The following is a 57,671-nucleotide window of genomic DNA, read 5'->3' on the forward strand; positions in this document are numbered from 1 at the left end:
TCTATGAATAATTCAGGTTTATTATAGCTGCAACTTCTATAACTCAGCTTATATATCTTTCCGAAGTGGGCGCTTTATTACTAGGTTCTAAAATACCTGTTAATATAAAAGAATTGTTCATAATATTTATAGAAAGAACTTTAATAACTCTTCCTATAATTTCAATTATTGCTCACTTCATATTCTAAAATAATTTATAATATTTAGTTATATTTATTTTAAAGATAAGCAGATCATATTTTATTAATTCAATATGGTCTGTTTTCTTTAGTTTTTGATATTGCCTATTCAATAGTAATGGTAATTATCTTTTAAAATTTTAATAATTTATGTATAATATATCTTATAAGTAAAATAAAAAACAATAATTTTTTTATTGAATAACATAAATTCTATTATAATTGGGGAATCTTAAAGGAGGCATGACAATGTGGATTAATAATTTAATCAGTATAAAAAAAGTAAATATAGATAATATATCTGCTCTTATAATCTATCCTAAAAATTTTACTGAAAAACTTCCTGTAATATTCTTTTATCATGGATGGAGTTCTAATAAAGATGTTCATAAAAACCTAGGCAGTTTCTTAGCTTGCAATGGATATATGGTAGTTATACCTGATTCAATAAATCATGGTGAGCGTGGAACCATCGATTATTGGCAAGGTGAAAGTGGACTAACTAAGTTTTGGCCAACGGTGTTATCCTCTGTAAAGGAATTCAGTTTTATTCTTGATTATATTAAATCTAACTACAATATAGATGAACTCAGAATTGGAGTTTCTGGTCATTCCATGGGAGGAATGATTACTTCTGGTATTATTGCTCATAATAAATGCATTAAGGCTGGAGTAATTATGAATAGCTCTGGCGCTTGGGTTGAAGCTACTTTAGAAATAATTGGAGATCAGTATAAAGATAATAAAGATTATATAGATAAAAGCTTAAATGAACTATCTTCATATAGCCCTATAAATAACATTAATAATTTTAATAATACTCCTCTTCTTTTACTTCACGGGGATAAGGATGCTTTAGTTCCAATTAAAAGTGAGATTGCTTTCTTTAATGCAATAAAAGATCACTATCAAAATAAAGATTTAGTAGATATGAAAACCTACGACAGACTAAACCATTATATAACAGAGGCTATAGTTTCTGAAGCTCTTCAATGGTTTAATACTTATTTGTAAATAAAAATGAGTGGAATTTTCCACTCATTTTTATTATTCTATATACTTAACTATATTTATACCATTTATTTTCATCTTGTATAAACTTATTAAATTCATCAAATCTCCATTATGTATTCCTAAATCATAAGTTTCTACTAAGTTCATAGGAACTATTATATTTTTTTCTTCATTAATTTCATTGAAGTAGGTTATTAAGGATATAGCTAAGGTTTCTACACATATATCTGTACAAACACCTGTAACTATAAAGTTATTAATGCTAGAATTTTCTTTAAGCCATTGTTGAAATTCTTTAGTATGAAATCCATTAGTACTATTCTTCTTTATAACTTTATTATTCTTTGTATAAACCTTTAGTTCTTCTATTAACTCTGATTCTACTGTATCTGCTATACAGTGAGGTGGATATGCATTAAACTCACTAGAGCATTCTTCATGACAATCTATAAAGAATACTTTTTTATAACCTGTAGTTTTATCATTTAGCTTCACTAAAGGGCTTATTATATTCTTCACCCTAGAAGACGCCAAAGGTCCTACATCATAAAAACCCCTAACCATATCAACTACTATTATTGCTGTATTTTCCCCTTTCAAATCCTTTAAATTAATAGATTCTAAATCCATTAACGCTTTTTCCATCTCCTTTAATACCTCATACATTTTATTCACTTCCTATAAACTTTAAATTTAAATTTTATGGACACTAAGTTACACTATTTTTTACCTTTTACCTTCATAATAGTTTTAGTTACCTTGTATCCAATTCCAATAGCAGCAATAACTACACCAGCAACTAATGCTGAAGATAATTTTTCATTATGTTTTTCCAATTGTTCTAATTCAAGATTTTTAAATTTATTTTTTATGTCTATATCTTTTAAAGTCATAGATATCACCCTTTCTATATTATCTTATATTGGATTATACCACTTTCTTCATATAAATTGTTTAAACTTTTACTGAATAATAAACTAAAACTTTACAATTACCTTAATATGAGATTTTTTATTCTTTATTAAATTAACACTCTGTAATATAATTACTAATATACATTATTATAATGGAGGATTTATTATGTTTAAAACAATTATTTGGTTTGGTCATTTTGCCATTAGTCTTTTGACCAAAATTGGACCAATGTATAAAGTTAATTCTTTAGAGAAACAAGGAAAAACTGAAGAAATGGAAGCTTATATACATAAAGTAACCTCAAAGTGGGCTATGTCGCAGCTTAAATATAGCGGAGCAACAGTATCTGTTTATGGTGAAGATAATATTCCATCTAATATTCCTGTAGTATTTATTAGTAATCATCAAGGCAATTTTGATATTCCACTATTAATGAGTTATATTAATAAACCAAAAGGTTTTATTGCTAAAGTTGAAACTTTAAAAATACCTATAGTTAGAACCTGGATGCAATATATTCACTGTGTATTTATGGATAGAAGTAATCTTAGAAAATCTGCTGCTGCTATAATTGAAGGGGTAAAAATAATTAAAGCTGGTCATTCACTAGTTATATTCCCAGAAGGTACTAGAAGTAAGGGTGGTCCTCTAGGTGAATTTAAAGCTGGTAGCTTTAAACTAGCAACTAAATCTAATGCACCTATTGTACCTATAACTATAAATGGTTCCTATAAACTTATGGAAGCTAATAACAATAGAATTAAGGCTGCTAATGTAGAGTTATTTATTCATCCTCCTATTGAAACTAAAAATTTATCTAAAGAAGAACAAGAAAAACTTCCTACTGTGGTTAAAGAAATAATAGCTAGTAAACTTCATAATTAGTTAGACATTCTTAATTATTTCAAAATCATCTATTTAATTTTAAAATAATCATTTGATAATATTGAAATATTAACCTTATTACAGTATTATCAAATAGTATGTAAGTTTGCATAGGAGGAAATAATAAATGAAATATGTTACTTTAGGAGTTTGCTCAAAAGAAATTAACTTTGACGTAGTTGAAAATAAAATAAAAAGTGTAAGTTTTATAGGCGGTTGCGACGGTAATCTACTAGGTATTTCTAGTTTAGTAGAAGGCATGGATATTAATGAAGTTATATCAAGGCTAAAAGGAATCCAGTGCGGTTCAAAAGATACCTCCTGTCCAGATCAATTAGCAAGAGCTTTAGAAGTCTATAAAACTAAGAATTAAAATGAAGCTATCTNNAGATAGCTTCATTTTAATTCTTTTCTAATACTAAATCTCCCATTACAATACCTACCACTTGTCCACTATTATTCTTTATAGGTACTGAAAGAGCTATACAATATCCATCAGTATCAGAAGATATATAGGGCTCTGACTTATATACTAATCCTTTAATGGATTCTTTAAAGTATGGTCTATGAGAATAATTACAATATAACTCTTCCCTGCTTCCCTCAAGGGTTATCCCTTTAGTATCTCCATTTATATCCATAACTGATAGTAGATAAAAGAACGGATATTTTTTCACATATTCTTTTAATGTTTTATTACACTTAGTTTCTTCTAAAGATATTATTGCGCCTTCTTTTGCAACACTATTCAAAATATTTTTAGCATTATTTATATATTTTTCAGTATCTTCATCTAAAATATAATTTTGTGCAAAGGATGATATTATAAGCTTCATATCTTTATTCATATTTACAACTTCTTTGATATTATCAGAAACACGCTTTACTACATTAAGTTGAGCTTTAGAACTTTCTGCTGTATTTTGTACATGAATTGTAGTTTTAGAAACAAAATTAGAAATACTATTTATAGATAGCTCTATATTCCTTAAATTTACATTTTGTTCCTCAATAGCTTTATTTATTTCTTGTATAGAGTTTAATGTATTCATACTAGAACTAGATATAGATTGAAAATTTTCACTATTTTTCTTAGCGTATGAAATAGATTCTTTTATAACTGATAAGTCTTCTTCCATTATAGATCCAAATTCATATATATCTTTTTGAACATTATCTGTTATCTTTTGAATTTCATCTGCTTGTACAGATGACATTTCTGCCAATTTTCTTATTTCCTCAGCCACTACAGAAAAACCTCTTCCAGCTTCTCCTGCTCTTGCAGCTTCTATGGATGCATTTAAAGATAATAAATTGGTAGTACCACTTATTTCTTTTACAGTATCAGATATATCTTGAATTTTTTGTGCACCAATTTCTAAGGCTTTTATCCTAAGAGAGAGTTCCTTTTCCAAACATAGTGATTTTTCCATCTTATTAATAAGTTTATCAAACTCACTCTTGCTTTCACTTACAGATTCCATCATTGACATAGCTGTTTTTTCTACGTTATGAGAATTTCTAACCATAGTTCCATGATTTAAAACAATACTTTCTATATCACTTCTAACAGATACAACTTTATCAACCTGATTATTCATATCATCTGATATGGTGGTTATAGATTCTACATTTTCAACTACATGTAACTCCATATTTTTCATATCTTCATTTAAGACATCACAGTTTATAAGTATCCTATCACTAATTTCTGTAGATTTTCCTATAAGCCTTCTAACCTTTATCATAAAGTCATTGGAATAAACAATTAGTTCTTTTATTATTTTAATTTTGTTTGCTTTTAGTTTCTTTGTTAAATCACCTTGAGCAATTTTCTCCATTTCATTAGTTAGCCTTCTTATTGAACTTCTAATTCTTATATTAAATATAGAAACTATGATTAAAGCCACAATAAAAACTCCTATTATACCCCAAAATACATCTTGTGTTTTCAAATTTTTACCCCCTCTATATGAAATTAAAGCCATATAATATATAATTATACATTATTATCAATACATTTCCTACAAAAATATTACTTATTAAGTAGAATAACCGAATTTTGGATATACCCAACGGTTTTTCCCAATATTTTTCTAGGTAAAACCCTAGATATTCCTATAGCAATTTTATTTTTAATCCCAGGTATAATTATTCTTTTTCCTTTCATAAATTCTTTATACCCTATTTCAGCTACTAATTTAGGCGACATTGCTCCTCTTAATTCTCTTTTGCCAGCTCTTTGATGAAATTCTGTTTTTGTAGTTCCTGGACAAAGTCCACTTACCTGAATATTATACTTTTTAAGTTCGATTGATAAAGCTTCAGTTAAAGATAATACATAAGCTTTTGATGCATAATATACTGCAGTATAAGGTCCTGGTTGATAAGCACCAGTAGATGCCACATTTAGGATTTTCCCACCCCCATTTTTAATCATTTCATTAGAAATTAAATATGTAAGCTCCGTTAAAGCAACCATATTAGTTTGTATTACTAAACCATGACTTTCCATATTAATTTCATGAAATAGACCACAATAACCTACACCAGCATTATTTATTAGTACATCTATCCTTAAATCTAAATTTATAATTTCATTAAAAATCTCATTTCCACTATGCGATTTAGATAAGTCCCTCTCAATTATAACAACTTCTATTCCATAAATCTTTGATAGCTCCTCTTTAATTCTTTTTAAAACTTCAATTCTTCTCGCAACTAAAATTAAATTATAGCCATTTTGGGCAAAGATTTTACTAAGCTCATATCCAATTCCAGACGAAGCTCCAGTAATTAATGCTGTTTTTCTTTTAATTTTCATATATAATTCCTCCTTGAAAATTCAAACTATATTATTATAAAATAGTTAATATTTATTTTTTCATATATATAATACAGATTTAAATTATTAATTCAAATTTTAATTCAAATTTTAATTCAATTAATTGAAAATTACTAGATATTTTATCTTTATATAGATATATTATAAATAATCTAAGCAATTTTAACCTACACTATATAGTATAAAAGATTAAATATTACATTTGTAAAATAAGTATGGAGGATATTTATGAAATTTGAAAACCTTTCCCTTGATTTTTTTCGTAGGGATGCAAGAAAAGTTGCTGAGGACCTCTTAGGTAAAATAATAGTAAGGAATTATATGGAATATAAGCTCACTGGTAGAATTGTAGAAACTGAGGCTTATGTGGGAAAAATTGATAAAGCTTCTCATGCCTATAACTATAAGAAAACCACTAGAACGGAACCTTTATTTAAAAGTGCTGGTATAGCCTACGTATATAAAATATATGGAATGTATAACTGCATGAATATAGTAACCGGTTGTGAAGGCGATCCTCAAGGAGTCTTAATTCGTGCCATTGAACCAATAGAAGGTATTGAAGTTATGAGTGAAAACAGATTTAATAAACCTTTTACTAAGCTTAAGCCCCGAGAAATATTAAATCTCACTTCCGGTCCTGGAAAACTATGTATAGCCTTTAACATAGACAAATCTTTAAATACCCATTCTATATTAAGTGAGGAGTTATCCTTATATGCAGACGATTTTAAAGACTTCAAAATTGTGTATTCTAAAAGGATTGGCATTGATTACGCTGAAGAGGCAAAAGATTTTCTTTGGAGGTACTATATTGAAGGTAATAAGTATGTTTCAGTTATAGATAAAAAATCATCTCTATAAAATTACAGAGATGATTTTTATCTATATTTCTAATTATAGTTTTAAAAATTTATCAAATCTATTTCTAACTCTTTCTTCTCCCATTATTTGCATAATAGTATAAAGGTCTGGTGTATTATTTCTATAAGTTAATGCCGTTCTTACACATCCAGCTACATCTGAAACCATCCCTTTGTAATTTTCAGGATTTTTCTTAAAGGCTTTTCTGTCTGTAGCGTACCCTAATTCTACAGCTACTACTTTTAACTCTTCAAACCAAGTATCCTTATCAGTATTAAAATTATATGCCTTAGCATAAGCTTCTATTACCCTTTTAGCTTCTGCTAAATCTATATTCTTAGGAAATTCTATTTCTTCTGAAGTACTGTTGAATAATTCATCAAAAAAGAAGAATATTTTTTCCTTAACATCATTCCATTTAGCAAAATCCTTTCTAGGTTTTGGTCCTTCTTTATCAATATTGAATATTTCTTTACACATTAATTCATTGTTAGTTACTATGTCATACATTTCCTTATCATAATTCTTAGCCCAATTTATATAGTAGTCATATACCACATCAGCCTTTAACTTGCAAATTACATTTTTACTTACGTCACTTAATTTTACAATATCAAATAAAGCACCACTTTTACTCATCTTATCTAGATATACTCTAAATTCATGATAATCAGATGATGGATTTTCTTCTCTCCACTGTTCAAAAGTAGAATTTATTATATTAAGTAAATATTCTATAACAGATATCATAGGATATCCTTCTTCATCATAATAACTTACTGCACTTTCGGGATCTTTTCTCTTAGATAACTTTCTTTTAGAATCTCCATCTAACTTCATTATTGTAGGAGTATGTGCATATTCAGGTCTATCAAATCCAAGAATATCAAAGAGTTGAATATGAATTGGAAGGGATGATAACCATTCTTCTCCCCTAATTACAGTAGTAGTTCCCATTAGCGCATCATCAATAGCATGAGCAAAATGATAGGTTGGAAGTCCATCAGATTTAATTATAACTATATCTTGATTGCTTTCTGGGAAAGAAATATCACCTTTAACTAGATCGTGAAACTCAACTCTGTTATCTGGATTACCTGGGGATTTTAATCTTATAATATATTTTTCACCTTCACCTATTCTTTTTAAAGCTTCTTCTGGAGATAAATTTCTACAGATTGCATATTCTCCATAATATCCTGGAGTTAATTTTTCACTAATTTGTTTTTCTCTCAGTTGTTCTAAATCTTCTGATGTACAAAAACATGGATAAGCAAGACCCTTTTTAATTAAATCTCTGGCAAAAGTTTTATATATCTCTTCTCTTTGGCTTTGTCTATAAGGACCGTACTCACCTTTAGATGTATTATCCCCTGTCATACCTTCTGTAAAATCTAACCCAAACTTATGCATGGTATTTATAGTATCTTCTATAGCACCAGCCACTTCCCTTTTTTGATCCGTATCTTCGATTCTTAAACAAAAAACTCCTTCGCTTTGAGTAGCTATTCTTTCATCTATTAATGCAGAAAATACTCCTCCTATATGTTGAAACCCTGTTGGACTTGGAGCATATCTAGTAACCTTGGCACCTTCTTTAAGGTTTCTCTTGGGATACTTTGAAATATAATACTCAGGCTCCTTATCAATGTTAGGGAAAATTGTATTTGCTAATATTTCATAATTCATTTTACTCACCTTACCTTATATATTTATTAATTACCTCACACTTTAGCTTAATCCATTTTATATAATACAACTTAATAATATAATTTAGCATTTTACATAATATGAGATATATAGTAATCTTATTTAAAGTTTACCTTATATAAAACTCTATTAAATATTAATCCATTTTAAATATTACCATAAAATAAAGTATAATTGTACCCCTATATGTTTTAATATAAACTCCTTAGATTTTATATAAAAGATTCATCTTAGTTTCTTTTCCATTTGTTTTCATAATTTTGATACCTTGGAATTTTTCATAATTTTCTTTAATTCCTTCATCTAAGTTAATGGATTTTTTTTCATTAGCCATATACGCAACTATTTCATCATATTCAATGAGTTCTTCTATTTTCCTTTTTAACTTTTCACTTTTTTTCCTAGCTATTGCTCTTTCCTTAGCACTATATTCCTGTGAATCTTTTATTAGTTCCAATGTACTCAATTCACCTTCATATTTTCGTTGCATAAGATGAACATATTCTGTCCTCAATAAAGCTACAGTTAAGCCATCATATCTATGAGCATATACCAATGCTTTAAATCCATCATTCTTACCTGAATCAAATAACCAATATATAGGTTTCTTTCCATAAGCTTTTATATGATCCTTATAGAATTCCTTAAAGAAGTATCTTCTAATGCTTTGCCTTGAAGTTTCACTATCTTTTTTGCCTAAAATATTGGCTATAAAGTTAAGATTCTCTTCCAATACTTCATTTCCATAAACTGCTTTTAAAAATTCAATGAACTTGGTCATTAAGTCTTCTGAAAAATACTTTTCTTCTGTTATAGGCATTATATTATCAAATTTAGGCATAAACCTTGAATTAACCCATCTATCATCATTTACTTTTCCAGTGGAATCTATTTCTACTTTTTTAACTCTATGATTTTTAAAATCCCATTTATCTTGGAAGTTTCCACCTCCATACACTAACCCATCAACATCTATTGAATATCTACCCATAATACATCCCACTGCAAAAGATATTAAAGATTTAACTTCTCTTTCTACCTCAATTCTCCTTAGTGTTATATCTTTATAGGATACATCCGGGGATAATTCTTCATTTAAACCATAAACATCTATGAAAATTTTATTTAATTTCTCTTCATTATTTTTAAGTTTCTCAATAATTTTCATATTTTCTTTTTCCCAAAGTTTAAATCTAGATTCTATGGTTACATTCTTAACTTTTTTTTCTCTTAAGCCTCTCATCAATGGATGAGTTCTAAAGTTCCATGATGTCTCAAAGTCATTCCATTCCCCTTCACTAATGGCTATGTTTTCTTCTACAATTTCATCAATGATAGATTTTATTTCTTCTTTAAATACATCTTCATGTATTGGAATATTCTTCAAATCTCCTACTTGTATATTATAGGTTGGATTCATTATATCTAAAAACATATTAGCAACTTTGCTGCATAACAATGCTAGTACTACCTTTTCTAGGTCTTTATCATCAAAGAATATAGAAGATCCAGCAACGTCAAATATGAACCCCTGAGGAGAATACCTTACTCCCATATTTTCAGAAATAAAAGTGTATGTAAGACCACTTTTAAAATAAAACTCCTCATTTTTTATAGTTCTACTATATGATTTATATAACTTTGCTGCATAATCTTTTACTTCACTACCATCATCTTTCCAATTAATCACATATCTATTATTACCAAACCACTTTCTGTATTCTCCACCTTTGTTATATGGAAACCATTTTTTCTTACTTAACAAAGCTTCATCTCTATCAGCAACTGAAAATTTAATTTCATTTATATCAACTTCATACCAATCTCTTAAAAACCGTTTATTATCTGATGTAGCCATTCCTTGTCTAGGCTTTGCAATATTTTCAAACTTGTGTAAATTAGAAAATAAATTTAATACATTATCATTTACCCAATAAGCAAAAGGTTTTGTTGGAATTGTCATAAGTTTTTTTAACCATATATTATAAATCCCATCTCTCTCCATTCCACTACAAACCGACTTAATCTTTACTTTCTTTTCTAAAGCTGTTACCTCTTTAGTAAGGTCTACAACTCTCGTTTTATATTTAGGAATTTCACTATTTTGATTTATAAAAGCAACATTCTGTACTATGGTCCCCACATTATCTTCAAATACTCTAGATCCTAAATGAATCATGCTAATAAATGTGCTGTCCTCTAAAAGCTTACCTCTAAGTTCTAAAAAACTACTTAAAAACATCCATGAATGCTGATTTACCATGGCATATATCCCATCCTTTTTCAGATAGCTCTTACACACTTCCATATATACAGAAAATAAATCATGCTTTGATAAAGGATAATGATTGGTCAAATATTTAGCTAGGGTATCATTAGCTCCCCTTAGTCCCATATAGGGTGGATTAGTAATACAAACCTCATATTTGATACTCATTATTTCTCCCTGATTAATGAGATTTGGTAATTTATTCAAAAGTATCTGTCTATAATCACTAAATACTAAATTATTTTCTTCATTTATCTCTTCTAATCGTACTTTTAACCTCTGAAAATTAACCTTCTCAACTCTTAATATTGATCCAAACTCTTTACCATCCTTAAAGGTATTTACCAAATAAGATAAATCACCTCTTAGCTCCTCATCTTCCTTTGCGAAATATTCTATAATTTCATAAGTAATACCATTACTTTCTTCTATAGCTACTATATTAAGCTTCAAAGGATTTTTTTCAACGTCTCTAAAAAATCTTCTATTATATGCTCTAGCCTTCATAATAAGACAGAAAGTACCAATTTGGCTAGCTCTTAAATCTATATCTAATCCAAATATATTATTTTCTAAAATTTTTCTTGAAATCTCTCGCTCTGGATAAGCTGAAGATTTGTAAATTTTATAAAGCACATCAAAGGCATATAACAATATGTGCCCCGAACCCATACATGGGTCAAGAACCTTTATATCCTCAGGATGTAAATTTTTTCTACCCAATTTAATATTATGTAAAATGTCATCTATTTCGAAATCCTGAATGCTTTCCTCTAAATAATATTTTAATTCATTCTTTAAATTTTCATCCTCATGTCCTTGAATCCATGTGGTTCCTAATGAATTTTCTACTAAGTATTTTACTATCCACTTAGGAGTAAATAACTGAGTAGCTGCTGGAATGTTTTCTTTAGTTATTTTTACATTTTTCTTTAGATCATCAAAAACCTTATCTTTCTTTTCAGATATATAATACTGATACATCCACCCTATAATTTCTACTTCCTCTTTCCAGTCTTCTTCATCTATGTCACTGCACATTTTCCTTAGTATGGAACCTTCTTCTAACAAATTATCAGGAAATAATAATTCTGTATAATCTTCTATTTTCTCAAATAAACCAGGAATAATATTCCCTAATTCATTACATTGTCTTATTAAAATATATTTATATAGATTTTCTCTATCAGAATTTTTACTACTATCTAACAATTTATAGACTAAATTTGAATCTAGTCTCAACTCTCTTATAACTTCACCAACCCTAAATAAAATATCTGGTTCCCTTTTACCTGGTATCTCTGAAGATATAATTCTTATTCCAATGGGCAAATAATCATTTACTTCCATATATCTTAAAGCAATAAACCTGTTAAACCAAGTATATGCCACTTCTTCCACAACTTCATCTAAAGATTTTGATTCTATTTCCTTTATTAGTGATTTTCTATGATTAGGTGAAATATTAAATATTTCTTCTCCACCCACTACTTTAAATCCACTTTGAACCACTTCTATATCTCTAATTCTATTATCTTCAATACCTATTTTATACGCTCTATCTTTTATTTTTTCAATAAGATTACTTCTTGCCCAAGTGGCAAAAGCCTTAACTTTATTCTTATTCATCCTTTAATTGCTCCTTATTTGCTATGTAAAATTTCAATAGCTTTATTATAACATAGTAAGATTTTTTTATTGAAATTTTTATATAATTCCTTAGCACATTATTTTTCTTTTCAAGTTCTGAAATTTTATAATTAAACCTTAAAGAGCTATCTCAAAATAATTTTCTAAAGTCTCTGAAATGTTGAGTTTATACTTTAATACCATTACCAGATAGTACTCAACATAATTAAGATTTAGATTACTTTGAAATAGCCCTTTTATAAATAAAATCTTTAATTCTAATAACCGTTTTTTTTTGCTACTATACCACTTTCATTGGTACCAGGCTCTTCAATAGTAGTATTAAAACTACTTTGAGCGTATTGACCTTGAGATTTATTACCATTACGAAGATAGTTCTCCTTTTTGTATTTCCTTTTATCTTCTTCACGTTGTTTAATCTCATATTGTTGTTCTCTTAATAAATCATGATCCATATTTATCCCTCCTTTAACACATATATTCATTGTTTATTATGTGTTAAAGTTTTTTTAGTATACTGTAAAACGCAATATACTTTTCCTATAAATTCTATTGTTAATTTAATTATAAAATCTAGATCTCAGTATAATTATCCTTAAACCAATCTATTAGTTTTCTTGCAATACTAATGCTTCCAGGAATACTAGGTAAATTATTTACCTCAAACCAGTTTGCCTCTTCAATTTCAACTCCATCAACCTTTATTTCACCCTTATCATATTCTGCTGTGAACCCCACCATAAGAGAGTTAGGAAATGGCCATGGTTGATTACCAAAATATTTTATATTTTTAACTTCTATTCCTACTTCCTCCATTACTTCCCTCTCTACACATTCCTCTAAAGTTTCACCAGGTTCCAAAAATCCTGCTAAAACACTATAAAAATTATGTTTTGACTTAGCATTTTTAGCAAGAAGCAATTTGCCATTCTTAACTATAGCAACTATTATAGCAGGACTTATTCTAGGGTAGCTTATAAAACCACACTGTGGACATATTTTCCCATATTCATTTAGTATAGTATTAGTACTATTACCACAAACACCACAATATTGATGGGTTCTATCCCAATTCATAATTTGAATAGCACGTCCCGCTTCTATATATATTTCATCTGGAACTTGTCCATATAAGTTTCTTAAGGTTATAAACTTCATACCCAAAGGTTCTGTATACTCTTTTGATACCTCTACAGAGTAACACTTACCACAGCTTCTAATTCCTAGATCTTGAACTCTTACCGGATTAATATTAACTGATTCTAAATCTTTAAAGCTTGGTATAAAAATTTTATCTTCTTTTTCTTCTACTAACAATTCATTTTGTCTAAATATAAACCAAATAGGAGCATTAGTTTTTTCTATTGATAAATGATTCATTATTTTTCCTTCTTTCATTTTATATAAAATCTATATTAACCTTAATATATTTTATTAATTAAGTCTATACTATTTTTTAGTTTAAAATATAAAAAACCTCGTAATACTTATTAGTACTACGAGGTATGGTGCGCCATCAGGGGTTCGAACCCTGGACCCCTTGATTAAGAGTCAAGTGCTCTGCCAGCTGAGCTAATGGCACATGTCCTTGTCACAAATATTATTATACAACTCACTGTAAGTTTTGTAAAGTATTTTATTAAAATACATTAAATAAATATTTATCATTTAATGTAAAAAAATATAAACCAATGCAGTTTATACTTAAATAGATTAATTTAATCGTATTAATTATTTTATGAGTTACTTTTTTCAAAAAAATTTTTATTAAATAAGAAATAACACTCTACAGTATTGTTTCCCTTGGTGCGCCATCAGGGGTTCGAACCCTGGACCCCCTGATTAAGAGTCAGGTGCTCTGCCAACTGAGCTAATGGCACATGTCCTTGTCACAAATATTATTATATTAAGATTATTTAATTTTGTAAATAATTATAGGTATATACAATAGATTTCAAAATATCTATTGTATATACCTATATTGTATTTAAACATCCTTTATCTTCATTATATAAATTTCTTATTTACATCCCTTGATCCACTTAGATATAATAAGTGAGGATAATATATATTAAATTCTATAACATCACCAACTTTATAATTGGTTTTACAGTCTTCTATATCTATAATTAAATGATCACTACTAGCACCAATTACCTCTATATTTTTATCTATAGGTATTAAAGTATCCACAGAAACAAAATCCTGTTTACCTATTGCCAATAATGCACGTCTTCTTTCACCTCTATCGTTATAGGTGGGCTTATTCCCAAATGCATCTATAAATATTTCACCAATTGGATGAGATGGCTTATTTTTAACTTCCACTATCTGAGCTTTTAGAACAAATGCATCTTGATGTAACATGGACATATCATACTCCCAAAAATCATCTAAATCCTTAGCAACTAATATTCCTTCACCAATTCTTAAATTATTAATTTTACTTGGTATTTTTCCATCCCAAATTAAGGTTAATGACGAAGTAGCTCCTCCTGAAACCACATCCAATTCTCTTCCAATTAAGGCTTCAATTTTTTCTGCTACATCACATAATCTACCTAAATTCTCTTCTGTTGGTTTTACAGAACCATAGCATCCTAAATTCGTCCCTATACCATAAAGCTTTACATTAGTTAATTCTTTCTCTACATATAACGCTAAGTTTATGAACTCTTTTTCATCTACAATGCCTTCCCTTAAATCGCCTAAGTCCATCATTAAAATAACTTTATGATTCTTGTTTTTATATTTACACTCTTCATTTATTTTCTCTAAAGTTTCAATTTCAGAATTTAAACTTATATCCACATATTCTACTAATTGTTTTATTTCATTATGCATAGGTATTCTAATAAGCATAATAGGTTTTTTTACACCTTGTTTTTTCATCTCTATAACTTGATTTATTCTAGATGTAGCAAGATACTCACATCCCGCCTTATCCATCTCTGAAACAATCTGTGGCATAGCATGTACAACTTTAACTACTCCTGCTACAGAAATTCCTTGATTCTTACATAAATCCACTACATATTTAGTATTATCATATACCTTTTTTAAATTTATCTCTAATAGAGGAAATTCTTCCAGCTCCTCTGTCTCCTTTATATGGATATCATTAATCAAAGTGTTTTCTAACATAGTATCCTCTCCAGTCCCCTAATATAAAGATACCTAATTTAAATTAGTTTTATTTAACAGCTGCTATCTTGTTTTTATTATAAGAAAATTCACTCAATACTTCTCCATCCATATTAATTAAAATAAACCCAACCAAAAACCACTCATAACACAACCATATAATTATGCTATGAGTAATTTAAAAACAAATATAATTTCAAATTTATTCGATTTCTTAATGGTTATTAACATAGTTCTTAGGTTCTATGAATCTTAGAAATCGTTATCCAGGGACGCAGAAGCTCTAATACTCCCAATTTGGAAAATAAGGGAGCATTAGAGCTGATAGTCATTTGATAAAAATATTTATGAAATTAACTTCTAATCAATTCTTTAATAAGTAATGATAACTTTAGTAACCCTTTCTCCAACTCTTCTATAGGTGCATAGGAAAAAGAAATTCTTAAAGAATTGTTAAAATTAGCATCATATATATATCCAGGATACAATAAAATTCCCATTTTACATGCTTCATCAAAAAGCTTATACATACCTATTTTATACTTTAAAGTAATCCAAACATAATATCCTCCTGAAGGTATTTCCCAAGTAGCTATATCCTTGAAGTATCTATTTAATGCATTTATTGTTACATCTCTTCTTAGAGTTAATTGGCTTCTTATCTTTTTTAGATGATTTTCGTACAATCCTGTTTCTAACCACTTACCCACAGTAAGTTGAGATAAAGAGCTGGAACCATAATCAGTTTGCATCTTTATATCACCTAATCGTTCAATTACTGGTTCTGGTCCTACAATCCAACCAATTCTTAGCCCTGGACATAACGTCTTTGATACGCTTCCTACATATAATACTAATCCATTAGTGTCTATACTCTTAATAGGGTCCGGTGGTGGGGCATCAATCCAAAGTTCCCTATATACATCATCTTCAATAATAGGCAATTTTTCTTTCTGACAAACCTTTATCAACTCTTTTCTTCTTTTTTCTGACATAACTATAGAAGTAGGATTTTGAAAGTTTGGTATAGTATATAGTATAGATGGAACATGTTTTTTTATGTAATCTGGAATTAAATTAGCCATAACTCCTTCATTATCCATAGGTATACCACTTCTTCTCATATCTAAGGACTGAAATATTTGAAGTGAGTACATATAAGAAGGATTCTCTAGCAATACAGTAGAACCCTTTTGCAATAAGCCCATAGAAATTAGTTGCATTGCTTGCAAAGCTCCAGAAACAATAAGTATAGAACCTGGTGATGTATATATGCCAATTGTCTTTAAATAATTACTTACTTGCTGCCTAAGATACATAGTTCCACTGGGACTTTCATATCCTAAATTATCCATATCCTTAGCTACTTCATTTAATATTATTTTCATATCTTCTTTTGGAAATAATTCTGATGATGGTTCTCCAGTGCTCAATCGTATATAATCTTCTCTAAACTCAAGGGTATTGATTTTCTTAATAGTTTTAACATTAGGGATATGAATGCCCTCATCAATATAGGATTTCCAATCTGGTTGTATATTAGATAATAAAGGTGATACATTATTTACTATCTTAGTTCCACCCTTTCCCTTACCTTCTAAGATCCCTTCTGCCTTTAACTCATCTATAGCTGAAACAATAGTACTCCTATTTACATTGAAAATTTTAGCTAACTCTCGTTGCGTAGGAATCATAAACCCTACTTGCCATTCCCCTCCATTTATTTTTTCCTTAAAGTAATCTACAATTTGAATATATAGAGGCTTATTTAAGTTTTTATCCGGTTTCCAATCTATATTTATTATATTTATCTCTCCTTTCAAGATAATACGATATTAAATATATTTATTTATATATTTAATATATTAAACTAAATATCCCTTCTTTTATAGCTCTTTATAAAAATAAAGCTTAATTATCAAATGATAATTAAGCTTTATTCTTATAAATTAAGTTTTCATACTAAGATTGCATTTCTATATCTTTCTTCTCTAAATAAGTACATATAGCTCTAAAATCATCTATCCAATGAATTTTAGCAAGTTCTCGTAAATCTAAAGTTATACCTGTACTCTTATGTTTAATATATTCCATATTATAAATTTCTGTTTCTACAAAATTATCTATATGACTATATATACATGGAACAAATTTATCCCAATTTTGTTCAAAATATTTAGTTTTTGCATAACATAATCTATTTATATGAAATATTATTCCTATAGGTGAACTTTTCATAGCTAGTTTATGACTAAAATATTCTTGATTAGGATATTTGGGCTCTATTCTTTCCCAATATAAGTTTTCATTGGGATGTAAATTGAACTTATCAATTATCTTGCACTTTTCTTCACCCAACTCTTCCCTCATCAGCTTTTCTCTAATAGGCTGTTCCAACTCTTTTAAATACTCTAGATTCATAATGTAATGCCCCCTATTAAAACCTTGTTATATGTAAATATAATGCATTATTCTTAATTTCATTTTATTCCTTTATATAGCTATTTACCAATACTAATTATTGATAAGTATAATATTACTTATTGATAATATTAATACAACAATATAGTTAGTCTATTATTCTAATCACATATATAATTTTACATAAATAAGATTGCTTTAATTACTGACTGATCTACAAAACTTACCTATAAAACTATTTATATAGTAGTTCTATTCATGTTGGTTTCATGGAATTTAATATTTTAATAATTAAATTAAGGTTATATTAAAATATAAAAAAGCTTTTATGAAGGATAAAACTCTTCATAAAAGCTTTCAACAAAATTTAATAACTATACAACTATACTTCTTCTTTTTGAAAAGACACTAACGCTTTCTTTTGCTAGGGCTGTGATTATGCATGATGATCCAATAAATAGTATTCCTATTTGCGGAGTTATTATTGTAAAATCAATAACTCCATGAACTAAAACAATAGCCTGTATTGCCATAAGTAAAGCCACACTATTATATCCAGATTTATAAAGATAAATTAAGTCTTTATAGATGTTTGCTCTTATATATAGGTAAATCAAAAGTCCAACTACTCCCAAGGAAGTTAAAAGTGATAGCCAAATATTATGAGAATGATAAATGACACGACTATACCTTGAAAACTCATTACCATGTTCTATAGTTCCTAACATTCCCCAACCAGTTAATGGCTTCTCTTCTATCATCCTTAAAGAACCTATCCAAATCTCTTCTCTAGTATCAAAGGACCTCTCAATTTGATGACCTGTAATCTCTTGTGATATATCAGATACTCTCGGAGGAGTAAACCCTACTATACCTATAACTAATACAATAGATAAAACAATTATTATATCACTCTTATTTCTTTTTATTTTCAATATTAATAGGGAAACCAACCCAAACATTAATCCAATAAAAGCTCCCCTAGAGCCAGTTAAACAAAGATTCATTAGAAACAGAGCAGTAGCACTATAATATGCAACCTTCTCCTTAACTTCTTTACTATTAGAAGCATAATATATTGTCATTATGATCATAATAGCAAACCAATCTCCAGCTATATTAGGATTTCCAAAAGTGCTAAAAATTCTATGGTTAGATGAAACACCCAACGGTACCCCTAAAAATTTTTTCCAAAGCTCCATAGGAAAATGTTCAAAAGTAACCTTTTCTATAATTCCAACAATTCCCGAAAAAATTGAAAATTTAATTAAGTAATTACATATTATCTCTAACTTTTCTTCTGTCTTACAATAATTTTGGAGTACTACACTTATAGTAAAATACAAGAAAAAAACTATTGAAACAGCAGCAGACATTATACTTTTATTAAGAAGTCCCACTAATAGAGACCAAAGAAACAAAAGAACCAATCCCATATTCCAACTATTTTTCTGTATTTCTTCTCTCATCTTTATAACTTTATAAGTAGTATATACTCCAGTGAATAATGCAGTATATGGAGATATAATAATTAATAATAATAAATTAAACATAATCTTCACCTTTTTTTCTATTCTTCCATATAACATATTATTATGGAATTTTTTATAATTTCACATAAAAATGTGCACTTAAAACTCTCTATATATATTTTACACATTTTTTATAGTTTTGTTAATACCTTTTACATATTTTGGTATATTTATTTTAATACACATATACACACATTGATTATAATACATTATGTACTTATTTATTTCAATATAAAAAATACATTGTAATAAATTTGTAAGAACTTCCTCATTGTATATTATAGGATTTAAAGTTACTTTATATACCATAAATTAATAAAATTATCCCCTTTTCTCTTGCCTTAAACTATTTAAAAACCAAGATTAATCCATAAACTAGATTTCAAATAAATGTAGATTTACTGATGAAATCAACTTTCTAAAATTTCTCAAAAATATACATATATCATATAGTGAGTATATAAATAAAAATGCTAAGGAGTAGTTATCTTCTTCCCCTTAGCATTTTATTGTTTAAGTATTTATTTACCTATATCTTTTCTATAATACATCCCGTTAAAGCTTACTTGTGATAGCCCTTTATACGCCCTCTCTCTAGCCTCTTCTAGATTATTTCCAAGAGCTGTAACTCCTAAAACTCTACCACCATTAGTAATTAATTTATTATAAATGGACTCAGCTCCAGCAATAAATACTTTTTCACTACAACTATCAACACCTGTAATTAGCTCACCTTTTTCATATTTCCCTGGATATCCTTTCGAAGAACCTATAACACAACAGGCTGTTTTGTTCTTAAATTTAACTATATCCTTACTAAGTTTTCCTTCTATAGCGGCTTCAATTATATCAATAAAATAATTCTCCATAAGAGGTAACACCACCTGTGTTTCTGGATCACCCATTCTAACATTATACTCTAAAAGATATACTCCTTTTCTACAAATCATCAATCCAAAGAATATTATTCCTATATAATCTAGATTTTCTTCCTGTATCCCCTTAAGAGTTGGCTTTAAAATATCCTCTTCAAAGGCTTTTAAAACATCTTCATTACAGTATGGGTTTGGTGCTACTGTTCCCATTCCACCTGTATTAGGTCCCTTATTATCCTCCAATATAGTCTTATGATCCTTAGATGATATAAATGGAATTATAGTATTTCCATCAGTAATACTTAATATTGAAGCTTCCACACCTTGTAAGAATTCTTCAATTATAATTTCCTTACCTGCTCCTCCAAAAGTATCATTAATCATGAAATCATTAATGGCTAAAATTCCTTCTTCCTTAGTTTCAGCTATAACAACTCCCTTACCTGCAGCAAGTCCATCAGCTTTTATAACTATTGGATATTCCGCCTTTTCCAAATAATCTAAAGCCTTCTTTGAATCCCTAAATGCCTCGTAGGCCGCAGTTTTAACTCCATATTTTTTCATAAAATCCTTTGCAAAGGTTTTGCTGCCTTCAAGAGTTGATGCTTTCTTACTAGGTCCAAATATTTTTAGATTATGACTTTTAAATAAATCTACTATACCATTACATAGATACACTTCTGGTCCAACTACAGTTAAATCTATAGAATTATCTAAAGCAAAGTTTAGAAGTTTATCATTATCTGTTAAATTAATATTTTCACATTTATGTTCCATAGAGGTTCCACCATTTCCTGGAGCACAATATATCTTTGAAACCCTATCACTTTCACCGAGTTTCCATGCTATAGCATGTTCCCTTCCACCATTTCCTATGACTAAAATTTTCATAAAATCACCTCAAGTTTAACTTATAGGATACTAATGTTTAAAATGTCTCATACCTGATAAAACCATAGGTATTCCATACTCATTACATGCTTCAATGCTCTCATTGTCTCTCATAGATCCACCTGGCTGAATAATTCCTTTTATATTATGTTTACTAGCTTCATCTACACAATCTCTAAATGGGAAGAACCCATCAGAAGCAAGGATTACTCCATTTCCAGCTCTATCTATAGCTTGAGTTGTAGCCCAAATTCTATTAACTTGTCCACCAGCTATTCCCTTGGCCATACCATCCTTAACTACTACTATAGCATTAGACTTTACATATTTACAAACCTTCATTCCAAATATCATATCACTCATATGTTTCTTTGAAGGTTTTGCTTCTGTAACTACTTTTAATTCCTCATAAAGCTTTCTATCTACATCCTGTACTAATATACCTCCATCTACAGAAATAACTTCTTTTTTATCACTTGGTTTACTCGTACATTTTATAATTCTTAGATTCTTCTTTGTTTTAAGTACTTCTAAAGCTTCTTCTTCGAACTCAGGCGCAATAACAATTTCTAAGAAAGTTTTTTTCATTTCTTCTGCTGCCTCTTTAGTTACTTTAGTATTAAGTGCTACTATTCCTCCAAAAATTGAAACATTATCACAGCTATATGCTTTACTATAGGCATCTAAAGCGGATTTTCCCACTGCAACTCCACAAGGTGTATTATGTTTTAGAGCACAACAGGTAATTTCTTCAAATTCGTTTGCTACTTTCCAAGCTATATCCATATCCTTTATGTTATTGTAAGAAAGTGCCTTACCATTTAATATTTCAATGTTATTAAGCATTCCAGTTTTATTTGTATTAGTAAATACAGTAGCTTTTTGATGAGGATTTTCTCCATATCTTAAATCTTCCATTTTTTCATAAGATAATGATAAATACTTATTTGAATGCTTATCCTTATTCTCCATGTGGTTTAATAGGTATTCACATATTGCACTATCATAGGCTGTGGTTAAGTTAAATACCTTCATAGCAAGATATTTACGAGTTTCAAAGGAAACTTCTCCACTTTCCTTCATTTCCTCCATGACTATTTTATAATCTTCTACATCACTTATTACTACCACATCTTTAAAGTTTTTAGCAGCACTTCTAAGCATTGTTGGACCACCTATATCTATAAATTCTACTGTTTCTTCAAAGGTTAATCCCTCATTAGCTTTTTCAAAGAAAGGATATAGATTAACACATACTAAATCTATAGTATCTATATCTCTTTCTTTTAAAGTCCTCATATGCTCCTCATTATCTCTAATAGCAAGGATACCTCCATGAACTACAGGGTGTAGTGTTTTTACTCTTCCATCTAACATTTCCGCCGCCTTTGTAACTTCTGCTACTTCTTTAACTTCTATGTTATTTTTCTTTAAAAGACTATAGGTACCACCAGTAGATATAACTTCTATCCCATGCTCTACTAAGAATTTTGTAAACTCTACAATTCCATTCTTATCATAAACACTTATTAAAGCTCTTTTCATAATTTCATTACTCCTTTATAATAACTTTTCTATCCTCTATAAAAATCTTATGCTCACTCATAAGCTTTATAGCTAATGGCAAAGCTTTATGTTCTTCTTCTAATATTCTTTTTTGTAGCTTTTCTGGAGTGTCATCTGATTTTACATTTACTACATTCTGGATAATTATAGCTCCTGTATCTGTATTTTCATCTACAAAATGTACTGTACATCCACTAAACTTTACACCATAATCTATTGCAGCTTCATGAACTTTAATTCCATACATTCCTTTTCCACAAAAACTTGGAATAAGTGAAGGATGAATATTAATTATTTTCTCTTTAAAACCATCTACTAGAGGAGATGATATAATTGATAAATATCCCGCAAGCACAATTAAATCTACCTTATCCTTTAATACTTCATAAATTTTATTGCTTAGCTCTTTCTTATATATCCTTCTATCTAAAACTAAAGTATCAATATTGTGTGCTCTAGCTCTTTCTATTCCATAGGTTCCTTCTCTATCACTTATGACATACTTAATATTTACATCTTTTAAATATCCATTTTTAATGCTATCAATGATAGACTGGAGATTAGTTCCTCCACCAGAAACTAATACTGCTATATTAAGCAAACTCCTCCACCCCCAGTTTGTACTTTACCTATTTCATAAGCTTCTTCTCCAAGAGCTTTAAGTTCATTAATCACATCATTTTTAACAGAGCTATCTACCGCAAGAACCATACCTATTCCCATGTTAAATGTATTAAACATATGATACTCATCTACGCCTTTATTAATTAAATATTGGAATATAGGTTGTCTTGGGAAAGAATCCTTTTTTATCTCTGCTGTAAAGTTATCTTTAAACATTCTTGGTACATTTTCATAAAATCCACCGCCAGTTATATGTGACATTCCATGGATATCAAATTTCTCCATAAGTGCTAATACTGGCTTAACATATATCTTTGTTGGTTCTAATAGAATTTCTCCTAAGGTTCTTCCTTCAAGGACTTCATCATAATTCTCAACAACTTTTCTTACAAGGGAATATCCATTGCTGTGCACACCAGAAGAAGTTATGCCTATAAGTGCATCCCCTTCTTTAATTTTACTTCCATCTATAATTTCATCTTCATCTACAATACCAACAGCAAATCCTGCAAGATCATAATCTCCTAAATTATACATTCCTGGCATTTCCGCTGTTTCTCCTCCAATAAGTGAAGCATAACTTTGTAGACATCCTTCACTAACACCTTTTACAATATCACTAGCTATTAGAGAATCTAATTTTCCACAAGCAATATAATCTAGGAAAAATAATGGCTTAGCACCATGACATAGAATATCATTAACACACATAGCTACACAGTCTATACCTACTGTATCAAATTTTTTAAGCTTAATTGCAATTTCAATCTTAGTTCCTACTCCATCAGTACCTGAAACTAGTACAGGTTTTTTATATCCTTCCGGTAATTTTACCATTCCAGCAAAACTTCCTATCCCATTTAAAACTGATGAAGTTAAAGTTCTTGCTGTATATTCTTTCATAAGTTTTACAGCTTTATAACCTTCTTCTATATTAACCCCTGCATCTTTATATGTTATCATTCTATATCACTCCTTACTAAAATTTAACTGGTGCTGATATTGGATACTCTCCATCAAAACATCCACAACAAAACCCATGATCACTATCAAGACATTCTAATAAGTCTTCTTTTGAAAGATAGACTAGACTATCTGCTCCAATAACTTCCCCTATTTCTTTTTCATTCATTTTCTCACCTATAAGCTGGCTTCTATAAGGTATATCAATACCATAATAACAAGGATATTTAACCATAGGAGAACAAACTCTAAAATGAACTTCTGAAGCCCCAGCTTCCTTAAGCATAGTTACCAATCTCTTACTTGTGGTTCCACGTACTATAGAATCATCTATTAAAACGACTTTTTTACCAAAAACATTCTCTTTTATCACATTGAGCTTTACATTTACAGAAGCTTCTCTCTCTTCTTGTGTTGGAGCTATAAAAGTTCTACCAATGTACTTATTCTTAATAAGTGCCATATCTATAGGTATACCTGATGCCTTTGCATATCCCATTGCAGCTGACATTCCTGAATCTGGTACCCCAACTACTATATCAGCTTCCACAGGTGCCACTTCATAAAGTTTAATTCCTGCTTTATATCTAGAATTATTAACACTAATTCCATCTATAACACTATCTGGTCTTGCAAAATATATATATTCAAAAGAACATGTGGCAAGCTTTGATTTCTCACCAAACTTTATGGATTTTACACCTTCTTCATTAATTACAACTACTTCACCAGGCTCAACATCTCTTATAAATTCAGCACCTGTAGCATTAAGTGCACAACTTTCTGATGATAATACATAACTTTCATTTATTTTACCAAGACATAGCGGTCTAATTCCATAAGGATCTCTGACTCCTATTAACTCATTTTCAGTTAATATTACAATAGCAAAGGAACCTTTTATTGCTTGCATAGAATCAATTACACTTTGAAGTATACCTTTCTTAGCACCTCTAGAAATAAGGTTTATAATTACCTCAGTATCAGTAGATGTTTGAAACATACACCCTGATTCTTCTAAAAGTTCTTTAATGATATCAGCATTAGTTAAATTTCCATTGTGAGCTATAGCAATGTTTCCTAGCTTAAATTTTCCCATAAGTGGTTGAGCATTTTTTAATGAACTTCCACCTGCTGTAGAATATCTTACATGCCCAATTGCACCATACCCCTTTAATTCCTTTAGGGTTTTCTTACTAAATATTTCAGATACAAGACCCATATCCTTATGGCAATTCATATCGCTTCCATCAAAGGTTGCTATTCCTGCACTTTCTTGACCTCTATGTTGAAGGGCATAAAGACCATAGTATGTCCTTTTTGCCACATCTAAATTATCCTTTTTACTATATATACCATATACCCCACACTCATCATGAAATTTATCTTCATCATAACACTCATATCCATCGTAACTAGAAGCCTTAAACTTAAAATCCATTACTGTTTCCTCCTAAATAATACTCTTGCCAATGATTAATTACTTAATTCTTTCAAGCACCTTTGTATATCCTTCTACTAAATCTCCTAGCTCTCTTCTAAATCTATCTTTATCAAGCTTTTCTCCTGTTTTAAGATCCCATAATCTACATGTATCTGGGGAAACTTCATCTGCTAGTAATATTTGTCCATTAAGTTTTCCAAATTCCAATTTAAAATCTACTAATTTTATATCTTGATTCAAGAAAAATTCAGTAAGTATTTTATTTACTTTAGAAGCTTGGTCATATATATAATCTAGCTCCTCTTTTGTAACTATTCCTAAGGCCATAGCATGATAGTCATTCATTAAAGGGTCTCCTAAATCATCATTTTTATAACTAATTTCAAGTACCGTAGTCTTAAGCTCTGTACCCTCTTCAACCCCATATCTCTTAGCCATACTTCCAGCAGCTATATTTCTAACTATAACTTCTAGCGGAATTATATCTACTTTCTTACATATTTGTTCTCTATCACTAATTTTTTCAACAAAGTGAGTCTTTATTCCTTTTTCTTTTAACATTTCAAAGATTATGGAACTGATAGTATTATTTAGTATTCCCTTTGAAGCGATTGATGCCTTCTTCTCACCATTAAAAGCAGTTGCATCATCCTTGTAGTAAACTAGTACTTCATCTTCCTTTTCAGTTTTAAATATTCTCTTTGCTTTTCCTTCATAAATAAAATTTTTCATATCCATTATAATTCTACCCCCGCTTCATTTTCCTTTATAAAATTTTCTTTCATATTTTTTCTATATTCCTTTAATTTATCTTTAATTTCTGGGTACTTTACTGAAAGTATTTGTACTGCCATCATTCCACCGTTATAACTATTATTTATTCCTACAGTAGCCACTGGAATTGATTTTGGCATCTGTACTATTGAATAAAGAGAGTCCACGCCATTTATAGCTGCATTTATTGGAACCCCTATTACTGGTATAATAGTTTTTGAAGCTATAACTCCTGGAAGATGAGCTGCTAACCCTGCTCCAGCTATAATTGCTTCACAGCCTTCTTCCTCTAGTTTTTTTAAAACTTCTGTTAATTTTTCTGGCACCCTATGAGCTGACAACACATGAGCTTCGAAGGGGATATTAAATTCCCTTAAGCATTTCGCTGCACCTCTCATTACCTCTGTGTCTGATTTACTTCCAAATATAATTGCTACCTTCATTTAGTTCTCCTCCACATCTACAAATCTTATTTAAAATACTTAACTCCACTCTGGAAGATTTTCATATCATGTTCACCTAATACATTTTTAATAACACCATTTCCTACTCTCTCACTATGAGCCATCTTTCCAAATACTCTTCCATCTATACTTGTGATTCCTTCAATTGCGTATACAGATCCATTTGGATTAAAGTTTATATCATAGGTTGGATTACCGCTATTATCTACATACTGAGTTGCAACCTGACCATTTTTAAATAATTCTCTTACCACATTTTCATTGGCAACAAATCTTCCTTCACCATGAGAAATTGGAACTTTATAAATTTCACCTTCATTACACTCACTAAGCCATGGTGATTTATTACTTACTATTTTAGTATTTACCATAGTACTTTGGTGACTTCCAATTAAATTATGGGTTAAAGTTGGGCTATCTTCAGCAATATCTCTTATTTCTCCATAAGGTACAAGTCCTAGTTTTATAAGAGCTTGGAATCCATTGCAAATTCCTAGCATCAATCCATCTCTATTGTTTAATAACTCCATAACAGCATTTTTAATTCTTTCATTTCTAAATATGGCATTTATAAACTTACCTGAACCATCTGGCTCATCTCCCGCTGAAAATCCTCCAGGTAACATAATTATTTGAGATTCTTTTATATTTTTCTCCATATTCAATATAGATTGCCCTATATGTTCAGGAGATAAATTATTAAATATTACAGTTTCAACCAATGCCCCTGCTTTTAAGAAAGCCCTCTCACAATCATATTCACAGTTTGTTCCAGGGAAAATCGGAATAAGCACCTTAGGTTTTGCAATCTTAATCATTGGTGATACTTTTAAATTTTCATCTCTTTTGCTTCTATCAGATAAAATTTCGTCCTTCATTTCAATATGATTTATTTTATCTTTTCCGTAGTTTTTATTGAAAATTTCTTCAAGGCCATCTTCATATGAACTAGCTAACTTATTTAAGTTAATTTTTTCATTTACTCTTACTATTGCATGTTCTTCTATTGTATCTCCAAGATAAATTATGTTTTCATTATTCATATTAAAGTCCTGGTCAACTTCTAGTATGATAGATCCATACCCAAATCCTTGAAGCTGCTCCATAGATACTTTCTCATTTAATTCAATACCTATGTTATTTCCAAAGCACATTTTAGAAATAGTTTCTAAAGCACCACCATAATTTATACTTCCACTTGCTAAAATTTTTCTTGACTTTATTAGTTCACTTACCAATCTATAGTTATTATTTAACACTTTAAAATCTGGAGTAAAATCTTCCTTCATAGGAGCATTTACAACTATAACTTTACTCCCAACTTTCTTAAAGTCATTACTTATCGTACTTTCTATGTTTCCTGTAGTCACAGCAAAACTTATTAATGTAGGCGGAACCTTTAGGTCTTTAAATGTTCCAGACATACTATCCTTGCCACCTATTGCTGCTATTTCTAAATTGTGCTGTGCATAAAGCCCTCCAAGTAATGCTGCAAATGGTTTTCCCCACTTTTTAGGGTCATCTCCTAACTTTTCAAAATACTCTTGGAAAGAAAGATAAATTCCATTTAGATCTCCACCTAAAGCTACTAGTTTAGTAACACTCTCTACCACTGCATATAATGCTCCATGGAAGGGGCTCCATTTCGAAATTTTGGGATTAAAACCATGGGCCATTAAAGCTGTAGTAGTAGTCTCTCCACTTTCCACTGGTATCTTAAATACCATCCCATCCACTTGAGTTCTTTGAGTTTCTCCTCCATATGGCATTAATACTGTATTTCCTCCTATGGTGGAGTCAAATATATTCATAAGACCCTTTTGTGACATCGCATTTAAGTCCTTAGACACTTCTTCAAAAGCTTCCTTTAATGATAACTTAGTATTTTTCTTGTTAAAGTAGTTATCTTCTTCTTTTGGTGCAGTAACCTGAACCTTACCATAAGTACTAGCTCCATTTGTATCTAAGAAATCTCTCTTTAGATTAACTATTTCTGTTCCTTGCCATGTAATAATCATGGATTTTTCTTCAGTAACCATTGCCACTACTGTAGCTTCTAAATTTTCTTCCTCACAAAGAGTTATAAATTTCTTTACATCCTTTTGCGAAACCACTACAGCCATTCTTTCTTGTGACTCTGATATAGCTAATTCAGTTCCATCTAAACCTTCATATTTTTTCTTAACTTTATCTAAGTTAATTTTAATACCATCAGCAAGTTCTCCAATAGCTACAGAAACTCCACCAGCGCCAAAATCATTACATCTTTTTATCAATGTTGTAACTTCATTTTTTCTAAATAATCTCTGGATTTTTCTCTCTGTAGGTGCATTCCCCTTTTGAACTTCTGAACTACAGTTGTCAATGGATTTTTCATTGTGCTCCTTAGATGATCCTGAGGCTCCACCAATTCCATCTCTTCCTGTTCTTCCTCCAAGTAATATTACTACATCTCCTGGAGTTGGCACTTCTCTAATAACATTTTTTGCAGGAGCTGCTCCAATCACTGCTCCCACTTCCATTCTCTTAGCTACATACCCTTCATCATAAATTTCTCTTACATATCCTGTAGCAAGTCCAATTTGATTTCCATAGCTACTATATCCCTTTGCTGATTCCTTAGTAATCTTTCTTTGTGGAAGCTTCCCTACTAAAGTTTCCTCTATTGCTTTTCTTGGGTCTCCAGAACCAGTAATTCTCATAGCTCCAAATACATAACTTCTACCTGATAGTGGATCTCTTATAGCTCCTCCAAGACAAGTTGAGGCACCTCCAAACGGTTCGATTTCTGTTGGATGATTATGCGTTTCGTTTTTAAACATTAGAAGATACTTTTCTAGCTTACCATTAACATCCACATCGATAACTATACTACATGCATTTATCTCTTCAGATTGATCTAATTTTTCAAGTTTTCCATCTTTTCTTAGCTTCTTCATAGCTATAACTGCCATATCCATCAAAGTTATTGGTTTTTCTCTATCTTTATATACTTCTCTTCTGTAGTTCTTATATACTTCGAACCCCCTTTTAACAGGCCCTATATACTTTCCTTCCTCAAAATCTACTTCTGTTAATACTCTTTGAAAAGTAGTATGTCTACAGTGATCTGACCAATAAGTATCTAATACTTTTATTTCTGTAATTGTAGGATTTCTATCTTCTCTTTTAAAATGATCTCTTATAAGAACTATATCTCCAATACTTAAAGATAACCCTCTTTCCTTTAAAAAATTCTGCAATTCACTTTCTTTCATATTTATAAATCCATCAATTATCTCTACCTCTGATGGCAATTGTTGCTCTTCCATTATAATTTCTTTTTTCTTTAGTGAACTTTCCTTAGAATCTACAGAATTTATATAATAATTCTTTATTTTTTTAAGTTCTTCTTGGGTAACCTCTCCATATAAAGCTATTACTTTCGCTGTCTTAACTTGTGGAGCTTCCTTTTGTGTAATTAATTGAATACATTGAGCTGCTGAATCAGCCCTTTGATCATACTGACCTTCATGGTATTCAACTACAAAGTAATTACTTCCTTCTAAATCTATATTTTCCTCATATATATTGTCGGTATTCTTTTCACTTAATACCGTATATTTTATTGCTTCTAACTCTTCATTTGTAATACCACAAATGTCATATTTATTTATTAACCTTATATCATTTATGCTTTTTATTGATAATAAGTTTTTAACTTCTCTTAATAATTCTTGTGCATCCTTATTAAATTCTGATTTTTTTTCAACATAAATGGTGAATATTTTATTCATTAACGTATCCCCCTTTAATTAATACGAACATTATATAATATTATCTATTTATTATTCGTCTTTATTTATATAATAATACAAACATACAAAAAAATAAACCTTTATTTGAAAATTTCATATTTTTTTTATATGTGCTACACATATAATCCATTTTTTGATTTTTTCAAAACATTTTATGAATAAATTATGAATAAAAATAAAAACACTTATGGAATACTTCTTATATCCATAAGTGCTTTTATTTAATATATATTTTATCTATATTTACACAGAGCAGCTGCTCCTATAATACCACCATCATTTCCAATGTGGGATAATAAGATTTTTCCTACATCCATACCTTTATAATAAGTTATTTGAGATACTTTTTCCCTTATCATAGAAATAAGATACTCTCCTGCAGCTGATAAACCACCTCCTATAACAAAAACTTCAGGGTCTATTATAGAAATAATATTCATAATCCCTATAGCTAAATAATTTGTCATTCTATCAATTACTTTACAAGCTACCTTATCTCCTGCCTTAGCTTGGTCGAATATAACTTTTCCATCAATGCTATTTAAATTACCTTTAACTTCAGTTATAATAGATGAATCATTTCCTTCTTCTATCAATTTTCTTGCATGCATTACTATAGCTGTAGATGAAGAAAAAGTTTCCAAGCATCCATTTCTCCCACAATTGCAATTATAATAATTTTCACCCACTATCATATGCCCAATTTCAGAGCCTATTCCGTGAAACCCGTCATATATCTGTCTATTAATTATTATGCCTCCACCAATACCAGTTCCTAATGTTATTAAAACTCCAGTTTGACAGCCTTTCATAGCTCCAACTGCCAATTCAGCTACTCCAGCTACAGTAGCATCATTACCTACAGAAACCGGAATATTTAGTTTCTCCTCAATAGCACTCTTAATATTTACATTATTCCATCTAAGATTTACACACTCAATTATGGTTTCTCTTTTAGGATCTACTATTCCAGGTATTCCTATTCCTATACCTTGTATGTGAGATTTAGGTATACTATTAATATTTATAGTTCTAGAAATTAAAACTATTATATCTTCAATAATGTCATTGAATCCTCTTTCCCTCTTAGTAGAAATTGAATCTTTGTATATTAAGTTATTTTCACTATCTACAATACCAATTCCTATGTTAGTACCCCCTAAATCTATTCCTATATACATGTAAATCTCCTCCTATAGATCCTATATACATATATTAAATTAATTATGTTAATGCTTATCAATAATAAAATCAACATCTATTTATAATTTAACCTTATTTTATATAATGATAAATTAACTCCTTTATATAAGCAAAACTTTCTCTTACATAAAAATTTAATGACGTAATTACTTCATTTTTAGCACTATAACAATATATCTTTAATCCCGTATTAATTCCTATGTACTTAGCTCTAAACATATGAAATCTATTGGTTATTAATGTAACACTTATATTGTCCTTTTCTATACTTTTATTCTCCATTATTATTTTTGAAAACTCAAAATTCTCATAGGTATTAGTAGACTTTTCTTCCATTATTATATTATTCTTATCTACTCCATTACTTACTAGATATCTCTTCATAGCAAGAGCTTCAGTGATATCCTCATCTTTACCCATGCCGCCACTAACTATAATAGGTACAGTATCATGGATTTTATTATATTCTATAGCTTTATCTAATCTAAAACGTAAAGATTTAGATATTTGTTCCTTATTTATTCCAGCTCCTAATACTAAAACATAATCTGTAATACTGTCATCCTCAATAGTGCCTGTATATATAATTAATCCTTCTAATACAAAAAAAATTATAAGACCAATAGAAACAAGTACAGCTAATACTTTTCCCAAAGAACTTTCTATACGATTATTTTTTAAAATCCAGTGAGTTATATAACTCAATATGGCTAATATTAACCAGAACCCTGCAAAGGCTGCATGGAAATTAACTATCTTTAGAATACAGTAGTATACAATAGCAAACCATCCTATGCACAAAAAAATTGGATATAATTTCAATTTACTCATAAAATCATCCTCTTTTCACTATTTTTATGTTGGTAGCCATATAGTTTACTATAAAGAATGTAAGAGCACCACTAAAATCAATCAGTACATCTCTCACTTCAGAGCTCCTACCTACAATAAAACTCTGCAATAACTCATCGCTTAAAGCTACTAATACACATGATAATAAAATAAAAGAATTATTTTTCTTCTTACTGAAAGCTCCACAGGTGATGGTAACTAAACCACTCAATACTAAATATTCTGTGAAATGGGCTCCCTTTCTAACTATTACAGTCAATACTTCCTCCCTAGATTCATCTAATTTTAAAGTATCTAATATAATATTTACTATTATAGAGCTAGATCTTGAAGATTCCACCGCTGGTTTAGATGACATATAAAATATAAAGCAAATCCAAAAAATGGTTATAAATAATAGTATATTTTTTTTCTTAATACCCTCCACCCCTTTCAATAATTTCAAATTTTATTTTAAAAGCTCATATATAGCCATAGTATATATTTCTACTAAATCCATAAACTCATCTATATTAATAAATTCATCAACTTCATAATCTAACCCCTTGTTCCTAGGAAGTATAGGTCCAAAGGATACCAGATTACTTAGGACTCTTGCATAGGTTCCTTTTGAACTTACGTAAGGCTGTGATCCTTCATCACCTGTAACTTCTCTATACGCCTTCATAAGTTTTTTTACTACAAAGCTATCTTTAGAAAACGAAACTGACCTTAGATGACTTAGATTTTTTATCTTTAGAGAAGAATACTTAAAACCATCTTTAACTAATTCTAATACATCACTATATACATATGAGATAGGATGGGTAATATTGACCTTTATATCAACTCTATCACTATTTAAATTTATGGTACTCACATTAAAGGTAAAGTCACCGGAATCTTCATCTTGTAATTTACAATTTATTTTTTCTCCATTATATGAAGTAGAAATTAGTCTATTATATTCATGAACAAATTCCCTTTTATCAATAAACTCTTCAAAATTTTCAAGAAACTTTAGTCCGTAGGATATGGCATTTACGCCTTTATCAGGGGTATTGCTATCAGCTTCTTTTCCTATAAATTCTATATTCATAAGTTTATTTTGACTAATTGCTTCATATTTTATATTTTCAAGTTTTGAAAACCTTTTTAACTCCGTCTCAATTTTATCTTTAAATATATCTTCACAACTAAGAATAATACTAACTTTAGACGGTACAGTATCTATACTGTGTCCTCCAACTATTTGCACTATATTGATAGGTGCATCAAAACCACCTGAAAATTCCATATTAAGATCAAAATTCATTATACCCTTTTCTCCATATATTACAGGAAATACACCATCTGGAGTAAACCCAATATCTGGAGCTACTTCATATTCCTTATAATAATTTATGCTCTTTACTCCAGTTTCTTTATCAGCCCCTATAATCATTCTGATTTTTTTTCCTTCTGGAATTAGAGCCTCATCCTTTAAGAATTTCATAGCATATAGACAAGCTATTAACGGTGCCTTTGCCTTTACAATACCTCGTCCATATATCTTACCATCATAAATTTCTCCTAAAAATTGTGGTTTTGTCCACCCTTCACCTTCTTCGTTCACATCTACATGACATAAAACACCAATAGTATAGTCACCACATCCAGCATCTACTTGGCCACAGTATCCGCAAAAATTTTGACTTTTAAACCCCATATCTTTAGCTTTGTCTAAAACAAACCTAAGACTCTTGTGAATTTCTTCCCCGAAAGGCATATTGGGTTTTCTATGAGAAGCTACACTTCTTATTTTTACCAACTCTATTAAATCTTTTATAATATACTCTTTATTTGCATCTATATGTTCCTTAAACATAAATAACTTTAGAAGTTTGTACCAATAAGTACTGTACTTACTAAAGTTCACCTCCTTATATTTGAAAACTTTTATAACTTACAATAAATTCATTGTAAACCTATTCATTCCATTAATGAATTGTATTAGTAATTTGTCGTTACATACATCCTATTAAATTTATTATTCATATTTATTTATAACATAAATATTATCCAGATGAAATACTATTATGCAACCTTTACGTAATTTAACAACAAAATTTTATTATATATGGATACTGCTACATAATAAATATTTTATTATAACCATAATAAAAGAGTCTATTAATTAATTTATCAACAGGCTCTTTTACTATAAATATAATTTTTTATTTTCTATAAAACATGCTAACTACTTTAATATAGATTTATTACTATTTTTCTTTGAATTTTTATTTCGTACCAATGTGTTATATGCTTCTATTATTAAAACTACAGCAAGAATAAATAGTATTAATGCAATTATACCTAATATATAATTCGGTGTTGATGAGAAAATATAATCTTTAATTAATAAACCTAAAGCAGATAATGTTACAATAAACATGAATACCATAGGGATAATTGTTACTAACGCTTTCTTTCCACTCTTAGTAAGCCATGCTGTTATCGCTAAAAGTGCAAGAGCTGCTAAAAGTTGATTAGCGGATCCGAATATTGGCCAAATCTTATTATATCCGTAAAGTAGTAAACCAAAAGAAGCTAAAACAGTTATTCCAGTTGATACATACATATTTTTGCTAACAATATTATTTTTACCACTTTTCCCCTCACATAACTCTTGTAAAATATATCTACCAATCCTAGTAGCTGTATCCAGACTTGTAAGAGCAAAAGCTGAAAAGCACAAAGTAACAAACACTATACCTACTTGTTGAGGGACTCCGAATCCACTCATAAAATTAGCAACACCATTTGCAAATACAGCAGCAGGTGTACCTTCTGCTTTAGATACATAACCTACAGCTATGAGGGCTATAACAGCTACTATACCTTCAATTAACATAGAACCATATCCTATAAGTTTAGCATCTGGCTCTTCTTTATCAATCTGTTTAGATGTGGTACTTGAGCTTACAAGGGAATGAAAACCTGAAATAGCACCACAAGCAACAGTAACAAATAAGAATGGAAATAAAGTTTTTCCACCTATATTAAAACCATTAAAAGTAGCTAATTCCATAGCAGGTCTTTTTATTACTATTCCAAGAAGAGCACCTATAATGATTCCGTATAGTAGGAATGAGCATAAATAATCTCTTGGTTGTAATAATAACCACACCGGCAATGTAGATGCTAAGAAAATATATATTAGTAATAATATTTGCCATCCAAGCTTTGACAACTTAATAATTGGGAATGTATATCCTATATAAATACAAAATAGTAATAACACTATCCCTATTACTGAAGCTATTGATAACTTAGCACCCTTTTTAAACACACTAAATCCAAATACTACAGCTAATACTATAAATAGCATAGATGCTGTTCCAGCTCGTGCGCCCATCATATTTTCAGGAACAGCAGGATCATAGGCAAAGGTAGATGCACAAATATCTGTAAAAGCCGCTACTACCAATACAATTGTTACCCAGCCAAATATATTAAATAGTTTCTTTCCTTTCTCTCCAATGTTTACTTTAATAACTTCACCTATTGTTTTACCATCATGCCTAACAGAAGCAACTAATGATCCAAAATCATGAACTCCACCTATAAAGATACTTCCTATGATTATCCATAATAATACAGGTAACCATCCAAATATAGCTGCTTGAATAGGTCCTGTTATTGGACCTGCTCCAGCTATAGATGAAAAATGGTGTCCAAGTAATACCTTTGAATTTGTTGGACAATAGTCTACATCATCCCTTAGTGTATGTGCTGGAGTTTTTCTTTTCGGATCAATCCCAAATTTTTTAGCAAGAAAGGCTCCGTAAGTCACATAGGCTACAATGAATATAGCTATGCAAATTAATAATAAAGCTAATGAATTCATACCAAAACCCCCTTTATATTTAAAACAAGGTCATAAATTTATAAACCTTATTTTTAACTAAGTTATATTAAACTAAGGAAATACCGATGATAGATTAAATTATATTGACCTTATCAAAGGTTAAACTATGAACTATATCTTTAGATATTTTATTATGATATATTTCACCATTATTTAAATCTACTACGATAAGCCTTAAAACACTCCAACCATAAAAACCCATTTTGTAATTTTTAGTAAAATTAAATCTTTTAATTTTTCTTATCATATCTTCATCATTTATGTTTTTAGTCACAAGTATTCCTGTTATGTAGGTTGTTTTATGATTCTTGTGAGGATTAACTATACTTAATGAACATTTCTTAAGATAATTTATGAACTCATCTAAAAATTTCTCATCGACCCTATCTTCACTGACTACCAAACAATGTTCATTACACTCATATTCATCAATTATTTTATTTCTAGAAATAAAGCTTCTTCCAAACTTCATATTCCAAATTCCATAAATATCTATTCTTTTATTCAATAAGGTCTTATTTATTTCTAAATTAAAATTACTAGAAAATACTTCTGCAAGATGATTTAAATAACTTAATTTATCCATATATCCTCCTAAAATATGTTATACTTATTTTTATGCTCATTTTTGTTGAATTATAATAATTATGAAAAATTAACATAAACATTTCAAAATCACATATATTTTTAATCATTTCTATTTTTAATTTATAATAATTTTTTCATTTATGGATAACATAAAAATCTACACTATAAAATAATTTAATATAGAAATTTAATAGTTTTACATATATAATGAAAATACATTAAGAGTTTACTTTATTAGAATAATTTAAAATAATACGCAATTATTAAAGAGAGGATCTGAATAAATGAAAATTAATGATGATTTATTAAGAAAATATGCAAGACTTAGTGTATCAATTGGTGTAAACGTACAACCCGATCAAATTCTTGTTATAAAATCACCTGTAGAATGTGCTAATTTCACAAGAATGATTGTTGATGAGGCTTATAAAATTGGAGCAAAAGAAGTTGTTGTTCATTGGAATGATGAAGAATGTGCTAAATTCAAATATCTTAACTCCCCTATAGAGGTTTTTGAATCATATCCAGATTGGATGAAAGAATCCATGCTCACCTATGCAAAAGAAGGAGCTTGCTTTTTAAGTATAAGTGCATCAAATCCTGAGCTACTAAAAGATGTAGATCCTAAAAAAATTGCAGCTGCACAAAAATCCTCTAGCATAGCTACGAGAGAATTTAGTGAAAGACTTATGAGTAATAAAAATTCTTGGTCTATAATAGCTCTACCAACTAAAGGTTGGGCAACCAAAGTATTCCCTATCCTTTCCGAAGATGAAGCAATAAATAAACTATGGGAAAACATATTTAATATAGTACGTGTGGATCAAGAAAATCCAGTTAAAGCTTGGGAGTATCACAAGAAAAATTTAATTGAAAAAATCAACTACCTTAATGGTAAAAACTTTAAATCTCTTCACTACACAAACTCTCTAGGTACAGACTTAAATTTAGAGCTTGTGGATAATCATCTATGGATAGGTGGTGCAGAATACACTCCAGAAGGAATAGAATTTATTGCAAATATGCCTACAGAAGAGATTTTTTCAATGCCTAAGAAAACAGGAGTTAATGGTAAGGTATTTAGCTCAAAGCCTCTAAACTATGGTGGCAACTTAATTAATAACTTCTCCCTTACCTTTAAAGATGGTAGAGTTGTTGATTTTGAAGCTAAAGAAGGCTATGAGTCCTTGAAGTCTTTAATCGAAACTGATGAAGGATCTCATTTTCTTGGAGAAGTTGCTTTAGTTCCATTTAACTCTCCTATTTCAAATTCTAATATAGTTTTCTTTAACACTCTATATGACGAAAATGCTTCATGTCACTTAGCCTTAGGTAAAGCATATAACTTATGTATTAAGGATGGAGTAAACAAAACTACTGAAGAAGTTTTAGCTCTAGGTGGCAATGATTCTTTGACTCATGTTGACTTCATGATAGGAACTTCAGATTTAAATATTACTGGTTTTGGCTTTGATGGTTCAAAAACTCCTATATTTATAAATGGCAATTGGGCTATATAATTGTTAAATATCACTTTATAAATTTAATTTTATATGTTTTAGTATCAACTTCAAAGAATAACTTATAGATAATTNNAATTATCTATAAGTTATTCTTTTTTAAGTTTAAAATATAGTTATTATAATTTAGTAATAAAGTTTTAATACTTTTTGTGTATTTATGTTGTAAAATATTAATTGTAAATCATAAAAAATGTTTAAAATAAAAGGTGGTGCTCAATAGTATGTCAAATTTCAATATTTTAGTAGTAGATGATGAGGTTGAAATATGTAATGCTATAGAAATATATTTAAAGCGTGAAGGACTAAACGTATTAAAGGCCTATGATGGGATTGAAGCTCTTCAGATTCTAGAAGAAGAAAAGATTCATTTAATATTATTAGATGTAATGATGCCTAAACTTGATGGTATAAAAACATGTTTAAGAATTAGAGAAAACAGAAATATACCTATAATAATTCTGTCCGCTAAATCTGAAAACCTTGATAAAATTATTGGATTAAATAGTGGTGCTGATGATTATATAACTAAACCTTTTAATCATCTTGAACTTATAGCTAGGGTTAAATCTCAACTAAGAAGATATGAAAAACCTCTTGATATAGAAAATGTGAATTTAAAAGATAAAATTGTAATTAAAGACTTAATTATTGATACAACTCTAAAATCTGTAACGCTAAGGGATGAACCTGTAAAACTGACGGCTACAGAGTATGGGATATTGCTATTACTAGCTTCTAATATCGGTAAAGTTTTTTCTATAAAAGAGATATATGAAAATGTATGGAAAGCTCCATTTTATCATAGTGAGAATACAGTAACTGTTCACATTAGAAGAATGCGTGAAAAAATTGAAATTAATTCTAAAGATCCAGAATATATAAAAGTTGTCTGGGGAGTTGGATATAAAATTGAACAGCCGAATTAAAGGAGGATTATACATTGATTTCTACTATTAAAAAATTAATTAAAAAATGGATTAATACCTCTAACCAAAATATAAGTTTAATTGAAATACTGATAATTTTTATTATAGGTATAACTGTTCTTCCAAAATTTATTCAAATAACTTTATCTGATTATGATAATTATACTAATAGATATAGTTTCTATGGAACTGCTATTATTAATGAAAAAACTTTTAAGAATGAGATGCTGCAAAACGATGTCATCGATTTCAGAGAAAATTTACTAAGTGTTACAGAAGGATTCTCCAAAATTCTCTACTGCAAAACTGATAGTGATGCAAAAGTTATTCAAAACTCTTTAGAAGTTTCTCTTACTGGTGATATTGGAGTTTTACTGATTGATAAAACTAATAATAGGTGGTTTTCTAATAGAAATTGGTTTTCAGATTATCCTTTCAATGAACTTCCACCTAAAGATGCCTTAATAAAACTATCCAAAGAGGATGATGTAGTGGTATATAGTTCAAATAATTTATCCCATTACTCAGCACCAAGAGGTTACTATACCGGAGCATATACCTCTCCTAATGCTGAATTAGAGGAGCTTTACTTTATTCGTGGTACTAAATATAGTAATATGGCAGACTTTATAAGATTTAGATTTTATTTTTCTATTCCTCTATTAATTATATTTATAATTTTAGTAATTAAACAATTTTTCTGTATTAAAACCTTTGGAGCAAAAGAATATATACATAATTTTAATAATTTACTTATTTTTAGGATAATAAAATCTATTAATATTTTTTTCGTAAATATTAAGGATGTATTTAGAAGCTTATTTTTCGATACTACACTAATAGGACTTTTTATTTTTTGGGTAATGTATTTACCTCTATCCTATGTGTTTAATTCTAACGATTACTTTTTTTACTTCAATCAGGATCTTACTAACACCTTTGTAATTTCAACTATATTTATAATTATAGCAAGTACATGTGTAAGATATTTAGAGGGCGTAAATAATAAGAAAAATTTAATTAAATATCTTAAAAAGATTGAAGATGGAGATATGCATGTAGATATAAATACTAAAAATCTTGGTACTTTATCCAACTTAGCTATGGAAATAAACAATTTAAAAGTAAGCTATAACAAAAAAGTTGAAGAAGGAATTCGAAGTGAGAAGTTAAAAACTGAACTTATAACTAATGTATCTCATGATTTAAAGACTCCATTAACTTCCATAGTAAATTATGTAGACATACTTAAGGATGAATCTCTTGATAAAAGCGAAATAAAGGATTATGTTACCATTCTAGACAATAAATCAACTAAGCTAAAAAAGCTTGTTGAAGACTTATTTGAAATGTCAAAAATGAACTCTGGACAAATTATTTTAAATAAAAGCGATGTAGATATTGTAGAACTAATTCATCAGAGTCTAGGAGAACTAAGTTTTTTAGGTGAAAATAAGAATCTTGCCTTTAAAGTAATTGGGAATAAAGATTGTCACCTTCATCTAGATGGTGCAAGAATTTCAAGGGTTATGGATAACTTAATATGCAATGCTATAAAATATTCACTTGAAAACTCTAGAATTTATCTTGAAGTTATAGAATATGAAGAGGAATGTGAGATAATAGTAAAAAATATATCAAAATATGATTTAGATTTTAATGAAGATGATATTCTTGAAAGATTTGTTAGAGGCGATAAATCTAGAAACTCCACAATAGATGGTTCTGGTTTAGGTCTTGCTATTTCTAAAACTATAGTAGAACTCCATAAAGGCACACTTAAAGTGAAATGCGATGGAGACTTATTTAAGGTAATAATTAAACTCCCTAAATCTTAGAATATAAAATTAGATAAACTTCACAAAGCTACCTTAAAGCTATAAAGTATAGGTAGCTTTTTTTATATTTTCTCAATATCTTCATTTTTGTAGTACTTTTCTCTAAACTCTCTATATTCATCTAAAATATTTTTATTCTCTTCTATAAAGCAATTAAATATATTTAAATTATCTACAGTATCACTACCTACCACATGCTCAATTAACTCTGTTTCTATGAGAATATCACTATCTGAACCTAAAAATTCCAAAAACTTTTCTATTGTATTATGCCTAAATAAAAGATATTTACCTACCTTTATACCTAGCGCAGTAAGTCTTATAATTCCATACTTTTCATAATCAATCAAACCTAGCTTACCAAGCTTCTGCATCATCTTGGATGCTGAAGAATCCCTAACATTTAACATTGTAGAAAGCTTATTAAGTCTTACATAATCCTCCCCATCCATAGTACATCTATAAAGCATCTCTACATAATCTTCCATGGATGCAGTGATTAATCTATCATCAAATAGCTTCTGCTCATATGCTCTGACTGTATAAAACTTTTTATCCATTACTATATCCTCCATATTCTATAAATTACATTTTGCTCCTTAACAAATTTTCAAACTACCATTTTTATTACATATTTATATAGATTATAGACACTAGAATAAAAGCAATTAAACACTATTAAATATTTCTACTATATTTTTTAATAGTATTTTTAAATAGTATCACAAATATATAAATAATCATATGTTAGAGTAGGGAAAGATTTTTTCCCTATTCTAACTAATTAAATATATGATTAATTAAAAATAATTAGAAGTACTATAACTTACTTAATCTATTAAAAATACAAGAAGTTTAAAAGGAGAATAACAATATGAATAAGAATTCAAATCTTTATATAGAATCATCTCAAATATTACCCTTAGCAGATTTATCTATTGGTAAAAAATGCAAAGTAAAAACTCTTACTTCTAGCGGAACTATAAGACGCAGAATGCTTGATCTTGGGCTTATATCCAATACAGAAATAGAAGTTCTTAATCAAAGTCCTTCTGGTGATCCTGTAGCTTATTTGATTCGTGGAGCAGTAATTGCAATTCGTAAGGAAGATGCTTCTAACATATTAGTTGAAGCACTTTAATGTAGAAAGTCTACTATGGGTTTTCATTATAAAAATAAAATAGATTAATTTTATTCTTATTTCTAAAAGACTATAGGCTTCAGATAAAGTATTAACTTAACCTGAAGCCTATTAATAGACATTTAAAATAATACGCCTCTAAACTTTTCATAATTATATAAAATTAAATAATACAATACTTTATTATAGGAGGTTTTATAATGGGATTAACTAATCAATCCACTGGGGTTAGTGCATTAGAAAAAGAACTTAACATCGAGCGTGCTTCCCCCTCAGATAAAATAATTGCTCTGGCCGGTAATCCTAATGTAGGTAAGAGTACAATTTTTAATAGTTTAACTGGACTTAATCAACACACTGGAAATTGGCCTGGAAAGACTGTATCAAATGCGCAAGGTAGATATACTCACAAGGATAAATCTTTCATATTAGTTGATATACCTGGGACCTACTCTCTTATGGCTAATTCTGTAGAAGAAGAGGTTGCTAGAGACTTTATATGTTTCGGAAATCCTGATGCCACTATAGTTATCCTTGATGCTACTTGTCTAGAAAGAAACTTAAACTTAGCACTTCAAACCATAGAAATAACTGACAATGTAGTAATATGTGTAAACTTACTAGATGAAGCTAAACGAAAAGGAATTAATGTTGACTTAACAAAACTTTCCTTACTTCTTGGTGTTCCTACTGTAGGTACTAGTGCTACAACGGGAGATGGTCTTAAAGAATTAATGGATATAGTATATAACCTTACAAATAATAAAGTGCCTATAAATCCGATTAAAATTAAGTATGATAAAGTTTTAGAAGATTCTATCTCATTAATAGAGCCAGAAGTAAAATTAGCTCTAACAAATGTTAATTCTAAAATTAATCCTAGATGGATTTCTTTAAAATTACTAGAAAATGACCCTAGTCTAATTCAATCGTTAAATAAATATTTAAATATTAACATGTTAAACAATGAAATAATTAAAGAAAAGATAATAGAAGCAACTAATCTTTTAACCACTTATAACATAACGGGAGAACATTTTAGGGATATATTAGTAACTACTTTAGTAAGTAAAGCCGAAAAAATCAGCATGAAAGTGGTTACAAAAGAGAATTATAAATATAATATTACTGATAGAAAAATTGATAGAATTCTTACATCTAAAATATATGGAATACCTATAATGATTTTACTTTTATGTGTTGTTTTTTGGATAACAATTACAGGTGCTAATTACCCTTCATCCCTTTTATCTACTGCACTCTTCTGGATTGAAGATAAACTTAGTGTATTTTTACTAGGTTTAGGTGCACCCTGGTGGCTAGAAGGTGTTCTAATAAAAGGAATTTACAGAACCTTAGCCTGGGTTATTGCTGTAATGCTTCCTCCAATGGCTATCTTTTTTCCATTATTCACACTTCTTGAAGATTTAGGATATTTACCTAGAATAGCTTTTAATTTAGATAACTTCTTTAAAAAAAGCTGTGCATGCGGAAAACAAGCTCTTACTATGTGCATGGGATTTGGCTGTAATGCAGCAGGAATAATTGGATGCAGAATTATAGACTCCCCTCGAGAAAGGCTAATTGCAATTATTACAAATAATTTTGTACCTTGTAATGGACGTTTTCCAACTTTAATTGCTATAATCACCATGTTCTTCGCTGGAACTTTTGTTGGACCATCACAATCTATTATATCTTCATTAATTCTAACATGTGTAATCCTATTAGGAGTATTTATGACCCTAATGATTTCCAAAATTCTATCTAAAACTATACTTAAAGGAGTACCATCATCCTTTACTCTAGAACTTCCCCCTTATAGGAAACCACAAGTGGGGAAAATAATAATCCGCTCTATATTGGATAGAACTCTATTCGTTTTAGGTAGAGCAGTTGTTGTAGCAGCACCTGCTGGATTAGTTCTTTGGATAATGGCTAATATTACAATTGGAAACTTTAGTCTACTAGCTCATTGTGCTAATTTTTTAAATCCTTTCGCCAATTTAATAGGCTTAGATGGTTATATATTAATGGCATTTATACTTGGTTTTCCTGCTAATGAAATTGTAATTCCTATAATTATTATGAGTTATACAGCCACTGGAAGTTTATTGGAATTTGATAGTTTAATTCAACTAAGACAACTTCTGATTTCAAATGGTTGGACATGGCTCACAGCATTAAATGTAATGTTATTTTCTTTAATGCACTGGCCATGTAGTACAACTTGTTTAACTATAAAAAAGGAAACTCAAAGCTTTAAATGGACCGCCATTTCCTTTGCAATTCCTACCATAACAGGTATTGTAATTTGTTTTACCATAACAACTCTAGTTCGAATTCTAGGCCTTGCTTAAACATTTAAATAAAAAACAGAGTTTACACACTCTGTTTTTTATTCATTGCTACTTTTACCTTACCCATAAAAACTAAAATTATTTTCTATACTTTGCACTAAAGCACTTCCTTCAATTCCTTTAAATATAGAATTTACTGTATATTCCTTAACCTGATCATAAGATTGAAAAATTCTTTGAGCTGAAATACAGTCATTATACACTTTCCAATATCCACACAATAAACACTTCTTATCATTACAGTTCATAAAATCTTTGACGTCATTAATTGGTATTCCTAAAAAAACACCTAATTCATGTGGACAGTTAAATTCTTTATATCTATTTTTTAACACATTTAAATATTCTAAAATAGTTCCATTTTCTGAATAGCCTAGACCAATTAAAAATTCTTTATTTTCTTCTTTACCTATATATTTTTCAAGTAAACTCTGATTATAAATTAATACTACAATTGAATCATCAGATTCTCTTAGTTCTATAAAGTCAAGACCTATACTTTGAATAAACGCTTTTCCCATTGAACCCCAGCTACTATATAAATCTCTATTATATTTTTTAAAAGTAATAGTAGCAGCCGGTTTAACCTTTGCAATCACCAATGAAGTATTATAAATTAAAAAGTTTTTAATATATTCTTCACCATTCATAGATTCTAACTTATTATAAAATTCTAAACATGTCATTTTCATTACCTACCTATAAAAGTGTTATTTTTTTACCAAAATCTATACATTCATCTTCATCTTCTGGTTCGCCACAAATTATTAAACAGTCCTCTTTTATTTCACATCCATAAGAAAGCATTCTATATTTTCATAATACATCCCTTTTAATTGAAAACTGTTCTCAATTAAACAATAACTAATCTTCACATTGTTGTCAATAGTTTTGATAATTATTCTCAATTAAATAGTAACAAATAAATCATAATCCTATTATGCTTGTATATGTATGGTTTTATACTTATTAAAGCTCTTTAGATAAATAATAGAAAGCATCTTTCTATTGAGCTGATATCAAATTGATAGATATCAGTTAATATTCTAGAAAAATGCTTCTTATATTATATATTTTATTTATTTTTCTTATCTCTAATTGCAGCTTTTATAAATCCTTTGAATAAAGGATGAGGATTATTAGGTCTTGATTTCAATTCTGGATGAAATTGCACTGATACATACCACGGATGATCTTTTATTTCAACAATTTCTACCAATCTATCATCGGGGCTTGTCCCAGTAATATTCATACCTTTCTCAACAATTTCTTCTCTAAACTTATTATTAAATTCATACCTATGTCTATGTCTTTCATTTATCAATATTTCATCATATTCACTAGCCACTATTGAATTTTTGTCTAGTTTACATGGATATAAACCAAGTCTCATAGTACCACCTAAGTTTTCAATTTCTTGTTGATCTGCCATTAAATCTATTACTGGATATTTGGTATTTGGGTCAATCTCAGAACTATTAGCTCCTTCATATCCAAGTACATTTCTAGCAAATTCTATAACTGAACATTGCATACCTAAACATATTCCAAATAAAGGTTTTTTATTCTCCCTTGCCCATCTTACAGCTTCAATCTTGCCTTCTATTCCTCTATCTCCAAATCCCCCTGGTACTAATATCCCATTCACATCAGAAAAAATTTCATCCGAATTATCTCTTGCTACCTCTTCTGCATTTATCCATTTCATTTCTATTATGCAATCATTAGCATATCCACCATGACTTAAAGCCTCAACTACAGATATATACGCATCATGTAGTTCCACATATTTACCAACTAAAGCAATCTTAATTTTCTTATTTAAATTTTTAATTTTATTAACCATATTAATCCATTGAGAATTATCAATATCCGTACATTCTAAATTTAATCTTTCACATACTAACCTATCTAAACCTTCCTTATGTAACATTAAAGGTACTTCATATAAGTGATCTGCATCTAGATTTTGTATTACATTTTTACCTTCTAAATTACAAAATAAACCTATTTTTGCCTTCAATTCATCTGATATTTCCTTTTCAGCTCTACAAACTATTATGTCTGGTTGAATTCCTATACTTCTTAATTCCTTAACTGAATGTTGAGTTGGCTTTGTTTTTAATTCACCAGCTTTTCCTAGATAAGGTACTAAAGTCACATGTATAAAACACACATTTTCCTTACCTACTTCATACTGAATTTGTCTTATGGCTTCCAAAAATGGTAAGGATTCAATATCTCCTACAGTACCACCAATTTCAGTTATTACCACATCTACTGCCTTTTCCTTTGTTACCCTACATATTCTTTTTTTTATCTCATTAGTTATATGAGGTATTACTTGAACAGTTCCACCTAAATATTCTCCTCTTCTTTCTTTAGATATGACTGACCAATAAATTTTACCAGTAGTAACATTGCTACTTTTGCTTAAATTTTCGTCAATAAATCTTTCGTAATGTCCTAAATCTAAATCAGTTTCAGCACCATCATCAGTAACAAATACTTCTCCATGTTGATATGGACTCATTGTTCCTGGATCTACATTTAGGTATGGATCAAACTTCTGTATTGTAACATTTAATCCCCTATTTTTTAAAAGTCTACCTAAAGATGCTGCTGTAATACCCTTTCCTAAGGATGAAACTACTCCACCTGTTACAAAAATATACTTACTATTCATATTATCTTCTCCCATACAATTTATTTTTATATTTTATTAATTTACTATTGACTTTTAATCTATACATTTGTATAATAAGAATTACCCCATAAATAATATGGGGTAGTCTGTACTTTTAACATAGAATTTATATTACCACACTTCCATATATATGGCTAGTGTTTTTTGTCATTTTATATATTTAACTTAATAATTAAAAATATAGATTATTGTTAGTATAAATCTAACTAATTTACATATTAATATGTGAGGCTATCTTAGAATAATAAAAAATATTCTAAGATAGCCTCACTTTTAACTATTTTTTAAATTAAAACGCACTTTAATAATTAAATTTATTATGATTCATTTCTTCATCATATAAAAATTAAATATACAAATCCACTTGTGAACTAAAGTAAATTTATATTATTTTCCTTGCAAATTTTTATATTTTTTTCATCCCATGTAGTAGCTTGAACTTCTCCAATATGAGCTTTGTTTAAAAAAAACATGCATATTCTTGATTGACCTATTCCTCCCCCGATTGTATATGGAAGTTCTCCTGCTAATAATCTCTTATGAAAATCTAGACGTCTTCTGTTATCATTACCTGATACTGTTAATTGATAATCAAGGGCTTTTTCATCTACTCTTATTCCCATTGATGAAAGTTCTACAGCCCTATCTAATAAAGGATACCAAAATAATATATCTCCATTTAAATTCCAGTCATCATAATCCGGACTCCTACCATCATGCTTTTCTCCCGATTTTAACGCTCCACCTATTTTCATTATAAATACAGCGCCAAACTCCCTACAAATTTCATCTTCTCTTTCCTTAGAAGTAAAGTTTGGATAAATGTCTTCTAGCTCCTGGGTAGTTATAAAATGTATTTCATTTGGTAAAGGATTTTCTACCTTCATTAAATTTTTATCAACAAATTCTTGAGTTTTCTTAAATACCTTATAGATTTTTCTTACAATATTTTTTAAATATTCTTCATTTCTATCTTCTTTTTTTATTACCTTTTCCCAATCCCATTGGTCTACATAAACTGAATGTAAATTGTCTAGCTCTTCATCTCTTCTTATAGCATTCATATCTGTATATAATCCATCTCCAACTTGGAAATTGTATCTATGAAGACTCATTCTTTTCCATTTTGCTAAGGAGTGTACTATTTCAACATTTTCTCCTGTAGCAAGCAAGTCAAATACTACTGGTCTCTCAACTCCATTTAAATTATCATTTAATCCACTTTGAGAGTCCACAAACAGTGGAGCTGAAACTCTAGTCAATCTAAGACTTTCTGATAAAGTCCTTTCAAAAAAATCTTTTATCTTCTTTATGTGTACTTCTGTTTCTATTAATGTGGCATTGGATTTATATCCTTTCGGAATAACAATCCCTTCTATCTTCATAATAATTCCTCCTTAGATTTTAAGTTTAAAGTTAAAGAGTTGATAAAGTTTTATGGGCCCATACTTTATCTTTTTTATTTATATATAATAAAAAAACTCTCATCCCTATATAAAAATATAAAAGGACGAGAGTACTACTCACGTGTTACCACCTTAATTCATTGCTACTTTACAATAACAATCTCTTCAAGTACGTCAATTAATGCAAATTGATTATACTCTAGCACTATATCGGGTGCAGATCCGGTACTGCCTACTGGTTGTTATCTTTCGGAGCACTGCTCAGAGATGTTATTCAAATCAACTTACTCTTCCACCTCTCAGCTTATGGGGAATTCTCTGTAAAGATACATTAATTTTACTTCTTCTCTTCAACGCTTTCTACATTTCATTTTTTTAAATAATATCACAATTAATTTATTTTGTAAAGCACTTTTAAAATGCTATCTCAAAAATTCTTTTGAGATAGCATTTTCATTTTAAAGTTCTTTTTATTTATTTAATTACTCTACATAAGCATCTCTAAATTCCATTTGTCCTAATGGTGATTTATAAGTTCCTTTAACATTTTTGTCTATACATAATACATTTGTATAATAGTATAGTGGTATAATTGGTGATTCATCCATTAAAATATCTTCTGCTTTGTGTAATAATTCTGTTCTCTTAGCGTCATCTAATTCTACTTTAGCTTGAGCTATTAACTTATCATATTCTTTATTTGAATATCCTGCATTATTTTGTCCATTACCAGTTGTCCACATATCTAAGAACGTCATTGGATCATTATAATCTGCTATCCATCCATGTCTAGCTATAGAATATTGGAAATTATTTCTTGTATCTTGGAATACTGCCCACTCCTCATTCTTCAACTCTACATTAATTCCAAGATTTGTTTTCCACATATCTTGTACTGCTTGAGCTATATTTTGATGACCTTGATCTGTATTAAAAGTAAATGTTATTGTTGGTGCTCCTTCTCCATTTGGATATCCAGCTTCTGCTAACAATTTCTTAGCTTCTTCAATATTTGCACCCTTTGATGAATATTCCTTTTGAAACTCTTTTCCTATTGAATCAAGAATACCTGCTGGAACATAGCTAGTTGCTGGTGCTTGACCACCTTGAGCTACTTTGTCAACAATTAATTGTTTATCTATAGCTAGTGATAAAGCTTTTCTGAACTTAGGATTGCTTAATGCTTCAGCTGCTTTAGGGTCTACATCCTTAGCTTTGTCTGATACATTTATTACATAGAAGTAAGTTCCTAAATAAGGATATATTTTTGCTGTTCCTTCATCTAGTAATGTAGGAATTTCAGCCTGAGGTGGTGATTCTATTACATCTATTTCTCCACTCTTAAATGCATTTAAATAAGTTATTTGATCATCTATTAATTTTACTTCTAATGTTTCAAGTTTTACATTTTTAGCATCCCAATAATTTTCATTTTTTACAAATGTAATACTTTCCTTTTCTTTCCATTCAGACATCTTAAATGGTCCATTAGATATATATGTGTCTGGCTTCAATGTCCACTTTTCTTCATTTCCTTCTATAATATCTTTTCTAACTGGGAAATAAGTTGGGAAAGCTGCCAAGGATAAGAAATATGGAACTGGAGCTTCAAGAGTTACTTCTAAGGTGTTATCATCTATAACTTTTACGCCTACATCCTCTGCTGTAGCAACCTTACCTCCTACTTTTTCCTGATTATAGTATGCAGCCCCATTTTTTATATAGAAAAGTTGATATGCATATTCTGCTGCCACTTCAGGATTTAATGCTCTCTTCCATGCATATTCAAAGTCCCCAGCTACTACAGGTTTTCCATCTGACCATTTAGCATCCTTTCTTATATGGAAAGTATATACAGTTCCATCATCAGATACTTCATACTTTTCAGCAGTACCGGGTACTATTTTAGAATTTTCATCCTCTCTCATTAACCCTTCAAAAGCATTGTGAATTATTGTTGAACCATCTACTGCTGAATTTAGTTGTGGATCAATAGTTTTAGGATCTGCACCTAAATTATATACTATTTTTTGTTCTACTGTTTCTTCTACCACAGGCGTATTGCCATCACCAGGTTTTTCTCCTTCATTTTCTTTAGTCTTAGTACATCCTAAAAGTAATGTACCTGTCATTATTGCAGTCATTATCAGTGCCATTATTCTAGTTTTCTTCATTCATTGACCTCCTTATTAAATTAATTAATTTATTTTAAAATAAATGACAAGCTACGCAATGGCCAGGAGATACTTCCTTTAAAATCGGCTCCTCTTCACCACAGATTTGTTTTGCATATTTACATCTAGATTTAAATCTACATCCTGGTGGAGGATCAATTGGAGACGGAATATCTCCCTCTAAAATTATTCTTTGTCTTCTTTTAGCTTCATCTGGATCAGGAATTGGAATTGCAGATAGTAATGCATTGGTATAAGGATGGATTGGTTTACTATATACCTCATTACTCTCTGCTATTTCAACTAGTTTTCCTAAGTACATTATTCCAACTCTATTGGATATATGCTTAACCATGGATAAATCATGAGCTATAAACAAGTAAGTTAGGCCAAAGTCATTTTGCAAATCCTCAATCATATTAATTATCTGAGCTTGTATGGATACATCGAGAGCAGAAATAGGTTCATCACAAACAATAAACTCTGGATTAACTGCAAGAGCTCTTGCTATTCCGATTCTTTGTCTTTGACCTCCTGAAAACTCATGTGGATAACGATTTAAATGATTTTGATCAAGACCTACCTTATCTAAAAAATACTTTACTTTTTCTTCTCTTTCTTTGCCTTTACATATTTTATAAATATCTAATGGTTCACCGATAATATCTCCAACGGTTAGCCGTGGATTAAGTGATGCATAAGGGTCTTGAAATATCATCTGCATCTTTTTTCTATAAGATAGCATCTGCTTATTAGTTAACTTACCAATCTCTTCATTATCATAAAATATCTCTCCAGCAGTAGGATTATATAATTTTAATAGGGTCCTACCTAAAGTTGTTTTACCACATCCTGATTCTCCTACTAGACCTAAAGTCTCTCCTTTTTTTATTTGAAGAGATACCCCATCAACAGCCTTTAGTATTCCTTTATTCTTACTAAAAATTGATTTCTTAGTATTGAAATATTTACATAGATTTTTTACTTCTATTAGTTTCTCCATGCTACTCATCTTCCTTCCTCCTCTTCAATGGAGTTTCAACCTTTGGTGCCCTATTATCATTTAGCCAACAAGCAGATTTATGTCCTGGAGTTATTTCATAATATTCAGGTCTATGCTCTTTACATACTTCCATAGAATATTTACATCTAACATAAAATGGACATCCCTTTGGAGGTTTAAATAAATCTGGTGGTTGACCATCTATAGGTCTTAATCTTTCTCTTACCAAGGTATTAGGATTAGGAACGCTTTCCATAAGACCCCAAGTATATGGATGTTTAGAATTATAGAATATATCCTTTACAGTTCCTTGCTCTATAATAAGACCTCCATACATTACATTCACATTGTCACAAATATCTGCAACAACTCCCAAATCATGTGTAATAAGAATTATAGATGTATTTAATTTCTCCTTTATATCCTTCATTATCTCTAAAATTTGTGCTTGTATCGTAACATCTAGTGCAGTAGTTGGTTCATCAGCAATCAATAGCTTTGGATTACAAGTTAATGCCATAGCTATCATAACCCTTTGTCTCATACCCCCAGAAAACTCATGTGGATATTGCTTCATTCTGCTTTCAGGACTAGGTATACCAACTAAGTGTAATAATTCTACAGCTTTTTTATGTGCTTCTTCTTTAGTCATCTTCTTATGGATTCTAAGCGGCTCCATAATTTGATTTCCTATAGTCATAAGCGGATTCAAAGAAGTCATAGGATCTTGGAAAATCATGGATATATCATTTCCTCTTATGGTAGACATATCTTCCTCACTGATAGATACTATATCCTTATCTTCAAATCTTACTTTCCCCTCTTTTACTTTACCATTATCATCTAAAAGCCTCATAATAGACATCATTGTAACACTTTTTCCACTACCAGATTCTCCAACTATACCCATAACCTCACCATGTTCTAGATTAAATGAAACTCCCCCTACAGCTTGCACTTCTCCAAATTGAGTATAGAAAGATGTTTTTAAATTATTTACTTCTAACAAATTACTCATCCTTCCACCCCCTACTTTTTAATCTTTGGATCTAGAGCATCTCTAAGCCCATCACCAAGCATATTAAATGAAAAAATTGTTATACATATAGCCAACGTCGGAAATAAAAGCTGATATGGATATAATCTTAAAGTAGATAAAGCATCGCTAGCTAAAGTTCCCCATGATGCAAGTGGTGGTACTAATCCTAATCCAATAAAACTTAAAAAAGCTTCTGAAAATATTGCAGTTGGTATTTGCAGTGTTAGAGTTACTATAATTGGACCTAAACAATTTGGAATTAGATGTTTAAATAGTATTCTCTTACCTTGAGCTCCTAAAGTTTTCGCAGCTAAAATAAATTCTTGTTGTTTAAGCTGAAGTATTTCTGCCCTAACAATTCTAGCCATACCTATCCAATAAGAAATAGCCAAGGCTACAATAATATTGAATAAACCACCTTTTTCAAGAATGACCATTAATAGTATTACATATATTGTCATAGGTATAGAAGATATTATATCTACAATTCTCATCATAATATTATCTACCCATCCACCTATAAGTCCAGCAATTCCACCATATACTATGCCTATAACCAAATTAAGTATAGATGCCACAAAACCAATTATCAAAGAATATCTAGCACCATACATAACCCTTACAAACAAATCTCTTCCTAGTGAATCTGTTCCAAACCAATGCTCTGCAGACGGTCCCTGGTTAGTAAGCATTAAGTTATTTGTGGTATAATCATGTTTAGAAAACCAAGGAATAAATATAGCTCCTAGAGTTATAAGAATAACAAAGATAAGCCCTACTATTGCTAACTTATTTTTTTTAAGTTTTCTCCACGAATCCTTCCAATAAGATACACTTGGCCTATTTATTGTATCCTTCTGTTTACTACCTTCATCTACAAAGACAAAATCCTTTTCTAAAATTTCATTAATTTCTTCATTAAATTCCATAACATCACCTCCTACGCTTCAACATTTTCTAATTTAATTCTTGGATCTATAATTACATACATAATATCCACAATTAAATTACATAGTATAAGAAGTGTACTATAGAATATAGTTACTCCAAGTATAGTTGTATAATCTCTATTTGTTATTGTAGTTACAAACTCTCTTCCAAGTCCAGGTATGGCAAATATCTTTTCCACTACAAAGCTACCAGTTAATATCCCTGCAATCAATGGACCTACGTAGGTTACTATAGGAATTAATGTATTTCTAAGAGCATGTTTAAACATGATTCTTCTACCATTAACTCCTTTTGCCTTTGCAGTTCTAATATAATCTGATTTTAAAACTTCTAAAAGTTTAGATCTTGTAAGTCTAGATATAAATGCTATAGAATATCCCGCTAGAGCTATCGATGGTAAAATATAACTCTTTAAGCTATCTAGACCCGTTATAGGAACTAAGCTTAGTTTAACTCCAAATACATACATCAATAGTGTAGCTATAACAAAACTTGGCAATGTAACTCCCAGAGTAGCAAGTACCATACATACTGAATCTGGCCACTTATTATATTTAAGAGCAGCAATTATCCCTAAGAGTATTCCGAAAATTAAGGAAATTACCACAGCTACACCACCAAGTTTAGCAGATGCCGGGAAAGAATAACCTATTATTTCTTGTACTTCTCTTCCTTTGTATCTCATACTTGGACCTAGATCCCCCTTAAGTAAGTCCTTTAAATACATAGAATATTGCTCACCTAAAGATTTATCTAATCCATATTTTGCTTCTAAACTAGCCTTTATTTCTGGTGGTAGTGGCTTTTCACCATCAAAAGGTCCACCAGGCATTAATCTCATTAAAAAAAATGTCGCAGTGATAACTATAAATATAGTTACTACACTTATACCTAGTCTTTTTAGAATGTATTTAATCAAATTCTCACCCCCCATTTTTTATATGATATATATATATTGATTTATTCTCTCAATATTCCATTAATTTTTGTTTAATCCATTACTTTTTAATGATAAATTAATAACAATCTTCATATATATCTATATTTGACTATTTCTTAATGGGTTAATGTGCTTTGTTGCTCAATAAAACTAAGTAATTATATTTTTCAAAAAAGAAAAGTGCCTTAAAATTTTGCACTCTTTAAGATATTTATTCACATTTCATTAAGGAAGTGATACCTAAAAATTAATTGAGTAGATAATAATTACATTATCTACTCATAGTCTAACTAAGTAATTTAATTTAATTATATAAGTTATTAACTAGTTATAAATTGACCACCATTTATATGAATAGTTTCTCCAGTTATAAATGAAGCCCCATCTCCAGCTAAGAATACATAGCTCTCTGCAATTTCAACAGGCTGACCTGCTCTTTTAAACAAAGTATTACTGCCGAAAGTAGATACCTTATCACTATGAAAGGATGATGGTATAAGTGGCGTCCATACTGGACCCGGTGCCACTGCATTTACCCGTATTCCTCTTGTAGCCAATGACTTTGATAAACTTCTAGTTAGGGCTGTTAAAGCTCCTTTAGTACAAGAATAATCTATTAAAGTTTCATTTCCTTCATAGGCTGTTACAGAAGTTGTATATATTATTGAATCCCCCTTCTTCATATGAAATAGTACTTCTTTTGTTAAATAGAAAGCTCCAAAGAAGTTTGTATCAAAGGTTTTATGTAATTGCTTACTAGTTATCTCATTAATTTGTTGACACTCATGTTGTTCTGCAGAATTTGATACAAAAATATTTATAACTCCATACTTTTGTACTACTTTTTTTATAGCTTCCTTGCAGAAGTCTTCATTACCAATATCTCCAGAGATGAGCAAACACTCTCCTCCTCTTTCTTCAATAAGACTTTTTGTTTCCTTAGCATCTTTATGTTCATTTAAATAAATTATACATACCTTTGCTCCTTCTTTTGCATATAGTATAGAAATAGCCCTTCCTATACCACTATCTCCCCCTGTAATTAAAGCTATTTTGCCCTTTAATCTGTCTGAAGTTTTATGATAATCATCTATTTCATAGATAGGTTTTGGTTCCATTTCACTTTCAATGCCTGGCTGTATACTTTGATGTTGAGGCTTAAACCCAATTGGAAAATTGTAGTCCATTTTAACACTCCTTATCTATATATAGAAATCAATTTTTTAACTCCATTACCCTTGCTATATCTTTTATTACTTTACTATATATCCTGTATGACAAATACAGTCCTTAATTTCTTCTGGAGTTGCTGGACTGTTATAATTTACTTCCACTGTACCCCTTGCTATATCAACACAGACCTGTTGTACACCATTAATTTTATCTAAAGAATTATTTAACTTGGTTCTACTTTCTGAATTTACTAGTCCTGATACATTATAATGTACTGATTTCATTTTAATTTACCTCCAATTATTAGTTTTCTAATATATTATCTTTTAAAAGAGCAACTTTTATGCATAGAAATACTAATTCTAAACTATCCACCTTTCATTTTTGTAAATTAATCTATAAAAAAAGACACTACCTATGTAGCGTCTTTAAATCTTATATTTTATTCCTAAATAGCTTGGAGTTTACTTAATAAGTCATCAATTTTTAATCCGTGAACCATACATGCTTCTTCAAGAGTTTCCGCTTGTGCTGAAGGACATCCAACACAACCCATCCCAAAACTCATTAAAACTTCTGCTGCTTTCTCATTTTGTCTTATTACTTCCCCAATAGTCATTTCCTTTGTTACTTGCATAACTATTACCTCCATTTTTATTTTGATTAACTTAGATATAAATATATATCATTAAACATAGTATACTACATTTCTACAGATTTAATTATTTAATTTTTATATCTATATTAATTTACCTATTTTTTTTATTAATGCCATACAACTTTTTAACGTAGTATCAGTATCATCTAAACATGGATTAAATTCTACAAAATCCATAGATTTAACTAATCTAGTATTAAATATACTAGTTAATAACTTCTCTGCATCATTTATATTAAATCCATTTGGAACTGGAGTTCCTGTACCCTTTATTAATTCTGGATCTACGGAATCTATATCAAAGCTAATATGAATATTATTTATTCCTCGTGCTTTTAAACCTTCCAAAAGATCCTTGCACACTTTATCTACACCTATTTCTCTTACTTTATCCATAGTCCAAACAGTTAAATTTTTATCTTTAATTAATTGAAGTTCACCTTCATCTAAATCTCTTGCTCCAATTATAAATAC

The 57,671-nt window shown here is 29.5% G+C and carries 48 protein-coding genes, 2 tRNA genes, 1 pseudogene and 1 other annotated feature (1 of these 52 running past the window's edge); of the genes and pseudogenes, 10 read left to right on the forward strand and 41 right to left on the reverse strand.

The genetic code is table 11. The features are described from left to right. Positions 1-14: 14 nt before the first annotated feature. Positions 15-188: pseudogene (locus B3J31_RS01275) on the forward strand (YjiH family protein); the annotation flags it as partial. 240 nt (positions 189-428) lie between these two features. Next, complete coding sequence (locus B3J31_RS01280; protein ID WP_167403024.1) at positions 429-1,193, forward strand: prolyl oligopeptidase family serine peptidase; 765 nt, start codon at positions 429-431, stop codon at positions 1,191-1,193. Positions 1,194-1,226: 33 nt separating this feature from the next. Here the strand turns inward: B3J31_RS01280 and B3J31_RS01285 are convergent, their stop codons facing one another. Together B3J31_RS01285 and B3J31_RS01290 are read right to left on the reverse strand one after the other, a co-directional pair. Next, positions 1,227-1,859, reverse strand: a complete 633-nt coding sequence (locus tag B3J31_RS01285; protein ID WP_150844245.1) for an isochorismatase family protein — start codon at positions 1,857-1,859, stop codon at positions 1,227-1,229. 53 nt (positions 1,860-1,912) lie between these two features. Then, complete coding sequence (locus B3J31_RS01290; RefSeq protein ID WP_167403025.1) at positions 1,913-2,086, reverse strand: hypothetical protein; 174 nt, start codon at positions 2,084-2,086, stop codon at positions 1,913-1,915. Positions 2,087-2,273: 187 nt separating this feature from the next. On the opposite strand from B3J31_RS01290, the gene B3J31_RS01295 reads away from it, so the two are divergent. Both B3J31_RS01295 and B3J31_RS01300 read left to right on the forward strand, forming a co-directional pair. Further along, positions 2,274-2,993: a lysophospholipid acyltransferase family protein gene (locus B3J31_RS01295; protein ID WP_035132953.1), complete on the forward strand. Its 720-nt coding sequence runs from the start codon at positions 2,274-2,276 to the stop codon at positions 2,991-2,993. Between the two features lie 127 nt (positions 2,994-3,120). Continuing rightward, positions 3,121-3,366, forward strand: coding sequence for a TIGR03905 family TSCPD domain-containing protein (locus B3J31_RS01300; RefSeq protein ID WP_150844246.1), 246 nt, complete (start codon positions 3,121-3,123; stop codon positions 3,364-3,366). A gap of 28 nt (positions 3,367-3,394) precedes the next feature. Here B3J31_RS01300 and B3J31_RS01305 read toward each other — a convergent pair whose 3' ends face one another. Together B3J31_RS01305 and B3J31_RS01310 are read right to left on the reverse strand one after the other, a co-directional pair. Further along, entirely contained in the window at positions 3,395-4,948 is a 1,554-nt protein-coding gene (locus B3J31_RS01305; RefSeq protein WP_346867283.1) for a methyl-accepting chemotaxis protein, read from the reverse strand. A gap of 80 nt (positions 4,949-5,028) precedes the next feature. Next, on the reverse strand, positions 5,029-5,817 hold the full coding sequence (locus B3J31_RS01310) for an SDR family oxidoreductase (RefSeq protein ID WP_346867284.1): 789 nt from the start codon (positions 5,815-5,817) through the stop codon (positions 5,029-5,031). Positions 5,818-6,066: 249 nt separating this feature from the next. Here B3J31_RS01310 and B3J31_RS01315 point away from each other — a divergent pair, with 249 nt between their 5' ends. Beyond that, the gene (locus B3J31_RS01315; RefSeq protein WP_150844249.1) at positions 6,067-6,702 is read left to right on the forward strand and encodes a DNA-3-methyladenine glycosylase; all 636 of its coding nucleotides are present in this window, start codon (positions 6,067-6,069) and stop codon (positions 6,700-6,702) included. A 33-nt stretch (positions 6,703-6,735) separates the two neighbouring features. Here B3J31_RS01315 and gltX read toward each other — a convergent pair whose 3' ends face one another. From gltX to B3J31_RS01435, 24 genes are all read right to left on the reverse strand, one after another. Further along, complete coding sequence (gene gltX, locus B3J31_RS01320) at positions 6,736-8,391, reverse strand: glutamate--tRNA ligase (protein WP_150844250.1); 1,656 nt, start codon at positions 8,389-8,391, stop codon at positions 6,736-6,738. 226 nt (positions 8,392-8,617) lie between these two features. Next, positions 8,618-12,310, reverse strand: coding sequence for a BREX-1 system adenine-specific DNA-methyltransferase PglX (pglX, locus tag B3J31_RS01325; protein ID WP_346867285.1), 3,693 nt, complete (start codon positions 12,308-12,310; stop codon positions 8,618-8,620). Between the two features lie 278 nt (positions 12,311-12,588). Beyond that, positions 12,589-12,786: a hypothetical protein gene (locus B3J31_RS01330; RefSeq protein WP_035132938.1), complete on the reverse strand. Its 198-nt coding sequence runs from the start codon at positions 12,784-12,786 to the stop codon at positions 12,589-12,591. A 118-nt stretch (positions 12,787-12,904) separates the two neighbouring features. Beyond that, positions 12,905-13,729 (reverse strand): NAD(+) diphosphatase, encoded by an 825-nt coding sequence (gene nudC / locus B3J31_RS01335; RefSeq protein WP_150844252.1) that lies wholly within the window; start codon positions 13,727-13,729, stop codon positions 12,905-12,907. Positions 13,730-13,837: 108 nt separating this feature from the next. Next, positions 13,838-13,913, reverse strand: a tRNA-Lys gene (locus B3J31_RS01340). Between the two features lie 222 nt (positions 13,914-14,135). Further along, a tRNA-Lys gene (locus B3J31_RS01345) sits at positions 14,136-14,211 on the reverse strand. Positions 14,212-14,338: 127 nt separating this feature from the next. Further along, positions 14,339-15,475: an alanine/ornithine racemase family PLP-dependent enzyme gene (locus tag B3J31_RS01350; protein WP_346867286.1), complete on the reverse strand. Its 1,137-nt coding sequence runs from the start codon at positions 15,473-15,475 to the stop codon at positions 14,339-14,341. A gap of 353 nt (positions 15,476-15,828) precedes the next feature. Beyond that, a complete protein-coding gene (locus B3J31_RS01355) occupies positions 15,829-17,298 on the reverse strand; it encodes a PLP-dependent aminotransferase family protein (RefSeq protein ID WP_346867287.1) in 1,470 nt (489 codons plus the stop codon). A 139-nt stretch (positions 17,299-17,437) separates the two neighbouring features. After that, positions 17,438-17,896: a hypothetical protein gene (locus B3J31_RS01360; RefSeq protein ID WP_346867913.1), complete on the reverse strand. Its 459-nt coding sequence runs from the start codon at positions 17,894-17,896 to the stop codon at positions 17,438-17,440. Positions 17,897-18,270: 374 nt separating this feature from the next. Continuing rightward, complete coding sequence (locus tag B3J31_RS01365; RefSeq protein WP_346867912.1) at positions 18,271-19,449, reverse strand: O-antigen ligase family protein; 1,179 nt, start codon at positions 19,447-19,449, stop codon at positions 18,271-18,273. 500 nt (positions 19,450-19,949) lie between these two features. Beyond that, complete coding sequence (purD, locus tag B3J31_RS01370; protein ID WP_346867911.1) at positions 19,950-21,194, reverse strand: phosphoribosylamine--glycine ligase; 1,245 nt, start codon at positions 21,192-21,194, stop codon at positions 19,950-19,952. Positions 21,195-21,224: 30 nt separating this feature from the next. After that, positions 21,225-22,742 carry a bifunctional phosphoribosylaminoimidazolecarboxamide formyltransferase/IMP cyclohydrolase gene (purH, locus tag B3J31_RS01375; protein ID WP_346867917.1) on the reverse strand — a complete coding sequence of 506 codons (1,518 nt, stop codon included), beginning with the start codon at positions 22,740-22,742 and terminating at the stop codon, positions 21,225-21,227. A 4-nt stretch (positions 22,743-22,746) separates the two neighbouring features. Then, positions 22,747-23,361, reverse strand: a complete 615-nt coding sequence (purN, locus tag B3J31_RS01380; protein WP_150845217.1) for a phosphoribosylglycinamide formyltransferase — start codon at positions 23,359-23,361, stop codon at positions 22,747-22,749. Continuing rightward, positions 23,349-24,347 (reverse strand): phosphoribosylformylglycinamidine cyclo-ligase, encoded by a 999-nt coding sequence (gene purM, locus B3J31_RS01385; RefSeq protein WP_150845218.1) that lies wholly within the window; start codon positions 24,345-24,347, stop codon positions 23,349-23,351. The genes purN and purM overlap by 13 nt, the downstream gene beginning before the upstream one ends. Before the next feature lie 16 nt (positions 24,348-24,363). Then, the gene (purF, locus tag B3J31_RS01390) at positions 24,364-25,788 is read right to left on the reverse strand and encodes an amidophosphoribosyltransferase (RefSeq protein WP_346867910.1); all 1,425 of its coding nucleotides are present in this window, start codon (positions 25,786-25,788) and stop codon (positions 24,364-24,366) included. A 39-nt stretch (positions 25,789-25,827) separates the two neighbouring features. Next, positions 25,828-26,529 (reverse strand): phosphoribosylaminoimidazolesuccinocarboxamide synthase, encoded by a 702-nt coding sequence (gene purC / locus B3J31_RS01395; protein ID WP_150845220.1) that lies wholly within the window; start codon positions 26,527-26,529, stop codon positions 25,828-25,830. Continuing rightward, the gene (gene purE, locus B3J31_RS01400; protein WP_150845221.1) at positions 26,529-27,008 is read right to left on the reverse strand and encodes a 5-(carboxyamino)imidazole ribonucleotide mutase; all 480 of its coding nucleotides are present in this window, start codon (positions 27,006-27,008) and stop codon (positions 26,529-26,531) included. The genes purC and purE overlap by 1 nt, the downstream gene beginning before the upstream one ends. Positions 27,009-27,034: 26 nt before the next feature. Further along, the gene (locus B3J31_RS01405) at positions 27,035-30,805 is read right to left on the reverse strand and encodes a phosphoribosylformylglycinamidine synthase (protein ID WP_346867909.1); all 3,771 of its coding nucleotides are present in this window, start codon (positions 30,803-30,805) and stop codon (positions 27,035-27,037) included. A gap of 254 nt (positions 30,806-31,059) precedes the next feature. Next, positions 31,060-32,007 (reverse strand): ROK family protein, encoded by a 948-nt coding sequence (locus B3J31_RS01410; RefSeq protein WP_346867908.1) that lies wholly within the window; start codon positions 32,005-32,007, stop codon positions 31,060-31,062. 94 nt (positions 32,008-32,101) lie between these two features. Continuing rightward, positions 32,102-32,860: a YdcF family protein gene (locus B3J31_RS01415; RefSeq protein ID WP_346867907.1), complete on the reverse strand. Its 759-nt coding sequence runs from the start codon at positions 32,858-32,860 to the stop codon at positions 32,102-32,104. Between the two features lie 4 nt (positions 32,861-32,864). Continuing rightward, complete coding sequence (locus B3J31_RS01420; RefSeq protein ID WP_346867906.1) at positions 32,865-33,308, reverse strand: VanZ family protein; 444 nt, start codon at positions 33,306-33,308, stop codon at positions 32,865-32,867. Positions 33,309-33,329: 21 nt separating this feature from the next. Continuing rightward, a complete protein-coding gene (locus B3J31_RS01425; protein WP_346867905.1) occupies positions 33,330-34,727 on the reverse strand; it encodes a Sapep family Mn(2+)-dependent dipeptidase in 1,398 nt (465 codons plus the stop codon). Positions 34,728-35,099: 372 nt separating this feature from the next. After that, complete coding sequence (locus B3J31_RS01430) at positions 35,100-36,749, reverse strand: carbon starvation protein A (RefSeq protein ID WP_346867904.1); 1,650 nt, start codon at positions 36,747-36,749, stop codon at positions 35,100-35,102. A 94-nt stretch (positions 36,750-36,843) separates the two neighbouring features. Then, a complete protein-coding gene (locus tag B3J31_RS01435; protein WP_346867903.1) occupies positions 36,844-37,356 on the reverse strand; it encodes a hypothetical protein in 513 nt (170 codons plus the stop codon). Between the two features lie 286 nt (positions 37,357-37,642). Between B3J31_RS01435 and B3J31_RS01440 the strand changes: the two genes are divergently transcribed. The 3 genes from B3J31_RS01440 (at position 37,643) to B3J31_RS01450 (ending at position 41,645) form a co-directional block, all read left to right on the forward strand. Then, a complete protein-coding gene (locus B3J31_RS01440) occupies positions 37,643-38,878 on the forward strand; it encodes an aminopeptidase (protein ID WP_346867902.1) in 1,236 nt (411 codons plus the stop codon). Between the two features lie 224 nt (positions 38,879-39,102). Further along, positions 39,103-39,807, forward strand: a complete 705-nt coding sequence (locus B3J31_RS01445) for a response regulator transcription factor (RefSeq protein ID WP_346867901.1) — start codon at positions 39,103-39,105, stop codon at positions 39,805-39,807. A 14-nt stretch (positions 39,808-39,821) separates the two neighbouring features. Continuing rightward, entirely contained in the window at positions 39,822-41,645 is a 1,824-nt protein-coding gene (locus B3J31_RS01450) for a HAMP domain-containing sensor histidine kinase (protein ID WP_346867900.1), read from the forward strand. 62 nt (positions 41,646-41,707) lie between these two features. On the opposite strand, the gene B3J31_RS01455 is transcribed toward B3J31_RS01450, so the two are convergent. Beyond that, a complete protein-coding gene (locus B3J31_RS01455; RefSeq protein WP_346867899.1) occupies positions 41,708-42,205 on the reverse strand; it encodes a metal-dependent transcriptional regulator in 498 nt (165 codons plus the stop codon). A gap of 314 nt (positions 42,206-42,519) precedes the next feature. Between B3J31_RS01455 and B3J31_RS01460 the strand changes: the two genes are divergently transcribed. Both B3J31_RS01460 and feoB read left to right on the forward strand, forming a co-directional pair. Continuing rightward, entirely contained in the window at positions 42,520-42,786 is a 267-nt protein-coding gene (locus B3J31_RS01460) for a FeoA family protein (protein WP_346867898.1), read from the forward strand. A gap of 200 nt (positions 42,787-42,986) precedes the next feature. After that, positions 42,987-45,146 (forward strand): ferrous iron transport protein B, encoded by a 2,160-nt coding sequence (gene feoB, locus B3J31_RS01465; protein WP_346867897.1) that lies wholly within the window; start codon positions 42,987-42,989, stop codon positions 45,144-45,146. A 59-nt stretch (positions 45,147-45,205) separates the two neighbouring features. Here feoB and B3J31_RS01470 read toward each other — a convergent pair whose 3' ends face one another. The 12 genes from B3J31_RS01470 to rocF all read right to left on the reverse strand — a co-directional run. Beyond that, positions 45,206-45,832 carry a DUF3793 family protein gene (locus B3J31_RS01470; protein ID WP_346867896.1) on the reverse strand — a complete coding sequence of 209 codons (627 nt, stop codon included), beginning with the start codon at positions 45,830-45,832 and terminating at the stop codon, positions 45,206-45,208. Between the two features lie 389 nt (positions 45,833-46,221). Then, a complete protein-coding gene (locus B3J31_RS01475; RefSeq protein WP_346867895.1) occupies positions 46,222-47,832 on the reverse strand; it encodes a CTP synthase in 1,611 nt (536 codons plus the stop codon). Between the two features lie 392 nt (positions 47,833-48,224). Continuing rightward, the gene (asnA, locus tag B3J31_RS01480) at positions 48,225-49,232 is read right to left on the reverse strand and encodes an aspartate--ammonia ligase (protein WP_346867916.1); all 1,008 of its coding nucleotides are present in this window, start codon (positions 49,230-49,232) and stop codon (positions 48,225-48,227) included. Between the two features lie 124 nt (positions 49,233-49,356). Beyond that, positions 49,357-49,622, reverse strand: a binding site (T-box leader). A gap of 119 nt (positions 49,623-49,741) precedes the next feature. Then, positions 49,742-51,433 carry a peptide ABC transporter substrate-binding protein gene (locus B3J31_RS01485; protein ID WP_346867894.1) on the reverse strand — a complete coding sequence of 564 codons (1,692 nt, stop codon included), beginning with the start codon at positions 51,431-51,433 and terminating at the stop codon, positions 49,742-49,744. Positions 51,434-51,467: 34 nt separating this feature from the next. Further along, positions 51,468-52,445 (reverse strand): dipeptide ABC transporter ATP-binding protein, encoded by a 978-nt coding sequence (locus B3J31_RS01490; protein ID WP_150843786.1) that lies wholly within the window; start codon positions 52,443-52,445, stop codon positions 51,468-51,470. Then, on the reverse strand, positions 52,438-53,454 hold the full coding sequence (locus B3J31_RS01495; protein WP_035132891.1) for an ABC transporter ATP-binding protein: 1,017 nt from the start codon (positions 53,452-53,454) through the stop codon (positions 52,438-52,440). The genes B3J31_RS01490 and B3J31_RS01495 overlap by 8 nt, the downstream gene beginning before the upstream one ends. 11 nt (positions 53,455-53,465) lie before the next feature. Further along, the gene (locus B3J31_RS01500; protein ID WP_346848044.1) at positions 53,466-54,404 is read right to left on the reverse strand and encodes an ABC transporter permease; all 939 of its coding nucleotides are present in this window, start codon (positions 54,402-54,404) and stop codon (positions 53,466-53,468) included. An 11-nt stretch (positions 54,405-54,415) separates the two neighbouring features. Beyond that, on the reverse strand, positions 54,416-55,345 hold the full coding sequence (locus B3J31_RS01505) for an ABC transporter permease subunit (protein ID WP_150843784.1): 930 nt from the start codon (positions 55,343-55,345) through the stop codon (positions 54,416-54,418). A 341-nt stretch (positions 55,346-55,686) separates the two neighbouring features. Then, positions 55,687-56,553 carry an SDR family oxidoreductase gene (locus tag B3J31_RS01510; protein WP_346867893.1) on the reverse strand — a complete coding sequence of 289 codons (867 nt, stop codon included), beginning with the start codon at positions 56,551-56,553 and terminating at the stop codon, positions 55,687-55,689. A 66-nt stretch (positions 56,554-56,619) separates the two neighbouring features. Beyond that, entirely contained in the window at positions 56,620-56,823 is a 204-nt protein-coding gene (locus B3J31_RS01515) for a cation transporter (protein ID WP_150843782.1), read from the reverse strand. Positions 56,824-56,987: 164 nt separating this feature from the next. Further along, the gene (locus tag B3J31_RS01520) at positions 56,988-57,176 is read right to left on the reverse strand and encodes a DUF1858 domain-containing protein (protein ID WP_035132884.1); all 189 of its coding nucleotides are present in this window, start codon (positions 57,174-57,176) and stop codon (positions 56,988-56,990) included. Between the two features lie 102 nt (positions 57,177-57,278). Next, on the reverse strand, positions 57,279-57,671 hold the final stretch of the coding sequence (gene rocF / locus B3J31_RS01525; protein ID WP_346867892.1) for an arginase. 507 nt of this gene lie beyond the right edge of the window; 393 of the gene's 900 nt are visible here — the last part of the coding sequence; the start codon falls outside the window, past its right edge; its stop codon occupies positions 57,279-57,281.

The organism is Clostridium sp. UBA5988, assembly GCF_002435615.1.
Taxonomy (GTDB): domain Bacteria; phylum Bacillota; class Clostridia; order Clostridiales; family Clostridiaceae; genus Clostridium_J; species Clostridium_J sulfidigenes.

Coding starts and splice junctions, on each gene's coding strand:
- B3J31_RS01280 (WP_167403024.1), top strand. CDS start 429: ATGTGGATTAATAATTTAATCAGTATAAAAAAAGTAAATATAGATAAT.
- B3J31_RS01285 (WP_150844245.1), bottom strand. CDS start 1,859: ATGTATGAGGTATTAAAGGAGATGGAAAAAGCGTTAATGGATTTAGAA.
- B3J31_RS01290 (WP_167403025.1), bottom strand. CDS start 2,086: ATGACTTTAAAAGATATAGACATAAAAAATAAATTTAAAAATCTTGAA.
- B3J31_RS01295 (WP_035132953.1), top strand. CDS start 2,274: ATGTTTAAAACAATTATTTGGTTTGGTCATTTTGCCATTAGTCTTTTG.
- B3J31_RS01300 (WP_150844246.1), top strand. CDS start 3,121: ATGAAATATGTTACTTTAGGAGTTTGCTCAAAAGAAATTAACTTTGAC.
- B3J31_RS01310 (WP_346867284.1), bottom strand. CDS start 5,817: ATGAAAATTAAAAGAAAAACAGCATTAATTACTGGAGCTTCGTCTGGA.
- B3J31_RS01315 (WP_150844249.1), top strand. CDS start 6,067: ATGAAATTTGAAAACCTTTCCCTTGATTTTTTTCGTAGGGATGCAAGA.
- gltX (WP_150844250.1), bottom strand. CDS start 8,391: ATGAATTATGAAATATTAGCAAATACAATTTTCCCTAACATTGATAAG.
- pglX (WP_346867285.1), bottom strand. CDS start 12,310: ATGAATAAGAATAAAGTTAAGGCTTTTGCCACTTGGGCAAGAAGTAAT.
- B3J31_RS01330 (WP_035132938.1), bottom strand. CDS start 12,786: ATGGATCATGATTTATTAAGAGAACAACAATATGAGATTAAACAACGT.
- nudC (WP_150844252.1), bottom strand. CDS start 13,729: ATGAAAGAAGGAAAAATAATGAATCATTTATCAATAGAAAAAACTAAT.
- B3J31_RS01350 (WP_346867286.1), bottom strand. CDS start 15,475: ATGTTAGAAAACACTTTGATTAATGATATCCATATAAAGGAGACAGAG.
- B3J31_RS01360 (WP_346867913.1), bottom strand. CDS start 17,896: ATGAATCTAGAGTATTTAAAAGAGTTGGAACAGCCTATTAGAGAAAAG.
- B3J31_RS01365 (WP_346867912.1), bottom strand. CDS start 19,449: ATGTTTAATTTATTATTATTAATTATTATATCTCCATATACTGCATTA.
- purD (WP_346867911.1), bottom strand. CDS start 21,194: ATGAAAATTTTAGTCATAGGAAATGGTGGAAGGGAACATGCTATAGCA.
- purM (WP_150845218.1), bottom strand. CDS start 24,347: ATGATAACATATAAAGATGCAGGGGTTAATATAGAAGAAGGTTATAAA.
- purF (WP_346867910.1), bottom strand. CDS start 25,788: ATGGATTTTAAGTTTAAGGCTTCTAGTTACGATGGATATGAGTGTTAT.
- purC (WP_150845220.1), bottom strand. CDS start 26,529: ATGGATATGAAAAATTTTATTTATGAAGGAAAAGCAAAGAGAATATTT.
- purE (WP_150845221.1), bottom strand. CDS start 27,008: ATGAAGGTAGCAATTATATTTGGAAGTAAATCAGACACAGAGGTAATG.
- B3J31_RS01405 (WP_346867909.1), bottom strand. CDS start 30,805: ATGAATAAAATATTCACCATTTATGTTGAAAAAAAATCAGAATTTAAT.
- B3J31_RS01410 (WP_346867908.1), bottom strand. CDS start 32,007: ATGTATATAGGAATAGATTTAGGGGGTACTAACATAGGAATTGGTATT.
- B3J31_RS01415 (WP_346867907.1), bottom strand. CDS start 32,860: ATGAGTAAATTGAAATTATATCCAATTTTTTTGTGCATAGGATGGTTT.
- B3J31_RS01425 (WP_346867905.1), bottom strand. CDS start 34,727: ATGTTTAAGGAACATATAGATGCAAATAAAGAGTATATTATAAAAGAT.
- B3J31_RS01430 (WP_346867904.1), bottom strand. CDS start 36,749: ATGAATTCATTAGCTTTATTATTAATTTGCATAGCTATATTCATTGTA.
- B3J31_RS01435 (WP_346867903.1), bottom strand. CDS start 37,356: ATGGATAAATTAAGTTATTTAAATCATCTTGCAGAAGTATTTTCTAGT.
- B3J31_RS01440 (WP_346867902.1), top strand. CDS start 37,643: ATGAAAATTAATGATGATTTATTAAGAAAATATGCAAGACTTAGTGTA.
- B3J31_RS01445 (WP_346867901.1), top strand. CDS start 39,103: ATGTCAAATTTCAATATTTTAGTAGTAGATGATGAGGTTGAAATATGT.
- B3J31_RS01455 (WP_346867899.1), bottom strand. CDS start 42,205: ATGGATAAAAAGTTTTATACAGTCAGAGCATATGAGCAGAAGCTATTT.
- B3J31_RS01460 (WP_346867898.1), top strand. CDS start 42,520: ATGAATAAGAATTCAAATCTTTATATAGAATCATCTCAAATATTACCC.
- feoB (WP_346867897.1), top strand. CDS start 42,987: ATGGGATTAACTAATCAATCCACTGGGGTTAGTGCATTAGAAAAAGAA.
- B3J31_RS01470 (WP_346867896.1), bottom strand. CDS start 45,832: ATGACATGTTTAGAATTTTATAATAAGTTAGAATCTATGAATGGTGAA.
- B3J31_RS01475 (WP_346867895.1), bottom strand. CDS start 47,832: ATGAATAGTAAGTATATTTTTGTAACAGGTGGAGTAGTTTCATCCTTA.
- B3J31_RS01485 (WP_346867894.1), bottom strand. CDS start 51,433: ATGAAGAAAACTAGAATAATGGCACTGATAATGACTGCAATAATGACA.
- B3J31_RS01490 (WP_150843786.1), bottom strand. CDS start 52,445: ATGAGTAGCATGGAGAAACTAATAGAAGTAAAAAATCTATGTAAATAT.
- B3J31_RS01495 (WP_035132891.1), bottom strand. CDS start 53,454: ATGAGTAATTTGTTAGAAGTAAATAATTTAAAAACATCTTTCTATACT.
- B3J31_RS01500 (WP_346848044.1), bottom strand. CDS start 54,404: ATGGAATTTAATGAAGAAATTAATGAAATTTTAGAAAAGGATTTTGTC.
- B3J31_RS01510 (WP_346867893.1), bottom strand. CDS start 56,553: ATGGACTACAATTTTCCAATTGGGTTTAAGCCTCAACATCAAAGTATA.
- B3J31_RS01515 (WP_150843782.1), bottom strand. CDS start 56,823: ATGAAATCAGTACATTATAATGTATCAGGACTAGTAAATTCAGAAAGT.
- B3J31_RS01520 (WP_035132884.1), bottom strand. CDS start 57,176: ATGCAAGTAACAAAGGAAATGACTATTGGGGAAGTAATAAGACAAAAT.